The organism is Bacillus thuringiensis (assembly GCF_001182785.1).
GTDB lineage: Bacteria > Bacillota > Bacilli > Bacillales > Bacillaceae_G > Bacillus_A > Bacillus_A thuringiensis_S.
Window position 1 is genome coordinate 152,501 of the sequence record NZ_CP012099.1, and the last position, 57,671, is coordinate 210,171.

Here is a 57,671-nt window from a genome sequence, read left to right on the forward strand (position 1 = left end):
CAGCATGCCGCGGTGAATACGTTCCCGGGCCTTGTACACACCGCCCGTCACACCACGAGAGTTTGTAACACCCGAAGTCGGTGGGGTAACCTTTATGGAGCCAGCCGCCTAAGGTGGGACAGATGATTGGGGTGAAGTCGTAACAAGGTAGCCGTATCGGAAGGTGCGGCTGGATCACCTCCTTTCTATGGAGAATTGATGAACGCTGTTCATCAATATAAGTTTCCGTGTTTCGTTTTGTTCAGTTTTGAGAGAACTATCTCTCATATATAAATGTATGTTCTTTGAAAACTAGATAACAGTGTAGCTCATATTTTTTAATTTTTAGTTTGGTTAAGTTAGAAAGGGCGCACGGTGGATGCCTTGACACTAGGAGTCGATGAAGGACGGGACTAACGCCGATATGCTTCGGGGAGCTGTAAGTAAGCTTTGATCCGAAGATTTCCGAATGGGGAAACCCACTATACGTAATGGTATGGTATCCTTACCTGAATACATAGGGTATGGAAGACAGACCCAGGGAACTGAAACATCTAAGTACCTGGAGGAAGAGAAAGCAAATGCGATTTCCTGAGTAGCGGCGAGCGAAACGGAACATAGCCCAAACCAAGAGGCTTGCCTCTTGGGGTTGTAGGACATTCTATACGGAGTTACAAAGGAACGAGGTAGACGAAGCGACCTGGAAAGGTCCGTCGTAGAGGGTAACAACCCCGTAGTCGAAACTTCGTTCTCTCTTGAATGTATCCTGAGTACGGCGGAACACGTGAAATTCCGTCGGAATCTGGGAGGACCATCTCCCAAGGCTAAATACTCCCTAGTGATCGATAGTGAACCAGTACCGTGAGGGAAAGGTGAAAAGCACCCCGGAAGGGGAGTGAAAGAGATCCTGAAACCGTGTGCCTACAAATAGTCAGAGCCCGTTAATGGGTGATGGCGTGCCTTTTGTAGAATGAACCGGCGAGTTACGATCCCGTGCGAGGTTAAGCTGAAGAGGCGGAGCCGCAGCGAAAGCGAGTCTGAATAGGGCGTTTAGTACGTGGTCGTAGACCCGAAACCAGGTGATCTACCCATGTCCAGGGTGAAGTTCAGGTAACACTGAATGGAGGCCCGAACCCACGCACGTTGAAAAGTGCGGGGATGAGGTGTGGGTAGCGGAGAAATTCCAATCGAACCTGGAGATAGCTGGTTCTCCCCGAAATAGCTTTAGGGCTAGCCTTAAGTGTAAGAGTCTTGGAGGTAGAGCACTGATTGAACTAGGGGTCCTCATCGGATTACCGAATTCAGTCAAACTCCGAATGCCAATGACTTATCCTTAGGAGTCAGACTGCGAGTGATAAGATCCGTAGTCAAGAGGGAAACAGCCCAGATCGCCAGCTAAGGTCCCAAAGTGTGTATTAAGTGGAAAAGGATGTGGAGTTGCTTAGACAACTAGGATGTTGGCTTAGAAGCAGCCACCATTTAAAGAGTGCGTAATAGCTCACTAGTCGAGTGACTCTGCGCCGAAAATGTACCGGGGCTAAATACACCACCGAAGCTGCGAATTGATACCAATGGTATCAGTGGTAGGGGAGCGTTCTAAGTGCAGTGAAGTCAGACCGGAAGGACTGGTGGAGCGCTTAGAAGTGAGAATGCCGGTATGAGTAGCGAAAGACGGGTGAGAATCCCGTCCACCGAATGCCTAAGGTTTCCTGAGGAAGGCTCGTCCGCTCAGGGTTAGTCAGGACCTAAGCCGAGGCCGACAGGCGTAGGCGATGGACAACAGGTTGATATTCCTGTACCACCTCTTTATCGTTTGAGCAATGGAGGGACGCAGAAGGATAGAAGAAGCGTGCGATTGGTTGTGCACGTCCAAGCAGTTAGGCTGATAAGTAGGCAAATCCGCTTATCGTGAAGGCTGAGCTGTGATGGGGAAGCTCCTTATGGAGCGAAGTCTTTGATTCCCCGCTGCCAAGAAAAGCTTCTAGCGAGATAAAAGGTGCCTGTACCGCAAACCGACACAGGTAGGCGAGGAGAGAATCCTAAGGTGTGCGAGAGAACTCTGGTTAAGGAACTCGGCAAAATGACCCCGTAACTTCGGGAGAAGGGGTGCTTTCTTAACGGAAAGCCGCAGTGAATAGGCCCAAGCGACTGTTTAGCAAAAACACAGCTCTCTGCGAAGCCGTAAGGCGAAGTATAGGGGGTGACACCTGCCCGGTGCTGGAAGGTTAAGGAGAGGGGTTAGCGTAAGCGAAGCTCTGAACTGAAGCCCCAGTAAACGGCGGCCGTAACTATAACGGTCCTAAGGTAGCGAAATTCCTTGTCGGGTAAGTTCCGACCCGCACGAAAGGTGTAACGATTTGGGCACTGTCTCAACCAGAGACTCGGTGAAATTATAGTACCTGTGAAGATGCAGGTTACCCGCGACAGGACGGAAAGACCCCGTGGAGCTTTACTGTAGCCTGATATTGAATTTTGGTACAGTTTGTACAGGATAGGCGGGAGCCATTGAAACCGGAGCGCTAGCTTCGGTGGAGGCGCTGGTGGGATACCGCCCTGACTGTATTGAAATTCTAACCTACGGGTCTTATCGACCCGGGAGACAGTGTCAGGTGGGCAGTTTGACTGGGGCGGTCGCCTCCTAAAGTGTAACGGAGGCGCCCAAAGGTTCCCTCAGAATGGTTGGAAATCATTCGTAGAGTGCAAAGGCATAAGGGAGCTTGACTGCGAGACCTACAAGTCGAGCAGGGACGAAAGTCGGGCTTAGTGATCCGGTGGTTCCGCATGGAAGGGCCATCGCTCAACGGATAAAAGCTACCCCGGGGATAACAGGCTTATCTCCCCCAAGAGTCCACATCGACGGGGAGGTTTGGCACCTCGATGTCGGCTCATCGCATCCTGGGGCTGTAGTCGGTCCCAAGGGTTGGGCTGTTCGCCCATTAAAGCGGTACGCGAGCTGGGTTCAGAACGTCGTGAGACAGTTCGGTCCCTATCCGTCGTGGGCGTAGGAAATTTGAGAGGAGCTGTCCTTAGTACGAGAGGACCGGGATGGACGCACCGCTGGTGTACCAGTTGTTCTGCCAAGGGCATAGCTGGGTAGCTATGTGCGGAAGGGATAAGTGCTGAAAGCATCTAAGCATGAAGCCCCCCTCAAGATGAGATTTCCCATAGCGTAAGCTAGTAAGATCCCTGAAAGATGATCAGGTTGATAGGTTCGAGGTGGAAGCATGGTGACATGTGGAGCTGACGAATACTAATAGATCGAGGACTTAACCATATAATATGTAGCAATGTTATCTAGTTTTGAAGGAATATATATTTAAAATTCCTTTTGACATTCTGAAAAGAATGTGTATAATGATAAAAGTCTGGTAATGATGGCAGAGAGGTCACACCCGTTCCCATACCGAACACGGAAGTTAAGCTCTCTAGCGCCGATGGTAGTTGGGACCTTGTCCCTGTGAGAGTAGGACGTTGCCAGGCTTGTATTATTCCGCAGTAGCTCAGCGGTAGAGCTATCGGCTGTTAACCGATCGGTCGTAGGTTCGATTCCTACCTGCGGAGCCATTATGCTTCCATAGCTCAGCTGGTAGAGTACTTCCATGGTAAGGAAGAGGTCACCGGTTCAAGCCCGGTTGGAAGCTTGGAAAAAGTTTTTAAATTTTTGGCCCGTTGGTCAAGTGGTTAAGACACCGCCCTTTCACGGCGGTAACACGGGTTCGAATCCCGTACGGGTCACCACTTTTGGAGGATTAGCTCAGCTGGGAGAGCACCTGCCTTACAAGCAGGGGGTCGGCGGTTCGATCCCGTCATCCTCCACCATATATGTTTAAATGTCGGAGGGGTAGCGAAGTGGCTAAACGCGGCGGACTGTAAATCCGCTCCTTCGGGTTCGGCAGTTCGAATCTGCCCCCCTCCACCATTTTCTTAAAAATAACCTGAAAGGGTTTATTTTTTTGAGAAGATAACCATACTAGTAAATATTAATGGGCTATAGCCAAGCGGTAAGGCAACGGACTTTGACTCCGTCATGCGCTGGTTCGAATCCAGCTAGCCCAGCCATTTACGAGCCATTAGCTCAGTTGGTAGAGCATCTGACTTTTAATCAGAGGGTCGAAGGTTCGAATCCTTCATGGCTCACCATTTTCGCGGAAGTAGTTCAGTGGTAGAATACAACCTTGCCAAGGTTGGGGTCGCGGGTTCGAATCCCGTCTTCCGCTTTATTACTAAGGGGCCTTAGCTCAGCTGGGAGAGCGCCTGCCTTGCACGCAGGAGGTCAGCGGTTCGATCCCGCTAGGCTCCATCTAAATAGAAAAAGCTTACATCATATGATGTAAGCTTTTTTGTGTTTAAAAAGACAACTTTTATATTTATCGTTTAAAATGAAGAAAACGTAAAAATAAGGGATGGGGGATAATTGTGAAAGTTGTTATTGCATCTGATTCATATAAAGAAAGCCTAAAAGCTATAGAAGTATGTGAAGCTATTGAAAGAGGTTTTAGAGCAATTTTTCCTAATGCAAAGTATGTGAAAATACCAATTGGAGATGGAGGAGAAGGGACGGTTGAATCGCTTGTTGATGCTACAGGGGGGAGAATTATATCAATTAGTGTGACAGGACCGCTTAGAGAAAGTGTACAAGCTTTTTATGGCGTGTCTAAAGATAAAAAGACAGCGTTTATTGAAATGGCAGCAGCATCAGGATTACAGCACGTTCCAGTTGAAAAGCGAAACCCACTTATTACAACGACAAAAGGAACAGGAGAACTTATATTACATGCGCTAAATCAAGGGGCGGAGTACATAATTTTAGGACTTGGAGGAAGTGCTACAAACGATGGTGGGGCAGGCATGTTAGCAGCTTTAGGAGTAAGATTTATAAATGACAAGGGTGAAGTAATAGATCCATCTGGAGGTACGTTACATTCGATTGTTGCTATTGATTTTTCACAAATGGACCCACGCTTAAAGGGGGTAAAGATAGAAGCGGCATGTGATGTGGATAATCCATTAGTCGGAATGCAGGGAGCATCTTTCGTATTTGGGAGACAAAAGGGTGCGAATGTAGAGATGATGAAAGAGCTAGATGAGAATTTAAAACATTATGCGAATATCCTTAAAAGATATGTATCTTCTGATGTATCTGAAATACCTGGTGCAGGGGCAGCAGGAGGAATGGGAGCGGCTGTTATTTCAGTGCTAAAGGGAGACTTGCGAAGGGGCATTGAAATTGTATTGGATTATACAAATTTCGATAAACATATAGAAGATGCAGATCTCATTATAACTGGTGAAGGTAGAATAGATGAACAAACTGCATATGGGAAGGCTCCTGTTGGTGTTGCGGGGCGTGCGAAACGTTTTTCTGTGCCTGTAATTGCTATTGGAGGGTCTGTATCATCTGATTATTCAGCCGTGTACGAGAAAGGAATAGATGCGGTATTTAGTATTACAACGAGACCGATGACACTAGAAGAAGCATATAGAGTAGCAGAAGAAAATATTGAAATGACAACGAAGAATATTGCAACAGTATGGAAAATAGCGTCAGAAAAACACTTCTAAATGTAGGGTTGTTTTTTTATTATTATTTAATAATAGTGATTGTGATTGTTTCATTAAGTTAACTTTATACATAGAATAGTCTTGAAATTTGATTTTCAACGTGAATATAAGTGAATAATTTGTATATCCATACAGAAAAATGTCGAGTTGAGTCAGACTATATAAAAGATTTAAAATATTTAGTGAAGGCACAGAAGGGGGATACTATCTATGAAAAAAGAAATCTCAGTTATTGGAGTTCCAATGGATTTAGGGCAGATGCGTCGTGGCGTTGATATGGGACCGAGCGCAATCCGTTATGCAGGGGTAATTGAAAGAATTGAAGAAATTGGATATAACGTTAAAGATATGGGAGATATACGTATAGAGAGAGAAAAAGAGATAGATGAAAATACAAAATTAAGAAACCTTACACAAGTTGCAACTGTATGTAATGAATTAGCAAGTAAGGTGGATCATATTATAGAAGAAGGTCGTTTTCCACTTGTATTAGGTGGTGACCATAGTATTGCTATCGGTACATTAGCTGGTGTAGCAAAACATTATAAAAACTTAGGTGTTATTTGGTATGATGCACACGGTGATTTAAATACAGAGGAAACTTCACCATCTGGAAATATTCACGGTATGTCACTTGCAGCAAGTTTAGGTTATGGACATTCTTCACTTGTAGATTTATATGGAGCATATCCAAAGGTGAAAAAAGAGAATGTCGTAATTATCGGTGCGCGTGCATTGGATGAAGGAGAAAAAGATTTCATTCGCAATGAAGGTATTAAAGTGTTCTCAATGCATGAAATTGATCGTATGGGGATGACGGCTGTTATGGAAGAAACAATCGCATATTTATCTCATACTGATGGTGTACACTTATCATTAGATTTAGATGGTCTTGATCCTCATGATGCACCAGGTGTTGGGACGCCTGTAATTGGTGGTCTATCTTATCGTGAAAGCCACTTGGCGATGGAAATGTTGGCAGAAGCGGATATTATCACATCTGCTGAATTTGTTGAGGTAAATACGATTTTAGATGAGAGAAATAGAACGGCAACAACAGCAGTTGCTTTAATGGGTTCTTTATTCGGTGAAAAACTAAAATAAATGTAAGAAAAGCAACTGAGAAGTTGCTTTTTTTATTTGAAAATAAGCGTATAATAATGATTTATATTATACTGTACAATAAAAATGTTTGACATCTTACCAATTTGAGCTAAAGGGGGTTGTTTGTAATTGTCGTTTGTTTCATGTATGGTATAATTAACTAGTTGTTGGAAATACATACAGATAGAGCATAAAACAATATTTCAATATATGGATAGAATTGCTCGTAAGTAGGAGGAAGGGTTAGCATGCCTTTTGAAGATACGACCATTTTGAAATATCTTAGTACGGTATTAGATATTGCCGTTGTATGGTTTATTATATATAAGCTAATTCTCATAATCCGAGGGACGAAGGCTGTTCAACTTTTAAAAGGGATTACAGTTATTATTGTCGTTCGGATGATCAGTATTTTCCTTGAATTGCATACGCTATATTGGCTAACTGAACAAGTATTAACGTGGGGATTTTTAGCCGTTATTATTATCTTTCAGCCAGAATTACGAAGAGCACTTGAGCAGCTAGGACGCGGGAGTTTATTTTCGCGTGTTGGAACTCATGAGGATGATGAACCTGAGATGGTTGCAACAGCGATAGCAAAAGCAACCGAATATATGGGAAAACGTAGAATTGGTGCATTAATTACTTTGTCAAAAGAGACCGGTATGGGTGATTATGTGGAAACGGGTATTCCGCTGAATGCAAACGTATCATCGGAACTACTTATTAATATTTTTATTCCAAATACACCTCTTCATGACGGAGCAGTAATTATGCAAGGAAGTACAATTAAAGCAGCAGCATGCTATCTTCCATTATCAGAAAGTCCGTTTATTTCTAAAGAATTAGGAACTAGACATCGTGCTGCAATGGGAGTTAGTGAAGTCACTGATAGTATTACAGTAGTTGTGTCGGAAGAAACTGGTCAAATTTCTTTAACGAAAAATGGCAAGTTGCATCGTGACTTGAAGACAGAACAGCTGAAGGATATGTTATTAGCTGAATTTAGTGGAAACGAAAAAACGACTTCTTCGTCTTTATGGAATTGGAGGAGAAAGCGTCATGGATAAGTTAATGGAGAATCATTGGTTTTTAAAAGGGATCTCATTACTATTGGCGTGTATGCTTTTTATGTCAGCGACGTTAACTGAAAAAAATACGACATCAGGTATAGTACCTTTCGCGAATGATGCGAAAGAAACATTAACTAATTATGGTATTAAGGTTAAGTATGATGAAGAGAAATATATTGTAAGTGGTATTCCGTCAGAGGGCGTTAAAGTGAAGTTAGAGGGCCCAAAGGCAGCAGTTGCTACAGCAAAAGCAAAAAAACAATTTGACATAACAATTGATTTGCGAGATAGTGCAAAAGGAACTTATGAAGTTTCTTTAAAAACGAACGGGCTTCCAGATGATGTGAAAGGAACAGTTCAGCCATCAACAATTAAAGTTACTCTTCATGAAAAGGCGAGAAAATATGTTCATGTAGATTTGAAATTATCAAATGAGGATCAGATGCCAGCGGGAGCTACTCTCGAAAAATCAAACCTTAAACCGGATACTGTTGAGGTAGTTGGGACGAAAGAAGAAATTGAAAGTATTTCATCTGCCAAAGCGTATGTTGATTTAAAAGGTGTTAATAAAACTGTTACAAAAACGCCCGAAGTTACATTATACAATAAAGAAGGAAAACGTTTAAATGTAAGAACAAGTCCATCTAAGATTAGTGTAACGTTGAATGTGGCAACGCAAACTACAGCCAATAATACTGAAAAAACTGTTCCTATAACATACACGAAAAAGGGGAGTTTAGCAGAAGGATTGGCAATTACAAATATTAGTGTTGAGCCAAAAGAAGTAACGATAGCAGGTCCAAAAGATATTTTGGATAATATACAATCGATAGAGGGGGTCGAAGTAGATCTTAGTCAATTGACAGAGTCTACAACATTCGATGCCTCTGTTTTATTACCCAAGGGTGTAACAAGCGCAAAACCGAATCAAGTGAAAGTTTCGGTGGGAGTGCAAAAAACAAAACAAACGAAAACAAAAACGATTGATGGTATCCCAATCCAAAAAAATGGACTTTCTAAAGATGTTACTGCTCAGTTACTTTCGCCGCAAGATGGAAAGATAAGTGTTGATATTTCAGGAGAAGCAAGTATAGTAGATAAAATAACAGCTGCTCAAATAACAGCGGTAATTAATTTGCAAAATATATCTCCAGGGACGAAAGATATTTCCATTCAAGTGAGTGGTCCTGGTAATATTTCAATAGAGTCAAAGCAAAAAAATGCTAAAGTTACTATTGTGAAAAAAGAAAAACCAGATAAAGAAGTACAGGGTAACGGTCAAGAACCGGATTCAAACACCAATCAAGAAAATCAAACTGAGAAACCAAAAAATCCTGAACCTAATCCAGAAAAGGAACAGGAAAATAATCAAAACCAAAATCAAGATAAAGATAAAGAAACTAGTCAAGAACCAACAGTAGATAACCATAATCAAAAAGAGCAAGAAAAAGGAGCGAATCATAATGGGTAAATATTTTGGTACAGATGGAGTACGCGGAGTTGCAAATAAGGAGTTAACACCTGAATTAGCTTTCAAAATTGGGCGTTTTGGCGGTTATGTATTAACAAAAGATACAGATCGTCCAAAAGTAATTATCGGTCGTGATACACGTGTATCTGGCCATATGTTAGAAGGAGCTTTAGTAGCAGGTCTATTATCAACTGGAGCAGAAGTAATGCGCCTTGGCGTTATTTCTACACCGGGCGTTGCTTATTTAACAAAAGCACTAGACGCACAAGCGGGTGTTATGATTTCTGCATCTCATAATCCAGTACAAGATAACGGTATTAAATTCTTTGGTTCAGACGGTTTTAAATTAACAGATGAGCAAGAAGCTGAAATTGAAGCTTTATTAGACAAAGAAGTTGATGAACTACCACGTCCAACAGGTACTAATCTTGGACAAGTGAGCGATTACTTTGAAGGTGGACAAAAATATTTACAGTACATTAAACAAACTGTTGAAGAAGATTTCTCTGGTCTACATATCGCTTTAGATTGTGCACATGGTGCAACTTCTTCTCTAGCTCCATACTTATTTGCAGACCTAGAAGCTGACATTTCAACAATGGGAACTTCACCGAACGGTATGAATATTAACGAAGGTGTAGGATCTACACATCCAGAAGTATTAGCTGAATTGGTAAAAGAAAAAGGTGCGGATATCGGACTTGCTTTTGATGGCGATGGCGACCGTTTAATTGCTGTAGACGAAAAAGGAAACATCGTTGACGGTGATCAAATTATGTTTATTTGTGCGAAGTACATGAAAGAAACTGGTCAATTAAAACATAATACAGTTGTTTCAACTGTTATGAGTAACTTAGGTTTCTACAAAGCACTTGAAGCAAACAATATTACAAGTGATAAAACAGCAGTTGGTGACCGCTATGTAATGGAAGAGATGAAACGCGGTGGTTACAACTTAGGTGGAGAACAATCAGGCCATATTATCTTACTTGATTACATTACAACTGGTGACGGAATGTTAAGTGCACTTCAACTTGTAAACATCATGAAAATGACGAAAAAACCATTATCTGAGCTTGCAGGAGAAATGACGAAATTCCCACAATTGCTAGTAAACGTTCGTGTAACAGATAAAAAATTAGCATTAGAAAATGAAAAAATTAAAGAAATTATTCGTGTTGTAGAGGAAGAAATGAACGGTGATGGCCGTATTCTTGTTCGTCCATCTGGAACAGAGCCACTTATTCGTGTAATGGCAGAAGCACCAACACAAGAAGTTTGTGATGCATATGTACATCGCATTGTAGAAGTTGTGAAAGCCGAAGTTGGCGCTGAGTAATTAGCTGAATTTATATGAAAAAGGAGCACAAAAAGTGCTCCTTTTTCATATGTTTTATAGACGATGAAAAAAATTTCATTGACGGTTTATCCATGTTTGTTATAAGATGGTCTTGTTCTTTTTCTCAAAGGAAATATTGTAAATTATAAAAGCGCCAGAACTACAAATAGTGTAGTTGACGAGGTGGGGTTTATCGAGATTTCGGCGGATGACTCCCGGTTGTTCATCACAACCGCAAACTTTTACTTAAATCATTAAGGTGACTTAATGGACAAAGGTGAAAGTGTGATGAGAGAAGAGGAACGGATGAAAACTAGCTGTATAAGTATATACGGACTTAAACCCAATCGAGAGGAAGGTGAAAGCCGTTACAAGCTTACAGGGCTAGCAATATGTAATCCGTTTTTTAGTATAAATAAAAATGGTATCGGACTATGTCGTTACATGTTCGCAGAGCAGTGTAAGCATTTGTAACGGCGACTAAACATGTGTGGAATCGTAGGATTTATTGGAGAGCAAGATGCAAAGGAAATTTTATTAAAAGGTTTAGAAAAGCTAGAATATCGTGGATATGATTCAGCAGGTATTGCAGTACAAGCAGAGAACGGTGTTGTTGTATACAAAGAAAAAGGCCGTATCGCAAAACTTCGTGAAATCGTAGATGAGAACGTAGCAGCAAGCGTAGGTATCGGACACACACGCTGGGCTACACACGGTGTTCCAAGTAAAGTAAACGCGCATCCGCATCAAAGTACATCAAAACGCTTTACACTAGTTCATAACGGTGTAATTGAAAACTATGAATTAGTGAAAAAGGAATATTTACAAGATGTAACGTTCGTAAGTGAAACAGATACAGAGATTATCGTACAGCTTATGGAACAACAAGTGAGCACAGGATTAAGTGTAGAAGAAGCGTTCCGTAATACGCTATCTCTTTTACATGGCTCTTATGCAATCGGATTACTTGATGCTGAAAATCCAAACATGATTTATGTTGCTAAAAACAAAAGCCCGCTATTAGTAGGTGTTGGTGACAACTTTAATGTTGTGGCAAGCGACGCTATGGCGATGTTACAAGTTACAGATCAATTTATTGAGTTAATGGATAAAGAAATCGTAATCGTAACGAAAGAAAGTATTACAATTAAAAACTTACAAGGTGAAACGATTGAACGTGCACCGTTTACAGCGGAATTAGACGCAAGTGATATTGAAAAGGGAACATATCCTCACTTCATGCTTAAAGAAATCGATGAGCAACCACTTGTAATCCGTAATATAATTCAAAAGTATCAAGATGAAAATGGCGAAATTGAATTAAATCAAGACATCCGCAATGCGATTTTAGATAGCGATCGTATTTACATCATTGCATGTGGAACGAGTTATCATGCAGGTCTTGTTGGAAAACAATTTATCGAGAAGTTTGCAAAAATGCCAGTTGAAGTGCATGTAGCAAGTGAATTCTCTTACAACATGCCATTATTAACAGAAAGACCATTCTTCATTTACATTTCACAAAGTGGTGAAACAGCTGATAGCCGTGCAGTACTTGTACAAACAAATGAAATGGGTCATAAAGCATTAACAATTACAAACGTGCCTGGTTCTACGCTTTCTCGTGAAGCGGATTATACACTTCCGTTATACGCTGGACCAGAAATTGCAGTTGCATCAACAAAAGCTTACACAGCACAGCTTGCAGTACTTTCAATTTTAGCAGCTGATATTGCTAAAGCAAAAGGTGAAGTTCTTGATTTCGATTTAACACACGAACTAGGACTTGTAGCAAATGCAATGATAGAACTTTGTGATCAAAAAGAAGAAATGGACGCATTAGCAAAACAATTTTTAGCGACAACGCGTAACTGTTTCTTCATCGGACGTAGCGTAGACTTCTACGTAGGATTAGAAGGTGCGTTAAAACTAAAAGAAATCTCTTACATCCAAGCAGAAGGATTTGCTGGAGGAGAGTTAAAACACGGTACAATCGCTTTAATCGAAAATGGTACACCAGTTATCGCACTTGCTACACAAGAGCACGTAAACCTTGGAATTCGTGGTAACGTGAAAGAAGTAGTAGCACGCGGAGCTAACCCATGTATCATCTCAATGAAAGGCTTAGAAATGGAAGGAGACAGCTTCGTATTACCAGCTGTACACGAAGCACTAGCACCGCTAGTAGCAGTTATTCCATTCCAACTTATCTCATACTACGCAGCACTTCACCGCGAGTGTGATGTTGATAAGCCACGTAACTTAGCTAAGTCTGTTACGGTTGAGTAGGAGATTGGTAGGTTAATAAATATAGTTATAGCTTTAAAATAAATTTACAAATTTGTACCCCTTTAGATATTTTATCTAAAGGGGTATTTTTGTGTCGAAAAAGAACATCTAAAATTGATAAGTGGATAGTGGGAGATGGAAAGAACCCGACTAATGAAAGTCTTATTTTATCTGATTTGGAATAGAACTACTTTTATTTATCTGAATTTTCCGTTATCATTTTAAGTATTCGTGACCGATTTTCTTTATTATGACAAGAAGAGACGATAGATTCATGGACATTACAAGGGGGTATATTGATGAAAGTGAATGAAAAAACATATTTAAGTATAGAAGAGATTATTTCATTATCGGCCTTAACAAGTACAAATATAAGTGATGATGGCAACAACGTAGCGTTTGTTAAGAAGACGACTAACTGGAAAGACAATACATATAGAAACCATGTATGGGTATATGAAAAAGATAAGGGGCAGAGTTATCCATTAACAAATGAGGATATAGATAGTACATGCCCGTCATGGTCTCCAAGTTCTAGGGATATTGCATACCTTAGCCCTGTTGGTAATGGGAAAAATCAAATCTTTATTAAGTCACTAGATGGTTATGGTGGGGTGCAAATTACTGATGAGGAAGAAGGGATCAGTACATTCAAATGGGATCCTACGGGTAAAGGTTTTTATTATGTTGCACAATCAAAAGAATGTGAGGAAATAAAGAAACGTAAGGAACAATATGGAAATTTCCAACATGTAGGCAAGGAACATCAGAATAATTGTTTATATTACATTGAAATAGAAAAAGTGATACAAAATGATAAAGAGGAACAAGGGGTTAGTGGTGTTTATCAATTAACTGATGGTAAGGATTTTTATATCCATGGATTTGATATTTCAGATGATGGGGCAAAGGTTGTATTTATGGCTACACCAAGCCTAAACGATCATATGAATGGTGATCTATACATATTAGATGTTGAAGCTAGGGAACTACAACAGATGAATGTAGATAAGTTGTTGGGCGGGAGCGTTTGTTTTTCTCCAGAGGGCAGCAAAATCTGTTACTCAGCAAGCATAAGAGAGAAGGATTACTATAGAAACCATATACAAGAAAGTATAGTAGAGATATATGATATGAATACTGGAGAGGTAATTCAGCCTCTAACAAATTTTGATAGTACGGTTACGCCATTACAGTGGACAGCTAAAGGCATTTTAATTAGATGGCAGGATAAAACGAATTATCGTATTGGATTACTAGCTGAAGGTGGCACTGTGGAAGCATTAAGCGACAAAGTAGATGGCTTTATAATGGATGCCTCTATAACAAAGGATGGAAATCATATAACCTATAATAAGGCTATAACAAATGAAACCTTTGAAATCTATTTGGATGATAAAAAAATAACGGATGAGAATAGCTTTTTCGAAGGGAAGCTTAAAAGTAAGAGGGAAGTCATCTCATGGAAAAGTAGTGATGGTCTTGAAATAGAGGGTGTTATATCAACCCCCGTAGAGTTTGACACTAATAAAAAATATCCTTTATTAGTAGTAATTCACGGTGGGCCGGCTTGGGCATCCTTTCCGATATTTTCAGACTGTTTCAATGAGAAATATCCGATTGAACAGTTTATCGAAAAAGGCTTTATCGTTTTAGAGCCAAACTACAGAGGAAGTTCTGGTTATGGTAATGAATTCTTAAAAGCAAACTATAGAAAACAGGGAATCGCTGACTACGATGATGTTATATCAGGGGTGGATAAACTAGTTGATCAAGGGATAGTAGATACAGATAGAGTAGGAGTTATGGGATGGAGTAACGGAGGATATATATCAGCTTTCTGTTCTACATTTAGCAGTAGATTTAAAGCTATTTCAGTTGGTGGTGGAATTACTAATTGGCGCACTCATTATGTAAATACAGATATTCCTTACTTTATTAGGATGTATTTAGGGGATAATCCATGGAATGATCCAGAAATATATACGAAAACATCACCAATGACATATATTAAATCGGCCTGTACTCCTACCTTAATCCAACATGGTGAAAAAGATGCAAGAATTCCGACTGCAAATGCATATGAGCTATATCAAGGGTTAAGGGGTATGGAAGTTGATACAGAATTAATTATATTTAAAGGAATGGCATATAGTCCTAATCAGCTGGGAATGAATGTAGCTATTATGCAACAGAATTTGATGTGGTTTTCACACTATATTCTTGGAGAGAGTATGGAGGGTTTTAGGACTTTATAATGGATATTTGTACAGGATATACATAAGGTTGAAACAGTCTTCATATTGAGATGATTTATTATAAAATATATACTTAAACTACTATCAGTACACACATCAGGGAGGACTAATATGACAGGAAATAAAAATGACTTACTAGTAGAAAAACGTGAAGAGTTATTGAAAGTATTGCAAGCTCGTTTTGAGAAAAACATGAACCGCCATGAAGGTCTTGAATGGGCTAAAGTTGAAACGAAGCTGACTACTAATAATGAAAAATTGTGGTCACTTAACGAAATGGAAGTAACTGGCGGTGAGCCGGATGTTGTCGGTTATGATGAAGAAAAGGACAAATATACTTTCTATGATTGTTCAAAGGAGAGTCCTAAAGGCCGCAGAAGTCTTTGTTATGATCTTGAGGCGTTAGAATCAAGAAAAAAACATAAACCAGAAAATAACGTTATTGATGTTGCCAATGCTATGGGCATTGAACTATTAACAGAAGAACAATATCGGGAATTGCAACAACTTGGCGATTTTGACATGAAATCATCAAGTTGGGTACAAACACCTTCAGATATTCGAGAACTCGGTGGTGCTCTATTTTGCGATTATCGCTTCGGTCATGTTTTCGTGTACCACAATGGAGCAGACTCTTACTATGCTGCCAGAGGTTTTCGTGGCTCGTTAAAAGTTTAAATTAGGATAAATAAGAAAAAGAGCCTATAGGCTCTTTTTCTTATTTATATTTTAAAAGTAAACTGTTACTACGCAGTTTTACTTAATTTATATGTTCCGTGGTTGTTTTTACGGAAAAGTTTAGGGAAAACATAGCCATCTAATCCAATACGTCCAGCGTTTTGCCCTGCAACTAAAATGAACATAGTCAAAATAAGTAGGTTTGGGTTTACACTAACAGTTCCGCTTAATAAAAATGAAAGATTCATTATGATTCCGAAAAATGCAGCTGTTTTTGTTAATCCGCCTAAAATTAAACCTAGACCTACTAAAATTTCTCCCCATTGAACTAAAAAGCTAAATAGGTCTGCGTTTGGAAGAACAAAATGTTGAAGAAAATCTGCCCACCAACTTTGTACTGCAGGGTGGTCACCTGATGCTTGAGCAATAGCACCTTTTAGAAAACCACTTGCGTCAAAAGATTGTCCGAAGACTTTGCCTATCCCAGCAGCGAGCCATGTATACCCTATGTAAAGCCGTAATAATAATAATATGAAAGTAGCACGTTTATCAGTTCTTAAAAAATTGATAACCATTGAAATCCCTCCAATATTATATTTACAAGTTTATTATATATCCATTGTGAAAAGATTCACAATGGAGGAAATGTGAACGAATATATGTTGTGAGTAATTGTTTTATTTTTTGTAACATTTCATCTTTTTTGATAGACTAATAATAGAGATATATCAAAAGGAGGCAAAGACTAGATATGTGGATGAACTTGTAATGATTAGAAACTACTAGATAGATAAATTTTGCTCTCATAAGTGAGGGTTTATTTAGCTATTTGTAAATCATGCAAGGACTGCATAGTTGGCTTGTACATCCCTTTTGTAAGGACAGAGGTCTAGGTGGGGAAATTTATATCTCTTATATAAAATATGCGTCCTTTAAACTTGGAGGAGTATATGATGAACCAATTAAAAAATAAAGTAGCAGTTGTTACAGGCGTAAGTCGTCTAGACGGTATAGGCGCAGCAATTTGCAAAGAATTAGCTGAATCAGGATACGATATATTTTTTACGTACTGGACGGATTATGATAAAGAGATGCCATGGGGCGTTGATAAAAATGAACAAATACAATTAGAAGAAGAGCTATTACAAAATGGTGTTAGAGTATCGAGCATGGAGTTAGATTTAACTCGGAATGATGCACCGAAAGAGCTTATAAATAAAGTTACTGAACAATTAGGGTACCCTCATATATTAATTAATAATGCAGCATATTCTACGAATAATGATTTCTCTACGTTGACTGCTGAAGAATTAGATAAGCATTATATGGTGAATATTCGTGCGACTACATTGCTCAGTAGTCAATTTGCCCGAGGATTTGATAAGAAATCTGGTGGTAGAATTGTTAATATTACTTCGGGGCAATTTCAAGGTCCTATGGCAGGAGAACTAGCTTATGCGACAACGAAGGGAGCTATTGATGCTCTTACTAGTACGTTGTCAGCAGAGGTAGCTCATTTAGGAATAACAGTGAATGCAATTAATCCAGGACCAACCGATACAGGATGGATGAATGAAGAGATAAAACAAGGGTTAAAGCCGATGTTTCCTTTTGGCAGAATTGGTGAGCCAAAGGATGCAGCTAGACTCATTAAATTTTTAGTAAGTGAAGAAGCTGAGTGGATTACGGGGCAAGTTATTCATTCAGAAGGTGGATTTAAAAGGTAAAGTGAAACTTTAATCAGTGGGGGGTTCATCCCCCACTGATTATTAGTTGAACCAATCGGGCTTTTACGGGCAGTGATTCCCCCGCCTAACTTTTTTGCTTCCGCTGAATTTTGAGGCGGGATCTTACTGCCCGTTAATGCGGGATAAAAAGAAGGTATCTCCCCCTGGGGAGATACCTTCTTTTTTAATCTTTCTTCAGTCTTCGTGCAACACCATTACCTAAAGACTGTAATCCTTGAACGAGGATAATTAGAATAAAGACGGTTGCATACATTACTTCTGGTTCGTAGCGTAAATGTCCGAAGCGATATGCTAAGTCCCCTAGCCCGCCAGCACCTACAAGACCAGCCATTGCTGTTGCGCCGATTAAGCCAATCGTTGCAATTGTTAATCCAAGTACAAGGGAGGGACGAGCTTCTTTCACCATAACATGCCAAATGATTTTTATAGTAGAAACGCCCATCGCTTGGTAGGCTTCAATGACACCGCGATCTACTTCTAGTAAAGCCGTCTCCATTAAACGTGCGATATAGGGAGCTGTGAAGACGACAAGTGGTACGATCACCCCTTGCACGCCAATGGATGTTCCCATTAGAAACTTTGTAAAAGGTAAGATGAAGAATAATAGAATGATAAATGGAAGAGAGCGAATGATATTAATAACCGTATTAAGAATAGGATAGATGATTTTATTTTCACGCTGCCCACCAGGTCTCGTTAAAACAAGTGTGACGCCAAGTGGTAATGCAATAAGGATAGAGATAAGTAATGAAATAGATGTCATTTGAAAGGTTTGAATTGTGGCTTCCCATATGACTTTACCCCATTCATCCAAAAAGGACTTGTTTCCCATAATCTGTTCTACCTCCTTCTACAATGATTCCTTGCTCTTGTAAAAATGATAAAGCACGGTGGATTTCATTTTGTTCTCCTTGCATATGAACGACTAGTTTCCCATATGCTTCATGTTTTAACTGCGTAATATTACCGGATAAAATATTCGGATACACTTGGAAACGTTTTGTGGCAACAGCTAAGGCAGGTTCACCTGAAGTAGTGCCAATAAATGAAAGTGTTACAATTTCTCCAGTATTCTGTAGTTCTTTCTGTACCTCTTCTGGAATTTTAGCTGCAAAGGCGCTATTTACAAATTTCTTCGTTGTTACATGTTGTGGGTTTGTGAAAATATCTTTCACAGTCCCACTTTCGACTACAGATCCATGTTCCATAACGGCAACGCGGTCGCATATACGTTGGATAACGTTCATTTCGTGTGTAATGAGTAAAATCGTAATTCCAATTTCTTCGTTAATCTTTAATAACAAATCAAGAATAGAATCAGTTGTTTCTGGATCTAAAGCGCTCGTTGCTTCGTCACTTAATAACACTTCAGGCTCATGTGATAGTGCACGTGCAATTGCAACGCGCTGTTTTTGACCGCCAGAAAGTTCACTTGGATAAGCATCTTTTCGATTGAAAAGATCGACAATGCGTAAATATTTTTCTACCCTTTTTTTAATTTCCGCTTTTGGAATGCCAGCAAGGCGTAAAGGTAATGCAATGTTTTCATAGATGGTAACAGTTTTAAGTAAATTGAATCCTTGAAAGATCATTCCGATTTTTTGTCTCGCTTTTGCTAGTTCTTTTGTCGATAACGTTGTTAAGTCTTGTTCGTTTACAATGATATTTCCTGTCGTTGGTTTTTCTAATAAATTTACACATCGAATCAATGTGCTTTTACCAGCGCCGCTATACCCAATGATTCCAAATACCTCGCCTTTTTCTACTTTAAGGGAAGTAGACTTAAGAGCCTCAACAGTCCCTTTTTTTGTTGAAAATACTTTGGATATGTTTTTAAATTCAATCATTATCGTCAGCTCCTACCAAGATGGTAAAACTGAACCATCAAATTTTTTCTCGATAAACTCTTTTACTTCTTTAGATTGATAAGCTTTCTTTAATTTATTTACAACGGCATCATCTTTATTTTCAGTACGAACAACAACCCAGTTCACATATGGTGAATCTTTTCCTTCGCGGAAAATAGAATCTTTCGCTGGACTTAATTTTGCACCTAATGCAAAGTTTGTGTTAATTGCAGCTGCTTTTACTTCACTTAGTTGCGTTGGTAATTGAGATGCCTCTAATTCGACAATCTTTAATTTTTTTGGATTTTCAATTACATCTTTTGCAGTCGCTTTTTCTGTAGCCTTTGGATCAACTTTTAAAACCCCTGCTTTTTCAAATAATTTTAAAGCTCGAAGTTCATTCGTTGGGTCATTTGGTACAGCAATCGCATCGCCGTCTTTTAAGTCTTTTACATCTTTTATATCTTTAGAATATACGCCCATAGGGAATGTTACTGTTGAAAATACTTCAGCTAATTTCATATTGCGTTCAGCTTTAAATACATCTAAATACGATTTCGTTTGGTAGCTATTTACATCAAGGCTTTTTTCATCTAAAGATACGTTTGGCGCTACATAATCATTAAATACTTTTATATCAATTTCCAGACCATCTTTTGCTGCAACTTCTTTTACCTTTTCAAAAATTTGTTCATGTGGTCCACCTGTTACACCGACAGTAATCTTTTTCTCGTCTAATGCTTTTACCTCTTTATCTGAACTCGCACTACATGCGCCTAATAATAATACTGCTCCGCTTACAATGCTTAATAATACCTTTTTCATCTATAAATCCCCCTTCATATACGTTCCAAAATAAAAAGCACCTCCCAAAAATAAGAGAGGTGCCGAATAGACGAAATAGATTCCTCCCTTATCTTCCAAAACGAAAACTCGTTTTGCAGGAATTAGCACCTTAGCTTATACGTCATAAGCTCGGTTGCCGGGCATCATCGGGCCAGTCCCTCCGCCACTCTTGATAAGAGTATGTGTATGTAGTTTTAAATATGGTACTAATAGTAAATCGTACAAAAAGAATTGTCAATAATATTTTCAGAATATATTTTATTTTAAGGTAATCGAAACATTTCCTTTCTTATGGCCCATTTCTACATACGTATGGGCTTCTACAACTTCTTCTAATCGGTAAATTCTATCAATAACAGGTTTTAGCTTTTCTGTTTCAGCTAGTTGTTTTAGTAGGTTCATATCTTCTTTACTGACCTTTGCCATCATTCCGTTCACAGATACATATTTTCCATTAGGCATTAATGCATCTGTACAAAGAGACTTTTTATATTTTCCAACTGCGTCAAATATAATATCGTAGTGATCGCCCCGCTTAGTAAAATCTTCTTTCATATAATCAATTACGTTGTCTGCCCCTAAAGCTGTTACTAAATCGAAATTCGAACTACTACAAATGGCTGTGACAGTCGCCCCGAAGTATTTAGCAAGTTGTACGGCTGCCGTCCCTACTGACCCAGAGGCGCCGTATATAAGTACTTGTTGCCCTTTTTTTATCTGTCCTTTTCTAAGGAAGTGCAATGCTGAAGTTCCGCCAAAAGGAATAACAGCAGCTTCTTCATAGGTCACATTGGTAGGTTTTAATGCTATTAATCCACTTTCATGCACGCATGTGTATTCGGCATAACCACCAAGGTTGAGTTCTGTTAATGCAAAAACTGGATCCCCTTTTTTAAATTGTGTTACATCTGTTCCAATGTCTTCGATTTCACCGGATAACTCTACGCCAAGTATAGGTTTTCTCGGTTTTCTGAAACCTAATATGATCCGCATAGGAATCCAAAATAAGAGGGGGCTATTAAAGCCACGTATTCTACAATCTCCAGTCGATACACTTGTTGCGTGAATTTTAACTAATACTTCATTTTTTTTAGGTTTAGGCTTTTCTACATTTTGAAGCTGGAGAACATTAGGTGGTCCATACTTTGTGCAAATAATCGCTTTCATAATGACCTCCTGAAATGAGTTGTTATTATTTACATCATATTTAAACTTTTTCTCAAACATGTTGTTATATAGGAAATAAATTTAAAGATAAATATTACGAATTATATAGATTTCATAGGAATAGAGATGATATTATTTTTGGGAAGGAGGGGACGTTATGAAAAAACTTATTTTAATTTCAAGTCTAGTACTTGCAGTCGGTCTAGGAGTAGGGTGTAGTAATGAGGAAACAAAAAAGACTGATGAACCGAAAAAAGAAGCTGTGCAGAAAGAAAAGGAATTAACAGCGAAGGATGTTTTCAATAAAGCGAATGAAGCTTTTAAAAACGAAGAAAATGTAACGATGACATATGATGTGGGAATAAAGGCTGAAGGAACAGAGATGAATGTAATGAAGGCCAAAATGCAACTAGAGCCGAAGAAAAAAAACTCTCGTTCTGAAATGAATGTTTCTGGTACAGAGGTTATTGTTTATGATGTAGGTGGCAAAATTGCTGGTCAGGTGAAAAATCCTAATACGGGTGAAGTGATGTCTGTACCAGAGGAACAATTAAATGCTAACGGAATGAACGCGACTCAAGGAATGGTAGATAATTTAGAGATTCCATCGGAAATTTTAAATAAAGTAAAGATGGAGAAAAGTGGAGATAATTATAAACTGAAGTTTGCATTAAAAGGGCAAGAGACAGAGAGTATGCTAGCTAGTATGGATGAAAAGCAGAAACAAATGCTACAAGGCCAAAATGCAAAGATAGAAGAAATAGATGGGGAATATATTATTACAAAAGATTTTAAATATGAATCAGCAAAGATAGATATGGTTATGAGTAGCAATGGTAAGGATAAAGCGCACATTATTACGGATGCAAAGTTTACATCGTATGATAAATTTGATCCAATACAATTGCCAGCAGCAAAGTAATCACTGTCAAGAGAGGTACCTGAAAGAACGGGTATCTCTTTTTGTTGCTAATAAGGAGAGTGTCCTTTGAAAAAAAGAAAGATAGCAGTGGTCATTGTCGCATATACGGTTTTGCTTGCAACGTCTGTACATACGTATAAAAAACAAATTGATCATCCTATTATGAGTGATGTAGGTAAATTGCTTCCGACAAAAATAAAACGTGTTGAAAGTGCTACGGAAGAGCACTCGTTAATAAAATTAGTGCGAGATGCAAAAGTTTCAGGAGAGAAAATTTCCATTGCAGGCATGCAACATAGCCAAGGAGGACAGACATATTATCCGAATGGCACGATGCTCGATATGAAAGGATATAATAAAATATTAGAATTCGATCCAGAGAAGAAGCGGATTACAGTTCAAAGTGGTGTCACGTGGAATGATATTCAGAAGAAAATAAATCCATATGGCCTTGCGGTACAGGTCATGCAGTCTCAAAATATTTTTACTGTTGGTGGTTCATTAAGTGTAAATGTACACGGGCGTGATATTCGTCATGAGGCACTAATTGATACAGTAGAGTCATTCAGATTGTTAATGGCAGATGGCACGGTATGTAATGTAAGTAGAGAAGAAAATGTAGAGTTATTTCCATATGTCATTGGTGGTTACGGTTTATTTGGAGTTATTTTAGATGTGACGCTGAAGTTAACAGATGATGAATTATATGAAATGCACACGAGAATGATAGATTATAAAGAATACGCATCTTATTTCAAAGAGAAAGTGAAAAGAGATGAGAATGTTCGTATGCACTTAGCGCGTATTTCTGTTGCTCCAAATTCATTTTTAAAAGAGATGTATGTGACGGATTATACTTTGGCACAAAATCAAAATATGAGAGAAGAGTACAGTGAATTAAAGGAAGAAAATATTATAGCTGCACCTAAATTTTTACTTGGGTTATCACGTTATAGTGATTGGGGAAAGAATACATTTTGGGATATACAAAGAGGTTATTTTGAACGTACAGATGGAAAGTATGAGACGCGTAATAATGTTATGAGATCAGATAGTGCTTTTATGGAATATGAAAATCCAAATAGGACCGAAGTGTTACAAGAATACTTTGTGCCTATAGATGCTTTCACGGAGTATATAGATGATTTACGTAACGCATTAAATGAAGAAGAGTTTAATTTACTCAACATTACGATTCGTTACGTGGAAAAGAATGAAAATGCAGTTTTGTCCTATGCGAAAGATGATATGTTTGCGCTGGTTCTTTTGATTAACCAGGGACGCTCAGAGAGTGAGATAAAGAAAACAGAGGATGTCATTCGGAAGATGATTGATGTTACTTTAAAGCATAACGGTAGTTACTATTTGCCGTATTATTCTTATCCAACGAAAGAGCAGTTAAAGAGGGCATATCCTCGTATTGAAGAATTTCTCAAGAAAAAGAAGGAAGTAGATTCAGAAGAGAGATTTGTGAATTTATTTTATAGGGAGTATACGAAATGACATATAGAAGATTTGTGGCTTCGCAAAGTATCATCATGATGGCAGGAAGTATGGTATTTCCTTTTTATATATTATTGCTTCGAAACGTTGGAAATAGCTTCTCGCAATTTGGCTGGGCGTATGGCTTATTTGCTTTAACATCAGCACTTGTATATCCACTAGTGGGAAAGATATCTGATCAAGTAGGGGATAAAAAATTATTAATAATATACGCTTGGTCCATGGCAATCTTAATGCTTTGCTTTCCGATTGCCACGGAAGTATGGCATGTGTATATTCTTCAAATTGTAATGGGAGTTTTAGGTGCTGTGCAGCGTAATACTGAGAAGACTTCATTAGCACGAAAGGTTGCGCAGGAAAAGGCTGGTTATGAGATTGGAAAATACCATGTGTGGACATCCATTGGCGGAGCAGTAGCGGTTATTGCCACGGGATATTTAGTAGATTTCTTTACGATTGGTACAATTTTTTATATTGCATCTATTCTATATGTAGTGAGCGGGATTGTATTAAGTAGTAAAAAAATATAACTATTCCTATTTTCACCTTAATACCCTTTATTTGTTATACTAAAAGGGAATACAAAAGAAAAGGGGACAGTGCCTTTGATGAAATTTGTAGTTTTAGCTATTCTTACTTTGTTTTTGATTCCATGGACAAGAAGCAGTAGTAAGCTTCGAGCAGTGGATAAGAAGGGAGATAAGAAGGTTGTAAAGGGTAAGAAATCATCTATTTTAGTTATTCCTGTTTTATTTTGGATAGGTATTGCAATCTATGAATACTTTTGGCTAATTGATGATCGAGTAGATTCGATTCTTACTCATTATTCTGTTGCAGTAGCAATTTTAATTGGGCTTGTTTTATTTTCACAAGATCAAATAGGGAAATTAGAAGGTACGCTAAAAGGACTTCTAATGTTTATTTTACTCGCAAGTTACGGCTACTTTGGTTATTTGCACGATATAGTAATCTCGCAAAAGAAATATGATTCTGTTGTTAAGGTAGAGAAAGATATTTCAGAGCCATTTACTGAAAATGACCAGCCGTTTACAGTGCCGCCAAAGACAGCGGAGAATAAGATGAAAAAAGTATTTGGTGATATTCCGAAAGTAGCTTATTTTGAGCTAGGAGAATTAACGCCACAAATGGTAAACGGCGAAGCTTTATATGTAGCGCCAATTGAAGTTTCAGGATTTTTTAAAGCGCGTAAAGCTGAGACAATTCCAGGGTATGTAACGATGTCAGGTACGAATCCTGATGCGGAAGCGAAACTGCACCTCGGTTATAAAATGAAATATGTGCCAAGCATGTTTTTTGGTAATAAGTTAGAGCGTGTGGTAAGGCAAGCAGAACCAAATTTAATCTTTAAAGGAAAACCTAAATTTGAGGTTGATGATAAAGGAAAACCATATTATACAATGACGTATGGTGAATTTATTTCAGGAAGATCTGGATTTGAGGTAGAAGGTGTTGTCGTAGTAGATGCACAAACAGGTGAAGTGAAAAGATATAATAAAGGAAAGGCACCTAAATTTGTTGATGGTGTATTAAATCATGAGACTGCATCTACGTTAAATACGTACTTTGGTAAATATATTCACGGATTTTGGAATACGAAATTCTCACAAACAGATATGAAAATTCCGACTGAGTGGGGAACGAAAGAAGGCGTGACCCCGATCTTTGGTAAAGATGGAACACTGTATTATTTTACAGACTTTACTTCTCCAAAAGAAGGAGTAGATTCAGCCCTAGGCTATTCATTAGTAGATGCACGCACAGGCAAGCTATATTACTATAATGGAAAAGAAGTAAAGGGGATTATGGATGGTTCAGCAGCTACAGAAGTAGTAGATAATTCCTTTAAGAGAGAGAAATGGCATGGGACAATGCCTGTCATTTATAACGTATACGGAAAACCAGCTTGGATTATTCCGGTTGTTGATGACGGAGGCCTAGTACGTGCACATACAGTTGTATATGCTGCTAATGCAAAAATATTTGCGACAGGTTCTTCGCAGAAAGAAGCGCTTGAGAATTATAAAAACGTAATGAGTGGTAATGGTGATACCTTTAGACCAACCTCAACAGGAAAAGAAGCGCAAAAAGAAGGTATTGTACAACGTGTATATAAAGAGAAATCAGGTGAAAATACAATCGTGTACGTACTTTTAGAGAATGAACAAAAGGTATTTATGATACCGGTGAAGAAATTCCCGTATGCTATGTTTACAGAAGTAGGAGACCCAATTCAAATTACATATTTAGATACAGGAGAGATGATGGCCTCGGTATCTAAATTTACGAATAGCAATGTGAAAAAGTAAAGCGATAGAATTTCTATCGCTTTTTTTTACATTATGAAAGAGGAAAATGCGCTGTACTTGACGTATGTTTATGATGTAACTATAATTGTTACGATTCAGTGTATATAGGAAAGGGTGAATTGAAAAAGTGAATGAAGTTAATCACGAAATATATAAACCTGTAAAGGCAAACAGGTTATGGATGATTCTTGTATTAGGAACACTTACGGCGATTGGGCCATTATCTATTGATATGTATTTGCCTTCATTACCGAAGTTAACGGATGACTTGCAAACAGGTGCATCCCTAGCGCAGCTTACATTAACAGCTTGTTTGCTTGGGTTGTCAGTAGGACAATTATTTGTTGGCTCAATTAGCGATATTTACGGAAGACGCAAACCACTTATTATTGCTCTTATTATTTATATTGCTTCTTCTTTACTTTGTGCTGTTGCGCCATCTATTTGGACATTAGTATTATTGCGCTTCCTACAAGGAGCTTCAGGATCAGCCGGGATTGTTATATCACGTGCAATGGTACGTGATATGTACTCAGGTTCTGAAATGACGAAGTTTTTCTCACTGCTTATGTTAGTAAACGGAGCAGCACCTATTTTGGCACCAATCATTGGAGGGCAATTATTACAGTTTACAACGTGGCGCGGTGTTTTCATCGTTCTTGGAGCAATTAGCGTATTCATGTTAATCTCAGCTACTTTTGTATTGCGTGAAACATTACCTCCTGAAGAAAGAGAAACGGGTGGTTTGTCAGGGACTTTGGCGACGTACGGAAAATTGTTAAAGGACCGTCTGTTTATGGGATATGCATTGTCACAAGGATTAGTAACAGCGGCAATGTTTGCATACATTTCGGGCTCACCATTTGTGTTGCAGAACATATACGGAGCATCGCCACAGCAATTTAGTTTATTCTTTGCGATTAACGGCATCGGTATTATTATTGCTAGTCAGATAACGGGTCGTTTAGCGGGGAAAGTGAATGAGAAGACATTATTTGTTGCTGGTATTATTATCGCAGCTGTTGGTGGCCTATCTTTACTACTGACAATCGTACTAGGAATAGGTTTAATCGGTGTTTTATGTTCGTTATTCCTTGTTGTATCAAGTGTCGGGGTGGTATCAACAACTGGGTTCTCATTAGCGATGAGAAATCAAAAACAAGCTGCAGGAACAGCATCAGCTTTATTAGGCTTATTACAGTTCATTTCAGGAGCGCTTGTTGCACCTCTAGTAGGTATTGGTGGGAGTAATACAGCGTTACCGATGGGTGTTGTTATTGCGCTTTGTGAAGTAGGAGCAGTATTATGTTATCTATTTATGGCCAGAAGAAGTGAGAAGCAGTTTGAACTGCAACAAAGACAAAATTTAGAGGCTTAACAAAAAAGAACTGATTCAAAGGGAATGTTTGAATCAGTTCTTTTTTTCATTTTTTTGAAATACCTCATACATATTATTCATGATCGTATCATATAAAACAGCAAGTTTATCCCACACCCAGCGATTACTATCGACTTCTTTTTCCCCGCAGTCGATAATATCGGTATGGTCCGTAATTTTATACGCTTTTTTAACGATAATAGGAGCAATCTTCGGTATACGTGGGATTTCTTTTAAGATATCTGCGAAGTTTCCAATGTAGACATGACCGATGATTTCGATTGTTAATGATTTATCCGATATATTTAGCACGGTATGAAATTGATTTGTATGTTGTTGTTTTAAATATTGAGCTAACTTAAATGGAGCATGCTTCTTCTTTAATACGCGGCGAAGGCTCTCTGTATTTTCGATATGAAGTGATTTTTCGCGAATAAGGACACGAATATCTTCTCCCATAAAAGGCATTGTGTTGTACATAGATGATTCTCCTTAAAAACTTACATATGTTTGCGTTATGCATATGTAAGTCTAGCATGGTTTGTTCTTTATGTGTGCTTACAGTTTTGTAAGGTGATGTAGTAAAGCATTGCAAAAGTTATTTGTATAAAGTGACGATACTGTGACAAACATGTTGGTATATATATTACGATGTCGTCTTAAGTGTAAAAAGTAGGGCGTTCTCGGTATAATAACAAGTGGAGATAAAAGAAACTATAATGAGTAATAGCTGTAGATAAAAGGAGAAGAAGAGATGAAGAAGGTTTTGGGTATTGCTGTAATGGGAAGTATGCTCCTTCTAGCAGGGTGTAATGGAAATAAAGATACGAAAGAAACGAAAGAAAAGGTAGAGCAATCTGCTGAACAAACAGAAGAGATGAAAGAATACCTTGCAGTACATGAAAAATACGATATAAAAATGAATAAAGAAATTAATAAAGCACTGCAGTTATTTGAAGTGGCAAAAGAAAAGGGCGGTAAGGAAATAACGAATGCTACATATAAAGAAGATGTGCAAAAGGTAACAACGAGCATGTTAGAAGATATTGATCATATACGTAAAGAAATTCGTGTGCCGAAGTCGAAAGAGCAAGAACATGAAGTATATGTTGGTTTCTTGAATGAATCGGAACAAGCGATGAAAAAATTACAGAAGTTAGCTAAAGAAGAAGATTCATCGTTGATTCGTGATATAGAAATTAATTTTGCAACAGCATCGACATACTATAAACGTTTTCAAGCAGAAACGAAAAAATAACCTTGCCTGTGCAAGGTTATTTTTTCTTCTTACCATCTCCGTCTGCATCCTCGGATACTAATATATTCTGTTCTTCGTGAAATTCGGAAATAGTTTGCCCGGTAATATTATCGAAAGGGGTATAAGAAAGAAGTGATACGTTTCTTTTTAATAAAGAGTTTATAGAAGCCGATGATGACAAGTATAACGATAGTTAAGGATAATCCTATAGTAGCAAGAAGTAAGGGATCCATCTTATAACTCCTTTAACATCATTTCTTGTTATGATAAGCCGAAAACTGTAATTTCGATAAAAGAATTAAAAACTGATTTTTCTAAATTTATCCAATTTGATTGACTTTTCAATTTTTCAGAATTATAATTCGAAATATACAATTTGAACCAAATAATAATATAGCAATTTACTTATCCAGAGAGGTAGAGGGACTGGCCCTATGACACCTCAGCAGCGGGTTCTGTAATAGGAACACCGTGCTAATTCCAGCAAGCAAGTCTTGAAAGATAAGTGATGGGCCTTTGTTTGTTAAGCCTTGATCTTATTTTTTAAGATCAAGGCTTTTTGTATTCTAAAAAGAGAAAAGGGAGTAATGGAAAAAGTACATTCATAAAACAAAGTAAATTCATGTGTTTAGGGGGTTATTGAAGTGTATGTAATTAAAAAATTATCGGTTATGGTGTTCACACTATGGGTTATTACGACAGTGACATTTCTAATTATGCATATTATTCCGGGAGATCCATTTTCATCAGATGCAAAAATCTTTCCTGAAGAAGTGATCCAAAACATGAGAGCGAAGTATCACCTTGATGAACCGTTATGGAATCAATATGTTGCTTATTTAGACGGTGTAGTTCATTTTGATTTTGGTGAATCTGTTCAATCAACCGGGCAAGGTGTATCAGAAATTATAACAACTGGCTTTGGTCCATCAGCAATTATTGGTCTACAAGCACTTGTTATTTCATTGTTGGTAGGAATTGCGGCAGGGACATTTGCTGCTCTATATCATGGGAGAGTAATTGACTATAGTGTGAGTTTGCTCGCAATTCTAGGTATTTCTATTCCAAGTTTTATTTTAGCACCACTATTTATACAAGTATTTGCTATCCAATTTGAGTTTTTACCAGTAGCCTCTTGGGGAACATTCGAACATACGGTATTGCCATCCTTTGCATTAGCGTTAGGGCCAATTGCAGTTATTACAAGGTTTGTTCGTTCTAATATGATCGAAGTACTGCAGAGTGATTATATTAAGCTAGCAAGAGCAAAAGGTATACCAATTAAGAAGATTATTATAAGACATGCTCTTCGAAATGCGATTGTTCCAGTACTTACATTTGTGGGACCGTTAATGGCTGGACTTTTAACAGGGACTTTCGTTATTGAAAAAATCTTTTCAATTCCTGGCCTAGGAAAATATTTCGTAGATAGTATTTTTAACCGAGACTATCCGGTGATTATGGGAACAACGATTTTCTATAGTGCATTATTAATTGCTTGTATTTTCATTACAGATATTATTCACCGCATTGTTGATCCGCGTATTCGTTCTATTACATAAGGAGGGGGGATATTTAAATGGGAGCTTATGAAATTAATGAACAGTTATTAACGAAAGAAGAGAAAAAAGAATTAACGATAAATAAAAATCAGCAAACGATTAGCAGAAAGAAAGAAGTGTTTCGTAAGTTTATATCGAATCCAATCGCAGTGTTAGGAACAGTGACGTTATTGCTAATTATTGTTTTCTCGCTTATTGGCGAAAGTTTAACTTCATTTACTGCGAGTGAACAAGTAAAAGAGGCAACAAATTTACCGCCGAGTAGTGAACATTGGTTTGGAACAGATGATCTAGGGAGAGATATTTGGGCACGTACTTGGGCTGGTGGGAAGATTTCACTAACAGTTGGATTAGTAGCAGCTGCCCTCGATATAGGGCTTGGTGTACTGATTGGTGGATTTAGTGGATATGTGAGAGGGCGTAATCGCCTTGGAACGTTAATTGATGAGTGGATTATAAGAGGAATTGAAGTATTATACGGCATCCCATATTTATTAATTGTTATTTTACTATTAATTGTTATGAAACCAGGTCTTTTCACCATTATTATCGCCCTTGCATTAACGGGATGGATTGGAATGGCTCGTCTCATTCGAGCACAAGTATTGTCTTTAAAACAACGAGAGTTTGTTATTGCAGCAGAGCGATTAGGTACATCACATATGAAAATTATATATGGGCATTTAATTCCGAATTTAACAGGGATTATTATCGTAAATTTATCATTTACAATTCCAGCAGCTATTTTTTCAGAATCATTTTTAAGCTTTATAGGACTTGGAGTACAATCACCAGCGGCAAGTTGGGGGACGATGACGAATGATGCACTTGGGACATTATTGAGCGGAGAATGGTGGCAGCTATTTTTCCCGGCAATCATGATTGCACTCATTATGTTCGCATTTAATGCAATTGGTGATGGTTTGCAAGATGCGATTGATCCAAAAATCGTCAAACGGAATCGAAAGGAGAAAAAACATGGCACAAATCTTATCTTTAGAAAACGTAACGTTAGCCGTTGAAAAAGAGAATAGTAAGCAAGCGATTGTGAAACATGTTTCCTTTTCTATTAACGAAGGTGAAATAGTTGCACTTGTAGGAGAAAGTGGTTCAGGAAAAAGTGTCACAGCACAATCCATTATCGGCTTGAATCAAGAATCAATTCATATTGATGATGGAAATATAGCTTTCCAAGCAAAGGAATTAACGAATTTACAAGAGTCAGAATGGAATCAAATTCGCGGAAAAGATATTTCCTTTATATTTCAAGATCCGCTTTCATCTTTAAACCCAACGATGAAGGTAGGCAAACAAATTACAGAAGTAGTTTTGCAACATGAGAAAAAATCGAAAAGAGAAGCAAAGGAAATTGCGATTAACTTGTTAACAGATTTAGGGATACATGAAGCAGAGAAACGCTTTGAACAGTACCCACATCAATTAAGCGGAGGTATGAGGCAGCGTATTTGTTTAGCAATTGCGTTTGCTTGTCATCCAAAGCTTGTAATTGCAGACGAGCCGACAACAGCGTTAGATGTAACGATTCAGAAACAAATTATGGGGCTATTAAAAGAAAGAAAAGAAAAACAAAATACGAGTATTTTATTAATTACACATGATTTGGCACTTGTACGTGAAGTAGCTGATCGAGTAGTTGTTATGTACGGGGGACGTGTCGTTGAAAAAGGAACGATACAGGAGGTAATAGGTTCTCCTAAACATCCATATACGAAAAGTTTATTACAAGCAATTCCGAATATGGATGATTCCGAAAAGGTATTACGTGCTATAGAAGGAACGACACCTTCCATTGAAACATTAAATAGCTTTGGTTGTCCTTTTGTAAATCGTTGTCCAGTAGCGATAAAAGAATGTATTCATCGTTTCCCAGAGAGAACAACATATTCTAAGGAGCATAGTTCACATTGTTGGCAGCATGTTCTAGAGCATAATAAAGCGAAATCAAAAGAGAAGGTGAATGCCTCATGACGACAGATTTAATTACTGTAAAGCAAGTAATGAAAACGTACGGAAGTAAAAGTAAAGAAATCACAGCGTTAAAAGACATATCACTTTCTATCCCGAAAGGAACAACACTTGGCATTATTGGTGAAAGTGGTTCAGGAAAAACAACACTTGGAAAGCTCATAGCAGGGATTGAGAGTCCAACGTCTGGTGAAATTGATTATAACGGTCAAGTCGTTCACAAGCTGAAGTCAGCTCATAAGCGAGAGTTTTTACAGAAAGTACAGTTCATTTTTCAAGATTCTACAGCTGCATTAAATCCGCGCTGGAAAGTACGCGATAGCGTAACGGAAGGTTATATTTCATTCGGTTTAGGTGATAAAGGGTTGAAGGATAAAGTAGCAGGTGATGCGCTAGAGCGTGTTGGATTAGATAGAAGATATATTGATCGATATCCGCATGAATTTAGCGGAGGACAACGTCAACGTATCGCTATTGCAAGAGCGCTATTATGTGAGCCAGAAGTATTAATTCTTGATGAACCAATTTCGGCATTAGACGTTTCATTGCAAATTCAAATTGTACATCTGCTGCAAAAGATTCAAAAGGAGCAAGGCTATACATATTTATTTATCGCGCATGATTTGCCGATGGTTCACTATTTATGTGAAAAAGTGGCTGTCTTATATAAAGGAGAACTTGTTGAATTTGGAAATACGGACGAAGTGTTCCGTAATCCACAACATTCTTATACAAAAACATTATTAGCATCAACACCAAAAATTTCGGGTTAAAGGAGAATGTAGGATGAAGAAGTTTTTACTGTTTGTCATTATGACTGTTTTAGCGATTACTTCGGTCGCTTGCGGTAAGAAAGAGACGCAAAAGGCGAGTGCCGGTAAGGGAGAAGGAGATCGATTAGTAACGAATATTAGTAGTGATCCATATACACTTGATTCTGCTATTGCAACAGATAGCACGTCAGGTTATATAATTGGGCAGTTGTTTTCAAGTTTATATACGCAAGATAGTGATGGGAAATATCAAAATGAATTAGCAGAGAAAGAAGAAGTAAATGCTGATGGAACTGAATATACAATCCATTTGAAGAAAGATATTAAATGGTCAGATGGTTCTCCTATTACGGCAAATGATTTTGAATTTGCATGGAAGCGATTGTTAAATCCGAAAACGGGTTCTATGAATGCGACAGAAATGTATTTCATTAAAGGGGCAGAGGCATATAATACTGGAAAAGGTGAAGAGGGACAAGTTGGTATTCAAGTCGTTGATCCTCAAACATTAAAGGTAACTCTTGAACATCCAGTTGCTTCTATTAAACAAAAATTAGCAAGCTCATTATTTATTCCATTAGCTAAAAAGTCGATTGATGATAATAATAAATTAAAAACAGATCCAAAAGAGTTAATTACGAATGGACCATTCACGTTAAAAGAGTGGAAGCATAACCAGGCTATTACAGTACAAAAAAATAAAGAATACTACGATAAAAAGGTAACTCTAAAAGAAATTGAGTTTCGTATTATTCCAGACTCTAAAACAGCGTATCAATTATTTAAATCAAAAGAATTAGATTTACTAAGTGGTTTACCACAAGAGATGATTGAAAAAGAAAAAGGAAATAAAGAATATAAGCGTGTTGCAGGATTCTCATCTTATATTTATTCGTTTAACGTAGAAAAAGAGCCGTTTACAAATGCGAAGGTACGTAAAGCATTTTCATTAGCGGTTGATCGTAAATTTATCGTTGAAAAATTGTATAAAAATAATGCGCAAGAAGCATATGCATTCGTTCCAGAAGGAGCAAAAACACAAAGTGGTCGTGATTTCCGTAAAGAAAAAGGTGATTATGTTAAATTTGATCCAGCAGAAGCGAAAAAATTACTAGAAGAAGGTATGAAAGAACAAGGGTGGTCTACATTACCTGAAGTAACATTAAAATTCACTACAGATACACAACATAAAAAAGTAGCAGAAGCAATGCAAGAAATGTTTAAGAAAAATCTTGGCGTAGATATTAAATTAGAAAATAAAGAGTGGAAGAGTTACATCGACACATACAAGCAAAGTGATTTCCAATTAGCTTATATGGGATGGGGCGGCTCTTTATTAGATCCAATTACTAAACTAGATTTATATGCAGGTGATGGTCCGAATAACTATGCAAAATGGCATAATAAAGAATTTGACGCTTTAGTAAAAGAAGCAAAAGTTGAACAAAACGAAGATAAGCGTTTTGACTTATTGCATAAAGCGGAAGATATTATGTTTACAGATTCACCATTAATCCCAATTATTTTCCCAAGTGCTTCATATTTACAAAAACCATCAGTATCTGGTGTTCAGTTCATTATCGGTTCTAGTCCAGAACTAAGATACGCAAAAATTAAAAAATAAAGAAGTAGGCAATCGCCTACTTCTTTATTTTATTTCTCTTTTGTATTCTTTTTTCGTTCCATCAGAGAAGACAACTTCTAAATCGAATTTTTGGTAGTCTTTATCAAGTTTGAACACGTTCGCTACTTGATCGATTACTTCTTGGTCAGGAGTATCTTTATCAAATTTTAATTCTTGTAGAAGTGGGCTTAATTTTGTGATAGCCTCATCTCCTGTTAATTTTACATCTGCTTTATGATCTTCAATTTTTGCTTCCATTTTTTTATCAGCTGCTACATTTTTATAGTCTGCTTCGTAGTCTTTCTTAGTATCTTGGTAGTCTGCCTTTAAATCGAATTCATTGAAATTTAGTTTTAAATCAGCAGGGGCTTCATTCTTTGCCTCTTCTGTAGTCTTTTTATTAGAAGTCGTGTCTTCCTTTGCAGGAGCTTTACATCCTGTTAATGCAGGTACTAGCATAAGAGCTAATAAAACTGATAGTAAAATTCTCATTATAAATTCCTCCTTATGTAAATTTGTTCTATACAAGTTTTTCCTAAAATCATGTAATTATGTATGTGTTGAAAATAAAATTTTGACTTGTAGCTTCAAGGATTAATCCGCAATTTAAATCAAAACTGATTTGTATGTATATGGTAAATTGAAGTTGTGAGGGAGGGACTAAAATGCATGAAGAATATAAAGAGATAATAAAAAAATCAATTGAATATATAGAGAATCACTTACATGAGGAGCTTACAACAGAAAGAGTGGCATCTCGCAGTGCGGTATCGATGTACCATTTTCATCGTATTTTTCAAAGGTATATTGGGATGAGTGTAACGGATTATATTCGAAAGAGAAGATTAACTCATGCTGCACAGGCTTTAGTATCGACTGAAAGACCTGTTATTGATATTGCAATGCAATATGGTTTTTCCTCACAAGAGGCCTTTACGAGAGCTTTTAAAAGAATGTTTCAATTGCCACCAAAGAAATATCGAAAGTACTTCCAGTCATTTTATATAGAAAGAGGAGAGGGTGTTTCAATGCAAAAAGGTATACCGAAAGGATGGATCTTAAGTGGAAGTCATCCTGCTGAATATGAGATGGGTTTAGATTATGAAGTTGTCCATCAAGGGAAAGTATCTGCATACATAAAAGCAAAAGAGAATGTTACGCATGGAGGATTTTCAACATTAATGCAAATGTTCCGAGCAGATAAATATGTAGGGAAGAGATTACGTTTTACAGCGTTTGTTAAGAGTGAAAGCGTAAGAGATTGGGCAGGATTGTGGATGCGAGTAGATGGAAAAGATACAGAACCGCTCGCTATGGATAATATGCAAAATCGCCCCATTAAAAATACGAATAACTGGCAATCGTACTCGGTTGTATTAGATATAAAAGAAGGAGCGCTTGGTATTGCATTTGGTGTTTTATTATCAGGAGAAGGTTGTGTGTGGCTAGATAGTATTCGATTTGATGAAGTGGATGGAAAAATTCCTTCAACAGATTTGGCTGAAAACTTTTATGAAACACTCCTAGAAGAGCCGGTAAATCTGCAATTTGAAGAGATAGAAAAGTAAGGAGAAAAGATATGTTCAAATATGTAAAACTCATAAGCATTAGTTTAGTAGTATCTTCTTGTATTATGGGGATTAACTATTTGATTAGCTATCTTTGGTCAGGGCATATACCTTCTTTGACGTGGAGAACATATTTGATGTTTGTGTTTATATTTATGATGCGTTTTGGTTCAATGCAAAAAGAGAGCTATGAAGAGAATTGATAATCTTTTTGTTTGCCTTCTTATTATTGATACGCAAATATTTATCACTAGATTAGGGGGATTTCCCGTAACAGACGGTTATCATACAATAATATTTGGTGAAGTTGATTGGGAGAGAAATATTATTGTATTATTACTTATTGTACTAGTTACAAAATGGGTAGCAGGAATTACCATAGGTATAAAAGGGATGGTAAAGAGAAGTAATTCTATAATTAAAGAAGCATAAAATAAAAAGGTATCCTTCAATTGGATACCTTTTTATTATTACTTATTATTTTGCAACTTCTGTCCACTTGTAGTTAAATTCACCGCCGAAGTCAGTTGTTACAAGTCCTTTAATGAAAGAGCGTTGTAAGTAAGAACGACCTTGTTGGTATAAAGGAGCGACAGCGCCGTCTTGTAATAGAATTTTTTCAGCTTGCTTCATTGCTTCAAAGCGTGCTTTTTCATCGCCAGCTAAATCTGTTTTCACTTTATGAATGAGCTCATCGTACTCTTTGTTAGAGTATTTATCGAAGTTATAAGCACTATCTGTTGTAAATAAATCTAAGAATGTAATTGGATCAGCGAAGTCAGGGCCCCAGCCATCAATACCAATTTCATAGTCACCACTTAACAGTAGTTTTAACTGCTGTTTACGTGGTTGTGGTTTTAAATTCACTGTTAATCCATCTAAGTTCTTTTCTAGTTCACCTTTTAAATATTCACCAGTCTTTTTAGCTAAAGCATTATCACTTGTTAAGAGTTCAATTGTTACTTTGTCAGTACCAAGTTCTTGCTTCGCTTTTTTCCAGTTTTCTTTCGCTGTTTTCACATCATCTTTCACTAGATTTCCATTTTCTTTACGGAAGTCGTTGCCATCAGGACTTTTTGCAAATTTCGCAGGAACCATTCCTTCAGCTGGAACAGCACCGTTATTTAAAATTGTTTCTACGTATGCTTTCTTATTCATTGCTCCGTTAATAGCAAGGCGTGCATGTTGATTTTTTAATGTTTCATTTTTTTGATTTAGTCGTAAAAATTGAATGCCAACTTCAGCGCGTTCTTTGAAGTTTGGATCGCCCTTATATTTATCAACAAACTCCGCAGTTAAAGCAACGCGATCAATTTGTCCTGAATCATATAAGTTAACTTCTGTAGACTTATCTTTAACGACATTGAAGTTGATTTCTTCTAATTTTACAGTTTTAGCATCCCAATAGTTAGGATTCTTCTTCAATTGGAAGCTTTGCTCATGTTTCCAGTTATCTAATGTGAAAGCACCGTTGTAAATTAAATGATTTGTTTCTAAACCGTATTTATTGCCTTGAGACTTTAAGTAATCTTCATTAATTGGTAAGAATGTTGAGAATGTCGTTAAGCTTAAGAAGTAAGGAACAGGACGGTCTAGTTGTACTTCTAAAGTTTTGTCATCAACAGCTTTAATACCTAATTGATCAACCGGTAATTGTTTTTGGTTTATTTGTTTCGCATTCTTTATATCGAAGAATAAGAATGCATATTCAGCTGCTGTATCAGGATTTACGGCACGTTGCCAAGCGAAGACGAAGTCCTTTGCTGTAACAGGAGTACCGTTTGACCATTTTGAATCACGCAGATGGAATGTATATTTTGTTTTATCGGGACTAATGTCGACCGACTCAGCAACACCAGGAATCGGTTTATTATCTTCTCCCATTGCATATAAACCTTCAAAAACATTTCGCATTACATTCATGGATTCCCCATCCGTTGCTTTTGCAACATCCATTGTTGGAATTTCTGAAGCGAATGATAAGTTAATTGCCTGTTTATCAGGTATTTTATCGTTTGCTTTCGCTCCGCTTGCATTATCTTTATTTCCCCCACAAGCAGTTAGTAATAGACTTGCCCCTAAAACAGATGCAACAACAGGTACAACTTTTTTCTTCATTGTTCGTTCCTCCCTAAATGTGTTGTTCGTAACGTCATAATGTCCATGTCTTGAAGTAGAGCTATAGAAGGAGATAAAACCTATTATAAATATTTGTTTATAGGTAATCAGGTGTTCTATATGTATATACATGTTGAGCTATAATCTATCGTTATATGTTTCAACGTAGTAGACATTATATTTTGATGGTGAAATATTTTGTTTCTTTGATTATTTAGAATATTAACACTGGAAAGAACTATATGTCAATAATAAAAATAGAATGTTAATTTCTTGGAATAATATATTAAAAAAGTAGATTCTCTTGTGTGAGAGAACCTACTTTTAATATATTTTGCTAAAAAAACAATTGGTGAGGGCTAATAATAAGTGGGGATGAAGAACCCCCACTTATTACGGTTTTACTTTATTTTTCAATTTTTGCCCACTTGAAGTTTAATTGACCTGCAAAGTCTACTTGTACAATTCCTTTCACATAAGAACGTTCTAAATAAGATTCGCCTTTTTGGTAAAGAGGAGCGATAACAGTGTCTTTAAATAATATTTTCTCGGATTCTAGTAATGCTTCCCAGCGAGCTTTTTCATCACCAGCTAAAGTTGTTTTCACTTTTGCTATTGTTTCATCGAATTCCTTACTAGAGTAATGATCTAAGTTATAAGGGTTATTCGTTGTAAATAGCTCAAGGAATGTAATTGGATCCGCAAAGTCAGGGCTCCAGCCATCAATTCCGATTTCGTAGTCACCTTTTAATAAAAGCGAAACTTGTTGCTTACGCGGTTGCGGTTTTATATTTACTGTTAAGCCATCTAAATTCTTTTCTAGTTGTCCTTTTAAGAATTCACCAGTTTTCTTATCAAGGTCAGCATCACTCGTTAATAATTCTAATGTTATCTTTTCAGAACCAAGCTCTTGTTTAGCTTTTTCCCATAACTTTTGTGCGGATTTTGTATCAACTTTTGTTAAATCGCCGTTTGCAGTACGGAAGTCTTTTCCTTCAGGTCCTTTTGCAAAGTTTTTTGGAACGAGACCAAATGTTGGTGTAGAGCCATCATTTAATAACGTATTTACAAAGGATTTTCTATCAATTGTTTGATCAATTGCTTGGCGTGCAGAAACGTTTTGAAGTACTTTGTTTTGTTGATTCATACGTAAAAATTGTACGCCTACGTTTGGACGTTCTTTAAAGTTGGCATCTTTTTTATATTTATCAACGAAGTCAGATGTTAGTTTTATACGGTCTAATTGTTTTGACTCGAATAAATTTACTTCTGTTGATTTTTCTTTTACGACGTTAAAATTGATTTCTTCTAGTTTGACAGTATCTTTATCCCAATAGGTAGGGTTCTTCTTAAATTTAAAGCTTTGTTCGTGCTTCCAATCGCTTAGTGTAAAAGCTCCATTGTACAAGATTGTATTATCTTCTAAAGCGTACTTATCACCTTGTGCTTTAAAGAATTCCTCGTTAATTGGTAGAAATGTTGGGAACGCTGTTAAGCTAATAAAATACGGAACAGGACGTTCCAATTCTACCTCAAACGTATGGTCATCAACTGCTTTTACACCAAGTTGGTCGGCTGGAAGTTCTTTATTGTTAATTTTTGTTGCATTTTTAATATCAAAGAATAGAAATGCGTATTCAGAGGCTGTTGCTGGATCTACGGCTCTCTGCCAAGCGAACACAAAATCTTTCGCTGTAACAGGAGTGCCGTTTGACCATTTTGAATCTCGCAGGTGGAATGTGTATTTCGTTTTATCGCCACTTACTTCATGAGATTTTGCAACGCCAGGGACAGGTTTGTTACCTTCACCAAGATTATACAAACCTTCAAATACGTTTCTCATTACTTGACCAGAATCAGTATCTGTAGCACGGGCCGTATCCATTGTTCGTATTTCAGTAGGTGAAGATAAATTTAAAACCTGTTTACTAGGTGCCTCGTCTTTTGCATTTGCTCCGCTTGCTTCGTTTTTATAACTACCGCAACCAGTTAATAAAATACTTACTCCTACAACTGATGCAATACCGGGTACAAACTTCTTTTTCATTTGATTTTCCTCCTAAATAATTAAGTTTGGATGATGATGAGGGAAATGAAAAATAAAAAATCCCTCTTTTCATATTGAGAAAGAGGGATTTTTATGTACAAGTTATGCACCCGTATATAAACGAAGTCCCTCATTCTATCTTTCAAGCATAAAGCTTGCAGGAAGTGGCACAGTATTCAAAATGAACCTGCTGCCGAGGTTTCAAAGGGCCAGTCCCTCCACCTCTCTTGATACAATGAGTAAACGAATAAATTTTATTAATTTTTGTGTTTCTTTGATAATTCAAAATCTTACACCTTGAACAATGAAGTGTCAACCAAATGAAATATAGTTTAAATTTTCAGTTTTCTTAAATAAAAAAACCACTGCATATGGCAGTGGTTTTTCGCTTAGAAGTTAAAGTTATCTGGATCTGGACCAACGCGACGATCTTCATTTAAAGCTTGAATTGCTTTCATATCATCAGCACTTAATTCAAAGTCGAAGATGTTTGCATTTTCAATAATGCGATGTTCTTTAATTGATTTAGGGATTGTTACAACTTCGTTTTGTAAATCCCAGCGTAAAATAATTTGCGCAGTTGATTTATTATATTTTGTCGCAATTTCTTGTAACGTTGGATTATCTAGTAGTTGTCCTTGCATTAATGGTGACCAAGCTTCAAGCTGGATGTTATGTTCTTTACAGAATGCATGTAACTCTTCTTGTGCTAAACGTGGGTGGTATTCCACTTGGTTGACCATTGGCTTAATTTCAGCAATTTCAAATACGTCTTGTAAGTGGTGAATGTGGAAATTACTCACACCGATAGCGCGAACACGGCCATCTTTATAAAGTTTTTCTAATGCTTTCCATGATTCGGTATATTTCCCTTTTACAGGCCAATGTACTAAATATAAGTCTAAATATTCTAGACCTAATTTCTCTAATGTAGTTTCAAATGCTTGAAGTGTTGTTTCATATCCTTGATCGCTATTCCATACTTTTGAGGTAATAAATAATTCTTCACGTGAAACACCTGATTCACGAATCGCTTGTCCAACGCCCTCTTCATTTTGATAGATTGCTGCAGTATCGATGCTGCGGTAGCCATTTTTAATTGCTGCTTTTACAGAATCAATTACTTCTGAACCATCTTCTACTTTAAAAACACCTAAACCAAACCAAGGCATTTTTACACCGTTATGTAATGTTGTATAGTCTTTTAAACTTGTTAAAATCATATTATTTCCCCCTAGCTTTTTTGTTTGTTGCTTCTACTGCTTTTTGAATTGCCTCTGAAAAATTATATTCGTATAAAGTTTTGAGACCCTCAGCTGTGGAACCACCTGGCGTTGTTACTTGTTCGCGGAGGTTAGCTGGATCTTGCGTTTGTTCGAGCATAGAAGCAGAGCCAGAAATCATTTGAATGACAAGATGTTTTGCGGTTTCTTCATCGACTCCATAACTTTTTGTTGCTTCAATTAAGCTTTCAGCAAAGTAATAAAGGAAGGCTGGTGCACTTCCAGTAACTGCAGTAAGCTGATGGACTTCTTCCTCAGTACAAAGTTGCGAAGTACCAATACCTCTTAAAAGCAGTTGCAGGGTTTCTTGATGCATCTCGTTTACTGATTGTCCCATTGTATATAAGGAGATAGACTTTCCAATTTCAGCAGCTGTATTAGGCATAATCCAAGCAACAGGCGTGCCTTTTGGGAGTCTAGCTTCTAAATAAGATGGTCCAATGCCAGCTGCTACTGTTACGACAAGTTGATTTGATATTAACGGAGATAGCTCAGCTAATAACTCTTCATGAGCAGAAGGTGGCATTGCTAAAACAACCGTATCGACAGATGTAATATGCTGCTTCCAATCCGTTGTAATAGACACATTATATCGCCTTTGTAATTGTTCTAACTTTTCTACGTTGCTTCGGTTAGAGATGATAATTTCTTCGATGTACTCTTTGCTTGTTTTAAGTAATCCGGAAAATATAGCTTCTGCCATACGACCAGCACCAATAAATAAAATTCGATGTTTGTTAGGCATATCCTTTATTCCTTTCTAGTAGAGATATGTTATAAAAACGATATCATCTTTAAGAGAATTTTGTAAAAAGAAAAGACTTACCGTAGATGGAATGGATAATGAGAAGGCGGAAATTCATGGTAAAGGAAAGGGCTATTCCTTATACTGGTGATAGGGAATTTATTACACATCTGGGGAGAGATAAATATGGTTAGAAGTCCACTTTTTTTACTTGTTTCTAGTATTATTTGTGTATTAGTTGGATTGTATATTCAATCGAGTTATATTGAAATTTTCGCATCAATTATGGGGATCATTAATGTTTGGTTATTAGCGAGAGAAAAAGTATCCAACTTTTTATTTGGCATGATTACTGTTGCGGTATTTCTATACATTTTTATTACACAAGGTTTATATGCAATGGCAGTATTAGCTGCTTTTCAATTTATCTTTAATGTATATGGTTGGTATTATTGGATTGCACGAAGTGGGGAGGGAGAGGTAAAAGCAACAGTTCGTTTAGATTTGAAAGGGTGGACTTTTTATATAAGTTTTATTTTAGTTGCTTGGATTGGTTGGGGTTATTATCAAGTCCGTTATTTAGAGTCAACAAGTCCATATTTAGACGCTTTAAATGCTGTATTGGGACTAGTGGCTCAATTTATGTTAAGTCGAAAAATATTAGAAAACTGGCATTTATGGATTTTATATAATGTAGTTAGCGTTGTAATTTATATTTCTACTGGTTTATACGTCATGCTAATATTAGCTGTTATTAATCTCTTTATATGTGTAGCTGGTTTGCTAGAGTGGAAGAGTAATTATAAGGGGCAAGAACATACAAATAATTATATCTAGAAAATAATTAGAATTAAAAAACCCCCTGAAGCATATATGCTTCAGGGGGTTACTAATAGAATATAAGATTATGCTTTTGTCATACCAAGTAATACAGCGCCGCCGATAATTAAAACACTACCTAGTGCAATAAAGATCAATTGACGTTTTGTTTTCTTTTCACCTAAGAAGACAATTGCGCCGAATGTTGAGATAACGATTCCAGTTTGAGATAATGGGAAGCTTGTTGCTACTCCAACACGTGGTAATGAAAGAAGTAAGAATAAGTTTCCAGTTCCCCATAGTAAACCAGATAAAGCATTACGGATTGCATATTTGTTAAATGGTTTATGTTTAGACGTCAGTACAACCGCACCAACAAACATACCAACTGCTTGTGGTAAAATAGCAGACCAACCGTCGATATTATACCAACGAATAATAATTACATATACAAGATAGCCGAAAGTAGAAACAATTAAAGTAAGAAGACCTTTTTTCAATTGTCCTGGTGGCTGAGCATTTTCTTTATCATCTAATGATGTGAATACAACACCAACTACGATTAATAGGATTGCAATCGTTCCCAGAATGATCGTTGTAGTAGTAGTCCACTCACGGAAAGCGATAACCCCAAAGATAGAAGTTGCAACAAGTTGCATGCCAGTAGAAATCGTTACAGTAGTTGAAACACCTAGTTTTTCAACTGTTTTTAATTGGTTTACTTGTCCTAAAGCCCAGAATAAACCTGAAATAAAACCAACAATTAAGACTGTCATTGTTAAAGCTGGTTGAGTAAATACATACATGATTGTTGCGAAGAATAGAGCACCGATTGTCATACCTACCGTTTGGCTATATGCACCACCGCCCATTTTTACGCTTACTAATAAGATGTTTCCCCATGCAATTGCAGGAAGAAGCGCTAATAAAATGTCCATTACAAGACTCCCTTCGGTTTTCTATACCAATATAATTACATATCGTTCTAACGATCGGTAATGCCCCACTAATAGAGTAGAAGATTACCGATCGCTAAAACAGGATGAAGAACTTACGATATAAATGCGTTTTCATTTCTTCATTTTTTGAAACACCTCCATATAATAACAGGAAATTGCCTATTTTAGAAAGTGAATTCAAATAAAATGTATATTTTAATAAAAGGTAAAATTCAGTTATTTCCCGATGGTATATTTTATTTCCTAAGAAATAAAGAAGCAGCTTCAAAAAAGCTGCTTTAAGAATTACTAATTCTTTTATTAATAAGCTGAATGCATAGGAGAAATGCGAGTGACATACTAATAGTGATAATCACAAGTGTCCAGGCGAGTTGCATATTACTTGCGTCAATGGCCATGTAAATTGCAGTTGGGATTGTCTGTGTTTTACCAGGAATATTCCCGGCAAACATGAGTGTAGCACCAAACTCACCGAGCGCGCGGACAAAGCTCAAAATCATCCCGCTTAGTAAGGCAGGAAATGCGAGCGGAAGTGTAACGTGCAGAAAAACTTGATATTCACTTGCGCCAAGGTCACGAGCACTTTCTTCAATTTGTACATTTGCGATAGAAAATCCCGTTTTTGCTGATTGGTACATAAGCGGAAATGCAACAACTGTAGAAGCGATAATCGCAGCAGTAGATGTGAACATAATAGACTGCTGAAATAATGATTCGATCCACTTTCCGATCGGGCTGTTGTTTCCAAACATGATAATGAGAAAGAAGCCGATAACAGTTGGTGGAAGTACCATTGGTAATAAAAAAATGGTTTCTAATAGTACTTTATATCGCCATGAGGAGCGAGCTAATACTCGCCCGACAATCGTCCCTAAAATTGTAACGAGAATAGTGGCGCAAGCAGCTACTCTTAAAGATAGAAAGACAGGCGATATAATAGCATCAATGCTCATAGTAATTACGACAGGACTGTAAATCCATATTTCTTAAAGATAGATTGTGCATCTTTTGACTGCAAATACTCATAAACTGAAGTCGCCTCTTTCTTATGTTTAGATTCCTTTATAACACCTAAAGGATAGTGGATTGGCTCATGAGAAGTAGCTGCTGCTGTCTCACCAATCTTTACTTTATCTGAAATGAGAGCATCTGTTTTGTATACGATACCAGCATCGACATTCCCTGTTTCTACATATGTTAACACTTGGCGAACATCTTTTGTAAATACGACTTTATTTTGAACATCATTCCAAAGGTTTTCGTGTGTTAGAGAAGCCTTTGCATATTTTCCAGCAGGTACAGATTCAGGTGTACCAAGTGCAATTTTTTTGATTTTCTCATCTTTTAAATCTTGAAATTTTGTAAGAGAGCTATCTTTAGGGATGACTAGAACTAGTTCATTTCCAAGAAGATTTTTCCCCTCTTTTTCATTAATGAATCCTTTTTTTACAAGGGTTTGGAATTTATCTTCTGCTGCAGAGAAGAATAAATCAGCAGGTGCACCTTGTTCAATTTGTTGTTGAAGTGCTCCAGAAGCACCGAAGTTAAAAGAAAGTTTAATATTTGGTTCTTTTTCTTTATATTGTTTTTCAATTTCTTTTAATGCATCTTGTAAGCTTGCAGCAGCTGAGATAGTAAGTTCAACTGTTTTATCCTCTTTAGCAGCTGACTTTGTATTCTTTTCCCCACTTGTACAAGCAGCACTAAATATAAGAAGGAAAGAAAGTATAAGTGCCCCAATAGAACGTAATGTAAATTTATTCATAAAAAAATCCCCTTTCGTTTTGACACATCTAATTATAACTAATTACAACTAAATATAACTAGTTATAATTGAATATAATTTGAACGATGTAGTTGTTTTTTAATATAGGAGAAATATTCTTTTCTTTGTTACAATGAAGGAAGAAAGTGAGGAATCGTCTATGGATCATCATTCCTACACAACGGAAGAAGTAGCGAAGCGATTAAAAGTATCAAAATTAACTGTATACGACTTAATTAAAAAAGGAGAACTGCCTTCTTATAGAGTTGGTAGACAGATGCGCATTGATGCAGCAGATTTAGATCAATATATAAAACAAATGAAAACAGGAAAGGTACAAGTTACTCCTGTAAAAAACGATGGTAGTAGTATCTTGAACACGTGTATTATTAGTGGTCAAGAACTAACGTTAGATATGTTAGCTAAACGTATAGAAAACCGTTTGCCAAGTTCTAATGTTTTAAGGGCGTATCAAGGTAGCTTAACAAGTTTAGTGAAAATGTATCAAGGAGAAGGAAGTATCGTTAGTTTGCATTTGTTTGATGGTGAAACGGGTACATATAATGTTCCTTATGTAAAACGCATTTTAGTAGGACAGCCATGTATTATGATTAATTTATTGTCCAGAAATGTAGGGTTTTATGTCCAAAAAGGAAATCCGAAGAAAATAAAGACATGGGCCGACATATCCGGATCCACTATAAAGTTTGTAAATCGAGAAAAGGGTTCTGGTATTAGAGTGTTAGTGGATGAACAATTACGAATCCAAAAATTAAATAAAGCTGATATTAGTGGATATGAATGGGAAGAATCGAATCATCTGGGTGTTGCCACGCAAGTTGCAAATGGAAAAGCTGATGTAGGAGTAGGTTCAGAAAAGTTTTCGCAAATTGTAAATGTGGACTTTATTCCAATCATGAAAGAACAGTATGATTTAGTAATTTTGAAGAATAAAGAAAATGAAGAGCTGATTGAAGTCATGAAAGACATTCTGCAATCGGAAGAATTTCATAATGAATTAAATGCAATTGGCGGATATGATATTACGAAAACAGGTCAAATTATATATGAAACAAACTAAAAAGCTGCTTGTCTATAAGACGAGCAGCCTTTTCTATATAAAGGGGTTTGGGGAAACAAAGTGTTAAACAAGACCTTGAGCAAGTGTATAAATGAAAGCCGTAAGAAGAGTAGCTCCACTTGCAAGTCCGATAAAGTCTGATTTGTTGAAAGTAATGTTGTTCATTATAATCTCTCCTTATTTGTTTAATGTAGAAGCAACAGCTTTTGCATCGACAAGTGCGGATAGCACCATGCCCATTGTATTTAAAAATTTATTTGATTTCATATTGTTCATCATGCGTATCCGCTCCTTTTCGAATTGTTGTTGCCCTGCTTATGTCTTAATTATAGGAAATATGTCCACTTGCAACTATCGAATTAGCTTACGAAAGACTTACACTTTTGTAAGAAAAAAAGACATTCATGTAAGAATGTCTTTCACAGCATATTGATATGATGATGTTCTTCAATTGTTTTTAAAAAACTACGCATTGAATTCGTCATATAGCTATCTTTACGGCGTATGAAAACCGTTGAAATACTGCCGTATTTTTCAGGGATTGCATGACAATGTACCTTACCTGCTTTAGAAAGATGATGGACAGCAGACTGTGGTACGAGTGTAATTCCGAGGCCGAGTGCAACGCTGTTTAATATTGTCTCTAATATATTGAATTCCATAATTCTTTTTGGTAGCAAACCTTCGTCTTTCAGCCATCGTTCTAGTTTGGAACGGTATCCACATCCTTGGTTAAAAACGAGTAGAGGCGTTGTTGTAAATTCTTCTATATGAAAAGCTTTATTTTGTGTTACAAGCATTAATTTTTCTGTACTAACATCGTATTGTTCGATTAGTGGATGTTTAATAGGACCTGATATAAAGGCACCATCTAATTGATGATCAAGTACTTCTCTAATCAATTCTTCTGTTAGACCCGCTTGTAATGATAAATCGACATTCGGATAGCTTTTATAGTAAGAAGATAAAATGGTAGGTAATGTACTTACTGTTTCTACTGTACCGATTTTTAATATACCGGAGGGTGTTTCACTATCTAAAAATACTTGTTTTAGTTCGTCGACATCTTGCAAAATTTTATTAACATAAACGAGCATTTTTCTTCCTTCAGCTGTTAAAGTCATGCCTCGTTTATGGCGATAAAAGAGTGGGGTTTTTAATTCGTTTTCTAGTTGTTTAATACGTGCAGTTACATTTGATTGTACATAATTTAATTCCTTTGCTGCGTTACTTACACTACCCTGGTCGGCAACGCTTTTAAAGATTTGTAAGTCTCTTAATTCCATTTTGTAATCCCCCTTGATGTTAACTATCATTATAAATGATAGTTAACATCATTTTGAATCATTTTACGTGATATATTTTTTCTTTTACAATTCTCTTTGTGCAAATAGAAAGAAACGGGGGATTGCGGTGAGAAGAGGTCAAATGATAATAGGGGCTTTAGCTTGTTTAATTGCGAGTATGTCATGGGGAGCGATGTTTCCAGTTGCTGATCATGCGCTAGAATACATAGATCCATTTTATTTTTCGCTTATTCGCTATGGAGCGGTGGCGATCGTACTGATTGTATTGTTGTTAATGAAAGAAGGAAAACAGGCATTTCGTTTAGAGGGAAGAGGAAAGTTACTCGTCTTTTTTGGAACGATGGCATTTACAGTATATAATGTCCTCATATTTTTAGGGCAAATGTTAATGGGTAAGTCGGGTGTAATGGTAGCTTCCATTATGGAAGCACTTATGCCGATGATTTCTATTTGTATTTTATGGGGATATAAGCATATAAAACCGAAGAAGTATATGATAACGAGTATGGTTATTGCTTTTGTAGGAGCTGTGTTTGTTATTACAAAAGGTGACATGAGTTTCTTTGTAACATTGAAAGATAATATGTTCTCATTAGCATTTATATTTATTGGTGTTGTAGGCTGGGTTATTTATACGATGGGTGGTCAAACATGTAGTGATTGGTCAACATTACGTTATTCTACGTTGACGTGTGTATTCGGTACGACTGTTACAGGAATTATAACGGTAATTATTACGTCGCTTGGATATATTTCAGTTCCGAGTATGGGAACGATTTCTATTGTAAAATATGATTTGTTATTTATGATGACATTGCCAGGTATTGTAGCGCTACTTGCTTGGAACTACGGTGTGAAAATTTTATCATCCATTAATGGGATTTTATTTATTAATTTTGTACCAATTACGACTTTAGCTATTATGATGATGCAAGGGTATCAAATCACAATGTTTGATATTATAGGGACTGTACTTGTTATTGCAGCGCTTATTCGCAATAACGTTTGTCAGAGAAAAGAAGAAAATATAAATAAGAGAGTTTTACAAGAAGAGCAATTACGTCAAGCTGTTTAATAGGCAAATGGAGGATTTCACATGTTAGAAAGTTTATTGTTTTTCTTCGCCGTCGGAGTTGCCTGTGAGCTTGCAGCAATTAATCGAAATGGTCGTAAAAAGATAAAACAACAAGCTGAGCTGATACAGCTTTTAAAAGAATTGAAAGAAAGAAAAAATTAAAAAGACGACCGGGCATAGACGGTCGTCTTTTTCTATATAAAGGGGAAAGGGGACACAAAGTTATACAAGCGTAGCAGCGTAAATGAAAGCAGTAAGAAGAAGAGAGCCGCTAGCTAATCCTAAAAAATCTAATTTGTTAAAAGCAATGTTATTCATAATACATTCTCCTTACTTGTTTAATGTAGAAGCAACAGCTTTTGCATCGAAAAGAGCTGATAATACCATGCCCATTGTATTTAAGAAATTGTTCGTTTTCATTTTGTTCATCATATTGATCCACTCCTTTTCGAATAATTGTTGCCCTGTTTCTGACTTAATTGTATGAAATATAGTAAGAAGTAACTATCGAATTAGCTTACAAGAAAATTACACTTTTGTAAGAATTGAAATTTAACAATTCATCCTTAATTTTATTACCAACTCCTAAAACTTAGTGTTATAATTATTATAAGAATATGATTATACTTCGGATGTTTAGAAAGGAACGAAACAAATGTATAAACCAATTACATTTTTGTTGAAATATATATTTAAAACAGCTGGGAAAGTAGAAGTACAAGGAAGAGAAAAGCTACCAGAAGGTGGACCGTATGTTGTTGCGTGTACACATACAAGTTTTATGGATGTATTAATGTTAGCTACAGGGATGTATCCAACTCAAATTCATTACATGGCAAAAAAAGAGTTATTTGAAGGTAAATTCAAAAATTGGTTCTTTAAAAATGTAAATGCATTCCCTGTAGATCGTGCGAATCCGGGACCAAGTACACTTAAAATACCATCACGTTTATTAAAAGAAGGAAAGGTAGTAGGAATTTTTCCGAGTGGAACGAGATCAGCGGAAGATGTTTCATTAAAAGCGGGTGCTGTGACAATTGCGATGCGTTCTAATGTTCCGTTAGTACCAGCAGCTTATGTTGGTCCATCAAGTGTAAAAGAATTAATAAAGGGGAAAAAGGCACAATTGATTTTTGGAGATCCAATTCAAATTGAGGCTGGAGAACAAATAGATCGAAAAACCGCTATGAAAATGATGACAGATCAATTAAATGAGAAGTTTGAGGAGTTAAAAGAAGCTTTGCAATCAAATCAAAAATAAGAAAAGACGACCGGGCATAGACGGTCGTCTTTTCTATTACTATTTATAATAAAGGGGAAAGGGGACACGAAGTTATACAAGCGTAGCGGCGTAAATAAAAGCAGTAAGAAGAATCGAGCCGCTAGCTAGTCCTAAAAAATCTAATTTGTTAAAAGTGATGTTATTCATAATATATTCTCCTTACTTGTTTAATGTAGAAGCAACAGCTTTTGCATCAATAAGAGCGGAAAATACCATGCCCATTGTATTTAAGAAATTGTTTGTTTTCATTTTGTTCATCATATTAATCCGCTCCTTTTCGAATAGTTGTTACCCTGTTTCTGACTTAATTGTATGAAATGTTGCGGAAAGTCACTATCGAATTAGCTTACAGAAAAATTACACTTTTGTAAGAGAAACGAATGAAGGTGTAATGATAAGAAGATTTGACATATGTTCCTGAGATTCATTAAGTTAAAGGTAGAGGTGAGTGTATGGCTAATATTAAAGATATTGCAAAGATGGCGGGAGTTTCAGTTACGACTGTTTCGAGAGTGTTGAATGATCACCCATATGTAAGTGAAGAAAAAAGAAAAGCGGTTATAGAGATAGTTGAGAAATTGAATTACTCGCAAAACGCAAATGCTGTTCATTTATCAAAAGGAAAAACGAATATTGTTGGTGTGATTTTACCGTATATTAATCATCCGTGTTTTGATGCGATGGTGAGCGGAATGATGGAGACTGCGTTAGCGCATAATTACAGGGTGCTACTTTGCCAAACGAATTATAATAAAAAAGAAGAAATGAAAAGTTTACATATGTTAAAAACAAAACAATTGGATGGTCTTATTATTTGTTCACGTGCAAATGATTGGGAAACGATAGAACCGTATGCTTCTTGCGGCGCAATAATTGCTTGTGAAGACAATGATATTTCAAACATCTCAAGTGTATATACGAATCATTCAGCGGCCTTTCAATTAGGAATGGATTATTTGATTGAGAAAGGTTATAAAAAAATTGGTTATTGTACGGGAAGAAAATTAGGGCCGAGTAGTCAAAAGCGTTTTGATGTTTATAAACATCAATTGCAATCTATAGACGAAGAGGTTAATGAAGAATGGATTTTTACAGAATGTTTTACACTAGAAGATGGTGTGAAAGTAGCTCATAAGTTAAAAGAGATGCAGGATCTTCCTGAAGCATTAATAGTAGCAGGCGATGAGGTTGCGATTGGGGTTATGACAGAGGTTGAAAAATTAGGCATTCAAGTTCCTGAGGATTTAGCAATTATTGGCTTTGATAATCAACCTATCTCACAAGTGTTACAACTGACAACTATTGATCAAAATTTAAAGGAGATAGGGAAAACTGCTTTTGAAATGTTGCATAGAAAAGTGAATGACGAGAGTTCTGAACAAGAAAAGCTGGAAATTCCATACGAACTTGTGGAACGCTCTACAGTTTAATTTTAATCCGTTATGTGTATAATCGCATAACGGATTATTTTTTTGAAATATCTTTGACAGGAAACGCGTTTCATACTTTATAAAGGAGTTAAACCGGTTTGTAATAATCCATGGATTCTTTTCAAGTGTTAATGCAATGAATAGAATTTGGAGGAATATGCATGAATGAACTTTTATCGAGTATGAAAAAGTATGTAGATGATGATGAAAAGATTCTGGCTTTTGTGGTAGGGATATTTGAGAAGGATAATTTTATATTATCGTATCAACATGGGGTTTTTGTTGCCACTACTAGACGTCTCCTTTTTTACGGGAAATTTCCGTACTATTCTTCAACATTTAAAGAGTATTCATATTTGCATATAGATAGCATAGATTTTCATCCGTATTTTGAATTTACTTGTAATCATGAAACCATTCGCGCTAAGTATATTCAGAAAGGGAATGTGGAGCAATTTGTCCGTGCAGTTAGAGCAAATATGAATAATTAATCACCCCTCTGTTTAAACATAATATTTCAATTTTTAACAGGGAAAATGCGGAATAAAAACCACTTCTAAACCTCTAGGAGATAGTGATACAATGTCAAATGGGGGGAGGGTATGAACTATGGTTAATCAACGTATAAAGGAAATAACACTAATTACAATTGGTTCATTATTATTCGCAATTGGTATTAATTACTTTGCAATTCCAAACCGTTTATCGGAAGGTGGAATTATTGGTTTAACGGTTGTTACGTACTACTTATTTGATTGGTCACCAGGAATTGTGAACTTTGCTATAAATGCAATTTTACTAGCTGTTGGTTATAAATTTTTTGATAAGAAAACAATGATTTATACAATTTTAGGGATTGTAGAAACATCTTTGTTTTTATACGTTACAGAACATATTGAGTATCATGTAAATAGTGATACATTATTAGCAGCTTTATTTGCTGGTTTATTTGTGGGTATTGGATTAGGCTGTATGTTCAAAGCCGGAGGTACATCGGGAGGATCAGCAATCTTAGCTCAGTTAGCAAATCAATATTTAGGTTGGAGCGTAGGTAAAGGCGTACTAATTATTGATATTGTTGTAATTGCTGGTTCTGTATTTATAATAGGGCAAGAAAAGGCAATGTATACACTTGTAGCTGTGTTCATCGGAGCGAAGGTGATTGATTTCATTGTAGAAGGAATGGACACAAAAACGGCTGTTACGATTATTTCGAATCAACCAGACTTAATTCGTGAGGCTATTACGAAAAATATGACACGCGGTGTTACTGTATTAGAAGGGCGCGGCGGATATACTGGTAAAAATAAAGAAGTTTTATATGTTGTTATTAATAAACAAGAGCTTGTTAAGTTAAAACAAGTTATTAGTCGGGTAGATGAAGATGCTTTCGTTGTTATACATGATGTACGTGATGTGCTTGGCGGTGGCTTTAAAGCAAGCTAAAAGGTGAACGAGTAAATTCGTTCACCTTTTTTAATTCTTACAAAAATGTAAGTGTAATGTAATGAGATTCAATAGTAGATTTTATTCCCCCTTTTTAAAATGGATGTATATATATCCTGCAGAGGAGGAATGTTTATTATGAAGAAAAAAATGATCACTACTATAATAGCGATGATAGTGATAGTAGTAATGTTACTGCCTACGAAACTTGGACCGGTTATCGATAAATATAATCCACTGTATAAGACGAAAGAATACTATACGGTTGTGAATACAATTGGTCAGCATATTGGTGATGAGTGGTATGAATATGAATTTATTGCATTCGATGAACGTGGTAGAGAGCAGAAAATAAAGAAAACGGTTAAGCATATGTTAAAGAGAGATGAAGCATTAAAGGTTTTTGCAAAAGGACGTTACGGTGAATCGATTGAAGAAATTGAGGTTGCAAATATTCCTATAAATGCGAAGAGCAAACTTTTAACGATGAGATAGTAAAATATACCCCCAGCTATTTTTTGTCGAAAATAAAAATACTGGGTAAGGGTATTTTTTGAAATTAACAAAAAGCCTTAGTCCATATAGACTAAGGCTTTTTTATTATATAAAGGGGAAGGGGGTACATTGTAGTAGCATAGGTGAAAGGTATAAGAAGAGTAGCTACTAGCAATGTAATTTGGTTATGTGAGTGTTCTTCTTATTTGGCTTACTTTCTAACTTTATTGTACGAAATATAAGTAAGGGAAACTATCGAATTACATTACACATAACTTACAAACATGTAAGCCTTCTGTAATGTAATTCGATAGTCAAAAGATAGTAATTTTCATATAGTGTAACTAGAAAGTCTCAATATATTACTTTCTGTTTGTAATGAAGAATGAAAAACCAACTAATTTTTAATAATCCTCATCTGAATAAAGATGGGGATCTTTTTTAAAACCTTACAACATTGTAAGGTTTACGTAAGTTAATTCGATAGTAAATTTGTCATATTTTTTGCATAATAGATACAGATAGAAAAATAATTAGGGATCTAGTAAGAAGGGAGAAAAATGGGATGCGTAAAGAAGAAGTAGTGAAGTTACCAATTAAAGATTTCTGTAGCTACTTTACTGTTGCCGTAGTGTGTATTGGATTATTTGATATCATAACAAACTTAATTGTTAAATAATATAGATGCTAAAACAAGAAAGGAAGTCCTTTCTTGTTTTTTTTATGGGGGCATAAAGATGAAATGGATTGATAGTCATATACATGTTGATCAATATAAGGATGAAGAGAAGAGCAGATTACTGAAAGAGGTGGAAAATAGTAATGAAATAAAGGGGCTTATTGCGGTATCTATGAATTATCAATCTTGTAAGGAAACGTTATCTTTAGCGAAGAAGTATCCCTTTATATATCCAGTGATAGGGTTTCATCCAGAGCAACAGATTCATAAAGAAGAGTGTGAACAGATTTATCAACTTATTGAACAGAATGCAGAGGAAATTGTTGCGATTGGTGAAGTAGGTTTGCCCTATTATTTGAGAAAAGAAGATGAAAGAATTGCTGTAGATTCATACATAGCTGTATTGAAAAAATTTATAGAACTAGCTAGTAAGTATAATTTGCCGATTATATTACACGCAGTTTATGAAGATGCTGACATTGTATGTGATTTGCTAGAGAAATATAAAGTTTCACGTGCACACTTCCATTGGTTTAAAGGAAGCGATGAAACAATGAAACGGATGATGAGAAATGGTTATTATATTTCGATTACACCGGATGTTTTACATAAGGAGAAGATTAGAAAAATCGTTTCGTATTATCCGCTTGAATATATGATGGTAGAAACAGATGGTCCGTGGGAATTTCAAGAAGATGTTATAACGCACCCAAGAATGATTCGAGAGGTATTAAAGGAAATTAGTTCTATAAAAAACATATCCATTGATAAGGTCGCAGAAACAATATATGAAAATACAAGTCGATTTTATTTGAAAGGATAGGAGAATTATAGTTTTAATCATGTAACGGAAAAAGTAAAAGTTGAATTTATTTAGTAAAATGCCACGGTTTGATATAGGACAAAAAACCACCAAGCGTTCCGCTCGGTGGTTTTGTATTAGGATTCTAATTTTTTCGCACGTTTTAATAATAAAAGAAAGACAATGATAACGAACCCTAGTATAAGGAAGAAGCCATATTGTTTTATATAATCAATTATGTCATTCGCACTGGTTGGTTTTTCAACGTGAATGCCGTCTTTATTCGTCGTAATATGAATATCTTTCATTTTTACTTCATTCTTTTCCTTTTGTAAATCAATCCATTCTATATTTGGAATACTTTCTAGATCCTTTAACACTTCTTTTAATGGTTTCACACCTAAGTAAGGATGATAGAATGCTCCAATAATCCCATCGGATAATTTAGCAACAGATAAAGCATTTGCTTTCATTTTAGCAATAGCTTGTGGCTTATCTTCTTCAATAAAACCGACTGTTTCAGGCATTAATTTCATTCCGTGTAGAAATGATGGTGTACTTCTATATGCTGGAGAGTGCATGGATTTCCAAGTTGTATCACTTAATTGTAGTTGTCCTACATAAGTTGAAAAGTATCTTGATAATATTTCATACCCTTTTTGAGACATTGTGTAATGAGGTGCTTCAAATGCGACAGGATATAGTTTAGCATCTACAAGTTCTTGAATCCCTTTTTCGATATGATCTGTCGTATATTTTTCCTCAAACTCTTCCCCTGTTTTTACATATTGGTTATATGCCTCTATATTTGGAAAGTCATCTTTTGTCTTCGGTTTTTCATGTTTCGGTTGGCGAATTGGTTGATCTGTCTTTACGTCCCAAAATTCAAAACCTTCCCCAGTTTCACTATCATAAAATTGGTGAGTGTAACCATGCATAATAATCGCTGCGCCATCATCTTGCATAGAGCGTAAAAGATCGACTAGTTCGGGTTTATCTTTTAAATGTAGTGTTTTACCTGTATCCGGATCTGTATATACAGGAATAACAGTGATCATGTAAGGAATCTTCTTCTCTTTTAGTAATTCAGCAATTTCTTTCAATTGATTTATATCTGCTGCTGGGTGAACATCCTCAAGACGTAAATAAGCTAATTTTTTATTGGTTTCGGGTTTTTGCTGAAAATAAGAAAATAGGCTTTCGCCAATATAATAAGATATCCAATCAAAGAGGTTAGAAGTTGCTACATAATAAGAATTATTTTGCTGTACAATTAATGGATAAGTATTATTTCCTCTTAAAGCATGTGCGAGAATTGTTCCGTTTGTATCAAGTTGTTTAATTGATCTTTCTTCTTCTAATATATTCTTTAGTTTACGTGTTGGATATTCAATTGTATCAGAGTTTATATCTTCATTTTTAAGTGTGATAAATGAAAAACGAGTAGATAACTGTTCTATATTTTGACCTAAAACTAGTAATGGTCCTGGGAAGCCTTCTAGAAATTCCTTTGCTTCAGTAGAAAGTTCTTCTTGTTTTTCACCCATGTAAATAACATGTGTATACGAAGATTTATCAGTTATTTCAGCTAACTGTTTTATGTTTTTAATTGTTATATTATTAGTGAAATGCCCTACTTGTGTATTAAGTATTTGGATATCGCTTGTAATTTGATCATCGTTTGAACTGTATAAAATAAGGGTTTTTGGTTGTTCAGTTTTTTGTGCGGAAATAGGGACAGGAATTAATAGTAGTAAACTAAATAAGAGTAACAGCCGTTTTTTCATATTATTATTCTCCTAGTTTATATTTAGAATTCAATTTACAATTATATACAATAAATGCGTTATAGTCTATGAAAGTTACATTTTTGCACGTATTTACCAGCTTTTTTTTCACAAAATCGGTCTAAAGCATGATGATAATATGTATAGTTATTTGCTATGATAAAAGAGTAGTAGAATGTAGGTAATTGTAAAGGGAAGGCTGAAAGGGGACAAATTTCAGCGGAGAAAGAGGTAGAGGTAGTGAAGAAATTCTTTGTAGGATTTTTAGTTGTTCTTGGAGTATATTTAT

At 36.4% G+C, this 57,671-nt stretch carries 54 protein-coding genes, 9 tRNA genes, 3 rRNA genes, 1 pseudogene and 3 riboswitches (2 of these 70 running past the window's edge); of the genes and pseudogenes, 47 read left to right on the forward strand and 20 right to left on the reverse strand.

Annotated features, from left to right (window positions below):
- The 21 genes from AC241_RS00880 to AC241_RS00980 form a co-directional block, all read left to right on the forward strand.
- Window positions 1-185, forward strand: a 16S ribosomal RNA gene (locus AC241_RS00880) (it extends 1,367 nt beyond the left edge of the window).
- Between the two features lie 146 nt (window positions 186-331).
- A 23S ribosomal RNA gene (locus AC241_RS00885) occupies window positions 332-3,253 on the forward strand.
- A 90-nt stretch (window positions 3,254-3,343) separates the two neighbouring features.
- Window positions 3,344-3,459: ribosomal RNA gene (rrf, locus tag AC241_RS00890) — 5S ribosomal RNA — on the forward strand.
- Together the 16S, 23S and 5S rRNA genes with 9 tRNA genes alongside form the textbook arrangement of a ribosomal RNA operon.
- Window positions 3,460-3,468: 9 nt before the next feature.
- A tRNA-Asn gene (locus AC241_RS00895) sits at window positions 3,469-3,543 on the forward strand.
- Window positions 3,544-3,547: 4 nt separating this feature from the next.
- Window positions 3,548-3,620, forward strand: a tRNA-Thr gene (locus tag AC241_RS00900).
- 22 nt (window positions 3,621-3,642) lie between these two features.
- A tRNA-Glu gene (locus AC241_RS00905) sits at window positions 3,643-3,717 on the forward strand.
- A gap of 5 nt (window positions 3,718-3,722) precedes the next feature.
- Window positions 3,723-3,798: transfer RNA gene (locus AC241_RS00910), tRNA-Val, on the forward strand.
- Between the two features lie 16 nt (window positions 3,799-3,814).
- Window positions 3,815-3,898: transfer RNA gene (locus AC241_RS00915), tRNA-Tyr, on the forward strand.
- A 65-nt stretch (window positions 3,899-3,963) separates the two neighbouring features.
- A tRNA-Gln gene (locus AC241_RS00920) sits at window positions 3,964-4,038 on the forward strand.
- A 5-nt stretch (window positions 4,039-4,043) separates the two neighbouring features.
- Window positions 4,044-4,119: transfer RNA gene (locus AC241_RS00925), tRNA-Lys, on the forward strand.
- Between the two features lie 5 nt (window positions 4,120-4,124).
- A tRNA-Gly gene (locus AC241_RS00930) sits at window positions 4,125-4,196 on the forward strand.
- A 10-nt stretch (window positions 4,197-4,206) separates the two neighbouring features.
- A tRNA-Ala gene (locus AC241_RS00935) sits at window positions 4,207-4,279 on the forward strand.
- Window positions 4,280-4,395: 116 nt separating this feature from the next.
- A complete protein-coding gene (locus AC241_RS00940) occupies window positions 4,396-5,541 on the forward strand; it encodes a glycerate kinase (protein WP_000869577.1) in 1,146 nt (381 codons plus the stop codon).
- 210 nt (window positions 5,542-5,751) lie between these two features.
- Window positions 5,752-6,645 carry an arginase gene (gene rocF, locus AC241_RS00945; protein WP_000711581.1) on the forward strand — a complete coding sequence of 298 codons (894 nt, stop codon included), beginning with the start codon at window positions 5,752-5,754 and terminating at the stop codon, window positions 6,643-6,645.
- 248 nt (window positions 6,646-6,893) lie between these two features.
- Window positions 6,894-7,715, forward strand: coding sequence for a diadenylate cyclase CdaA (gene cdaA, locus AC241_RS00950; RefSeq protein WP_016084011.1), 822 nt, complete (start codon window positions 6,894-6,896; stop codon window positions 7,713-7,715).
- Entirely contained in the window at window positions 7,708-9,189 is a 1,482-nt protein-coding gene (locus AC241_RS00955) for a CdaR family protein (protein ID WP_029441428.1), read from the forward strand. Before cdaA ends, AC241_RS00955 begins: the two co-directional genes overlap by 8 nt.
- The gene (gene glmM, locus AC241_RS00960; RefSeq protein ID WP_000521479.1) at window positions 9,182-10,528 is read left to right on the forward strand and encodes a phosphoglucosamine mutase; all 1,347 of its coding nucleotides are present in this window, start codon (window positions 9,182-9,184) and stop codon (window positions 10,526-10,528) included. The genes AC241_RS00955 and glmM overlap by 8 nt, the downstream gene beginning before the upstream one ends.
- A 288-nt stretch (window positions 10,529-10,816) precedes the next feature.
- Window positions 10,817-11,002, forward strand: coding sequence for a hypothetical protein (locus tag AC241_RS00965; RefSeq protein ID WP_001206405.1), 186 nt, complete (start codon window positions 10,817-10,819; stop codon window positions 11,000-11,002).
- A gap of 12 nt (window positions 11,003-11,014) precedes the next feature.
- Window positions 11,015-12,817 carry a glutamine--fructose-6-phosphate transaminase (isomerizing) gene (gene glmS / locus AC241_RS00970; RefSeq protein ID WP_016084009.1) on the forward strand — a complete coding sequence of 601 codons (1,803 nt, stop codon included), beginning with the start codon at window positions 11,015-11,017 and terminating at the stop codon, window positions 12,815-12,817.
- Between the two features lie 299 nt (window positions 12,818-13,116).
- Entirely contained in the window at window positions 13,117-15,075 is a 1,959-nt protein-coding gene (locus tag AC241_RS00975; protein ID WP_050842396.1) for a S9 family peptidase, read from the forward strand.
- A 111-nt stretch (window positions 15,076-15,186) separates the two neighbouring features.
- Window positions 15,187-15,753: a DUF4256 domain-containing protein gene (locus tag AC241_RS00980; protein ID WP_050842398.1), complete on the forward strand. Its 567-nt coding sequence runs from the start codon at window positions 15,187-15,189 to the stop codon at window positions 15,751-15,753.
- Between the two features lie 68 nt (window positions 15,754-15,821).
- On the opposite strand, the gene AC241_RS00985 is transcribed toward AC241_RS00980, so the two are convergent.
- Window positions 15,822-16,328: a DoxX family membrane protein gene (locus AC241_RS00985; RefSeq protein ID WP_000236367.1), complete on the reverse strand. Its 507-nt coding sequence runs from the start codon at window positions 16,326-16,328 to the stop codon at window positions 15,822-15,824.
- Between the two features lie 375 nt (window positions 16,329-16,703).
- Between AC241_RS00985 and AC241_RS00990 the strand changes: the two genes are divergently transcribed.
- The gene (locus tag AC241_RS00990) at window positions 16,704-17,480 is read left to right on the forward strand and encodes an SDR family oxidoreductase (RefSeq protein ID WP_016084004.1); all 777 of its coding nucleotides are present in this window, start codon (window positions 16,704-16,706) and stop codon (window positions 17,478-17,480) included.
- A gap of 184 nt (window positions 17,481-17,664) precedes the next feature.
- Here AC241_RS00990 and AC241_RS00995 read toward each other — a convergent pair whose 3' ends face one another.
- The 4 genes from AC241_RS00995 to AC241_RS01010 form a co-directional block, all read right to left on the reverse strand.
- Window positions 17,665-18,333, reverse strand: coding sequence for a methionine ABC transporter permease (locus AC241_RS00995; protein ID WP_000527153.1), 669 nt, complete (start codon window positions 18,331-18,333; stop codon window positions 17,665-17,667).
- Window positions 18,308-19,348, reverse strand: coding sequence for a methionine ABC transporter ATP-binding protein (locus tag AC241_RS01000; protein WP_050842400.1), 1,041 nt, complete (start codon window positions 19,346-19,348; stop codon window positions 18,308-18,310). The genes AC241_RS00995 and AC241_RS01000 overlap by 26 nt, the downstream gene beginning before the upstream one ends.
- A 12-nt stretch (window positions 19,349-19,360) precedes the next feature.
- Window positions 19,361-20,173 carry a MetQ/NlpA family ABC transporter substrate-binding protein gene (locus AC241_RS01005; RefSeq protein WP_000756981.1) on the reverse strand — a complete coding sequence of 271 codons (813 nt, stop codon included), beginning with the start codon at window positions 20,171-20,173 and terminating at the stop codon, window positions 19,361-19,363.
- 85 nt (window positions 20,174-20,258) lie between these two features.
- Window positions 20,259-20,373: riboswitch (SAM riboswitch) on the reverse strand.
- Between the two features lie 79 nt (window positions 20,374-20,452).
- Window positions 20,453-21,361, reverse strand: a complete 909-nt coding sequence (locus AC241_RS01010) for an NAD(P)-dependent alcohol dehydrogenase (protein WP_050842401.1) — start codon at window positions 21,359-21,361, stop codon at window positions 20,453-20,455.
- 157 nt (window positions 21,362-21,518) lie between these two features.
- Between AC241_RS01010 and AC241_RS01015 the strand changes: the two genes are divergently transcribed.
- The 5 genes from AC241_RS01015 (at window position 21,519) to AC241_RS01035 (ending at window position 27,491) form a co-directional block, all read left to right on the forward strand.
- The gene (locus AC241_RS01015) at window positions 21,519-22,283 is read left to right on the forward strand and encodes a DUF6612 family protein (protein ID WP_016083999.1); all 765 of its coding nucleotides are present in this window, start codon (window positions 21,519-21,521) and stop codon (window positions 22,281-22,283) included.
- 66 nt (window positions 22,284-22,349) lie between these two features.
- Window positions 22,350-23,786, forward strand: coding sequence for an FAD-binding oxidoreductase (locus AC241_RS01020; RefSeq protein WP_050842403.1), 1,437 nt, complete (start codon window positions 22,350-22,352; stop codon window positions 23,784-23,786).
- Window positions 23,783-24,316 (forward strand): MFS transporter, encoded by a 534-nt coding sequence (locus tag AC241_RS01025; RefSeq protein ID WP_029441435.1) that lies wholly within the window; start codon window positions 23,783-23,785, stop codon window positions 24,314-24,316. Before AC241_RS01020 ends, AC241_RS01025 begins: the two co-directional genes overlap by 4 nt.
- A 78-nt stretch (window positions 24,317-24,394) precedes the next feature.
- Window positions 24,395-26,113: a DUF3981 domain-containing protein gene (locus tag AC241_RS01030; RefSeq protein ID WP_050842405.1), complete on the forward strand. Its 1,719-nt coding sequence runs from the start codon at window positions 24,395-24,397 to the stop codon at window positions 26,111-26,113.
- Between the two features lie 118 nt (window positions 26,114-26,231).
- On the forward strand, window positions 26,232-27,491 hold the full coding sequence (locus AC241_RS01035; RefSeq protein WP_224414082.1) for a multidrug effflux MFS transporter: 1,260 nt from the start codon (window positions 26,232-26,234) through the stop codon (window positions 27,489-27,491).
- Window positions 27,492-27,524: 33 nt separating this feature from the next.
- Here AC241_RS01035 and AC241_RS01040 read toward each other — a convergent pair whose 3' ends face one another.
- Window positions 27,525-27,971 (reverse strand): hypothetical protein, encoded by a 447-nt coding sequence (locus AC241_RS01040; protein WP_050842407.1) that lies wholly within the window; start codon window positions 27,969-27,971, stop codon window positions 27,525-27,527.
- Between the two features lie 274 nt (window positions 27,972-28,245).
- On the opposite strand from AC241_RS01040, the gene AC241_RS01045 reads away from it, so the two are divergent.
- On the forward strand, window positions 28,246-28,749 hold the full coding sequence (locus tag AC241_RS01045; protein WP_029441438.1) for a hypothetical protein: 504 nt from the start codon (window positions 28,246-28,248) through the stop codon (window positions 28,747-28,749).
- A 16-nt stretch (window positions 28,750-28,765) separates the two neighbouring features.
- On the opposite strand, the pseudogene AC241_RS01050 reads toward AC241_RS01045, so the two are convergent.
- Window positions 28,766-28,982 (reverse strand): annotated as a pseudogene (locus tag AC241_RS01050) (DUF3951 domain-containing protein).
- A gap of 169 nt (window positions 28,983-29,151) precedes the next feature.
- A riboswitch (SAM riboswitch) is annotated at window positions 29,152-29,257 on the forward strand.
- A 136-nt stretch (window positions 29,258-29,393) separates the two neighbouring features.
- On the opposite strand from AC241_RS01050, the gene AC241_RS01055 reads away from it, so the two are divergent.
- From AC241_RS01055 to AC241_RS01075, 5 genes are read left to right on the forward strand one after another with little or no spacing between them, the layout of a single operon-like run.
- Window positions 29,394-30,311: an ABC transporter permease gene (locus tag AC241_RS01055; protein WP_000289326.1), complete on the forward strand. Its 918-nt coding sequence runs from the start codon at window positions 29,394-29,396 to the stop codon at window positions 30,309-30,311.
- Window positions 30,312-30,328: 17 nt separating this feature from the next.
- Window positions 30,329-31,333 carry an ABC transporter permease gene (locus AC241_RS01060; RefSeq protein WP_016083992.1) on the forward strand — a complete coding sequence of 335 codons (1,005 nt, stop codon included), beginning with the start codon at window positions 30,329-30,331 and terminating at the stop codon, window positions 31,331-31,333.
- The gene (locus AC241_RS01065; RefSeq protein ID WP_000057270.1) at window positions 31,290-32,300 is read left to right on the forward strand and encodes an ABC transporter ATP-binding protein; all 1,011 of its coding nucleotides are present in this window, start codon (window positions 31,290-31,292) and stop codon (window positions 32,298-32,300) included. Before AC241_RS01060 ends, AC241_RS01065 begins: the two co-directional genes overlap by 44 nt.
- Window positions 32,297-33,070: an ABC transporter ATP-binding protein gene (locus tag AC241_RS01070; RefSeq protein ID WP_016083990.1), complete on the forward strand. Its 774-nt coding sequence runs from the start codon at window positions 32,297-32,299 to the stop codon at window positions 33,068-33,070. Before AC241_RS01065 ends, AC241_RS01070 begins: the two co-directional genes overlap by 4 nt.
- 13 nt (window positions 33,071-33,083) lie before the next feature.
- Window positions 33,084-34,694 carry a peptide ABC transporter substrate-binding protein gene (locus tag AC241_RS01075; RefSeq protein WP_029441439.1) on the forward strand — a complete coding sequence of 537 codons (1,611 nt, stop codon included), beginning with the start codon at window positions 33,084-33,086 and terminating at the stop codon, window positions 34,692-34,694.
- A gap of 24 nt (window positions 34,695-34,718) precedes the next feature.
- On the opposite strand, the gene AC241_RS01080 is transcribed toward AC241_RS01075, so the two are convergent.
- A complete protein-coding gene (locus AC241_RS01080) occupies window positions 34,719-35,186 on the reverse strand; it encodes a YusW family protein (RefSeq protein WP_016083988.1) in 468 nt (155 codons plus the stop codon).
- 173 nt (window positions 35,187-35,359) lie between these two features.
- Between AC241_RS01080 and AC241_RS01085 the strand changes: the two genes are divergently transcribed.
- The 3 genes from AC241_RS01085 to AC241_RS01095 are packed head-to-tail and all read left to right on the forward strand — an operon-like array spanning window position 35,360 to window position 36,694.
- Complete coding sequence (locus tag AC241_RS01085; RefSeq protein WP_029441440.1) at window positions 35,360-36,262, forward strand: helix-turn-helix transcriptional regulator; 903 nt, start codon at window positions 35,360-35,362, stop codon at window positions 36,260-36,262.
- A gap of 11 nt (window positions 36,263-36,273) precedes the next feature.
- Window positions 36,274-36,465 carry a hypothetical protein gene (locus tag AC241_RS01090; RefSeq protein WP_050842409.1) on the forward strand — a complete coding sequence of 64 codons (192 nt, stop codon included), beginning with the start codon at window positions 36,274-36,276 and terminating at the stop codon, window positions 36,463-36,465.
- Window positions 36,452-36,694 (forward strand): hypothetical protein, encoded by a 243-nt coding sequence (locus AC241_RS01095; protein ID WP_043937310.1) that lies wholly within the window; start codon window positions 36,452-36,454, stop codon window positions 36,692-36,694. Before AC241_RS01090 ends, AC241_RS01095 begins: the two co-directional genes overlap by 14 nt.
- Before the next feature lie 45 nt (window positions 36,695-36,739).
- On the opposite strand, the gene AC241_RS01100 is transcribed toward AC241_RS01095, so the two are convergent.
- The 4 genes from AC241_RS01100 to proC form a co-directional block, all read right to left on the reverse strand.
- Complete coding sequence (locus AC241_RS01100; protein WP_050842411.1) at window positions 36,740-38,380, reverse strand: peptide ABC transporter substrate-binding protein; 1,641 nt, start codon at window positions 38,378-38,380, stop codon at window positions 36,740-36,742.
- Between the two features lie 406 nt (window positions 38,381-38,786).
- Complete coding sequence (locus tag AC241_RS01105) at window positions 38,787-40,427, reverse strand: peptide ABC transporter substrate-binding protein (protein ID WP_050842413.1); 1,641 nt, start codon at window positions 40,425-40,427, stop codon at window positions 38,787-38,789.
- Window positions 40,428-40,559: 132 nt separating this feature from the next.
- A riboswitch (SAM riboswitch) is annotated at window positions 40,560-40,664 on the reverse strand.
- Between the two features lie 152 nt (window positions 40,665-40,816).
- Window positions 40,817-41,650, reverse strand: coding sequence for an aldo/keto reductase (locus AC241_RS01110; protein ID WP_000604196.1), 834 nt, complete (start codon window positions 41,648-41,650; stop codon window positions 40,817-40,819).
- A 1-nt stretch (window position 41,651) separates the two neighbouring features.
- Window positions 41,652-42,455: a pyrroline-5-carboxylate reductase gene (gene proC / locus AC241_RS01115; protein ID WP_029441444.1), complete on the reverse strand. Its 804-nt coding sequence runs from the start codon at window positions 42,453-42,455 to the stop codon at window positions 41,652-41,654.
- Window positions 42,456-42,641: 186 nt separating this feature from the next.
- Between proC and pnuC the strand changes: the two genes are divergently transcribed.
- Window positions 42,642-43,292, forward strand: a complete 651-nt coding sequence (gene pnuC, locus AC241_RS01125; RefSeq protein ID WP_016083980.1) for a nicotinamide riboside transporter PnuC — start codon at window positions 42,642-42,644, stop codon at window positions 43,290-43,292.
- 68 nt (window positions 43,293-43,360) lie between these two features.
- Here pnuC and AC241_RS01130 read toward each other — a convergent pair whose 3' ends face one another.
- The 3 genes from AC241_RS01130 to modA form a co-directional block, all read right to left on the reverse strand.
- Entirely contained in the window at window positions 43,361-44,212 is an 852-nt protein-coding gene (locus AC241_RS01130; protein WP_000353546.1) for a GRP family sugar transporter, read from the reverse strand.
- Between the two features lie 299 nt (window positions 44,213-44,511).
- Window positions 44,512-45,186 (reverse strand): molybdate ABC transporter permease subunit, encoded by a 675-nt coding sequence (modB, locus tag AC241_RS01135; RefSeq protein ID WP_029441445.1) that lies wholly within the window; start codon window positions 45,184-45,186, stop codon window positions 44,512-44,514.
- Between the two features lie 5 nt (window positions 45,187-45,191).
- Window positions 45,192-45,998, reverse strand: coding sequence for a molybdate ABC transporter substrate-binding protein (gene modA, locus AC241_RS01140; protein WP_029441446.1), 807 nt, complete (start codon window positions 45,996-45,998; stop codon window positions 45,192-45,194).
- 160 nt (window positions 45,999-46,158) lie between these two features.
- Between modA and AC241_RS01145 the strand changes: the two genes are divergently transcribed.
- Window positions 46,159-47,079, forward strand: a complete 921-nt coding sequence (locus tag AC241_RS01145) for a substrate-binding domain-containing protein (RefSeq protein WP_016083977.1) — start codon at window positions 46,159-46,161, stop codon at window positions 47,077-47,079.
- 63 nt (window positions 47,080-47,142) lie between these two features.
- Here the strand turns inward: AC241_RS01145 and AC241_RS01150 are convergent, their stop codons facing one another.
- Together AC241_RS01150 and AC241_RS01160 are read right to left on the reverse strand one after the other, a co-directional pair.
- Entirely contained in the window at window positions 47,143-47,244 is a 102-nt protein-coding gene (locus AC241_RS01150; protein ID WP_001060018.1) for a DUF3948 family protein, read from the reverse strand.
- Between the two features lie 254 nt (window positions 47,245-47,498).
- Window positions 47,499-48,365: a LysR family transcriptional regulator gene (locus AC241_RS01160; protein ID WP_000423024.1), complete on the reverse strand. Its 867-nt coding sequence runs from the start codon at window positions 48,363-48,365 to the stop codon at window positions 47,499-47,501.
- A 127-nt stretch (window positions 48,366-48,492) separates the two neighbouring features.
- Here AC241_RS01160 and AC241_RS01165 point away from each other — a divergent pair, with 127 nt between their 5' ends.
- Window positions 48,493-49,461, forward strand: a complete 969-nt coding sequence (locus tag AC241_RS01165; RefSeq protein WP_016083974.1) for a DMT family transporter — start codon at window positions 48,493-48,495, stop codon at window positions 49,459-49,461.
- A gap of 21 nt (window positions 49,462-49,482) precedes the next feature.
- Complete coding sequence (locus tag AC241_RS01170; protein WP_000894065.1) at window positions 49,483-49,623, forward strand: YrzO family protein; 141 nt, start codon at window positions 49,483-49,485, stop codon at window positions 49,621-49,623.
- Between the two features lie 60 nt (window positions 49,624-49,683).
- Here the strand turns inward: AC241_RS01170 and AC241_RS34230 are convergent, their stop codons facing one another.
- Window positions 49,684-49,779: a DUF3948 family protein gene (locus tag AC241_RS34230; protein WP_001059387.1), complete on the reverse strand. Its 96-nt coding sequence runs from the start codon at window positions 49,777-49,779 to the stop codon at window positions 49,684-49,686.
- Between the two features lie 337 nt (window positions 49,780-50,116).
- On the opposite strand from AC241_RS34230, the gene AC241_RS01180 reads away from it, so the two are divergent.
- Window positions 50,117-50,722 carry a lysophospholipid acyltransferase family protein gene (locus AC241_RS01180; protein WP_000277778.1) on the forward strand — a complete coding sequence of 202 codons (606 nt, stop codon included), beginning with the start codon at window positions 50,117-50,119 and terminating at the stop codon, window positions 50,720-50,722.
- Between the two features lie 72 nt (window positions 50,723-50,794).
- Here the strand turns inward: AC241_RS01180 and AC241_RS32440 are convergent, their stop codons facing one another.
- Window positions 50,795-50,890 (reverse strand): DUF3948 family protein, encoded by a 96-nt coding sequence (locus AC241_RS32440; RefSeq protein ID WP_001059999.1) that lies wholly within the window; start codon window positions 50,888-50,890, stop codon window positions 50,795-50,797.
- 305 nt (window positions 50,891-51,195) lie between these two features.
- On the opposite strand from AC241_RS32440, the gene AC241_RS01190 reads away from it, so the two are divergent.
- From AC241_RS01190 to AC241_RS01215, 5 genes are all read left to right on the forward strand, one after another.
- Window positions 51,196-52,173, forward strand: a complete 978-nt coding sequence (locus tag AC241_RS01190) for a LacI family DNA-binding transcriptional regulator (RefSeq protein ID WP_029441447.1) — start codon at window positions 51,196-51,198, stop codon at window positions 52,171-52,173.
- Window positions 52,174-52,334: 161 nt separating this feature from the next.
- Complete coding sequence (locus tag AC241_RS01195) at window positions 52,335-52,664, forward strand: PH domain-containing protein (protein WP_029441448.1); 330 nt, start codon at window positions 52,335-52,337, stop codon at window positions 52,662-52,664.
- A 118-nt stretch (window positions 52,665-52,782) separates the two neighbouring features.
- The gene (locus AC241_RS01200; RefSeq protein WP_000248045.1) at window positions 52,783-53,619 is read left to right on the forward strand and encodes a YitT family protein; all 837 of its coding nucleotides are present in this window, start codon (window positions 52,783-52,785) and stop codon (window positions 53,617-53,619) included.
- A 138-nt stretch (window positions 53,620-53,757) separates the two neighbouring features.
- Entirely contained in the window at window positions 53,758-54,114 is a 357-nt protein-coding gene (locus tag AC241_RS01205) for a YxeA family protein (RefSeq protein ID WP_016083971.1), read from the forward strand.
- 737 nt (window positions 54,115-54,851) lie between these two features.
- Window positions 54,852-55,616, forward strand: coding sequence for a TatD family hydrolase (locus tag AC241_RS01215; RefSeq protein WP_029441449.1), 765 nt, complete (start codon window positions 54,852-54,854; stop codon window positions 55,614-55,616).
- A gap of 116 nt (window positions 55,617-55,732) precedes the next feature.
- Here the strand turns inward: AC241_RS01215 and AC241_RS01220 are convergent, their stop codons facing one another.
- Window positions 55,733-57,382 (reverse strand): DUF2334 domain-containing protein, encoded by a 1,650-nt coding sequence (locus AC241_RS01220; RefSeq protein ID WP_029441450.1) that lies wholly within the window; start codon window positions 57,380-57,382, stop codon window positions 55,733-55,735.
- A gap of 240 nt (window positions 57,383-57,622) precedes the next feature.
- Here AC241_RS01220 and AC241_RS01225 point away from each other — a divergent pair, with 240 nt between their 5' ends.
- A protein-coding gene (locus AC241_RS01225; protein ID WP_000713249.1) for a transglycosylase SLT domain-containing protein crosses the window boundary here: on the forward strand, window positions 57,623-57,671 show its start. The gene runs 485 nt beyond the window's last position; the window shows 49 of its 534 coding nt (coding positions 1-49); its start codon is at window positions 57,623-57,625; the stop codon falls past the right edge of the window.

What these genes read in the sequence shown, in the direction of transcription:
- AC241_RS01150 (WP_001060018.1), bottom strand. Translation starts at nt 47,244, where the DNA reads ATGAACAACATTACTTTCAACAAATCAGACTTTATCGGACTTGCAAGT.
- AC241_RS01060 (WP_016083992.1), top strand. Translation starts at nt 30,329, where the DNA reads ATGGGAGCTTATGAAATTAATGAACAGTTATTAACGAAAGAAGAGAAA.
- AC241_RS01130 (WP_000353546.1), bottom strand. Translation starts at nt 44,212, where the DNA reads ATGGACATTTTATTAGCGCTTCTTCCTGCAATTGCATGGGGAAACATC.
- AC241_RS01000 (WP_050842400.1), bottom strand. Translation starts at nt 19,348, where the DNA reads ATGATTGAATTTAAAAACATATCCAAAGTATTTTCAACAAAAAAAGGG.
- AC241_RS00955 (WP_029441428.1), top strand. Translation starts at nt 7,708, where the DNA reads ATGGATAAGTTAATGGAGAATCATTGGTTTTTAAAAGGGATCTCATTA.
- AC241_RS01030 (WP_050842405.1), top strand. Translation starts at nt 24,395, where the DNA reads ATGAAATTTGTAGTTTTAGCTATTCTTACTTTGTTTTTGATTCCATGG.
- AC241_RS34230 (WP_001059387.1), bottom strand. Translation starts at nt 49,779, where the DNA reads ATGAATAACATTGCTTTTAACAAATTAGATTTTTTAGGATTAGCTAGC.
- AC241_RS01105 (WP_050842413.1), bottom strand. Translation starts at nt 40,427, where the DNA reads ATGAAAAAGAAGTTTGTACCCGGTATTGCATCAGTTGTAGGAGTAAGT.
- AC241_RS01170 (WP_000894065.1), top strand. Translation starts at nt 49,483, where the DNA reads ATGTTAGAAAGTTTATTGTTTTTCTTCGCCGTCGGAGTTGCCTGTGAG.
- glmS (WP_016084009.1), top strand. Translation starts at nt 11,015, where the DNA reads ATGTGTGGAATCGTAGGATTTATTGGAGAGCAAGATGCAAAGGAAATT.
- AC241_RS01075 (WP_029441439.1), top strand. Translation starts at nt 33,084, where the DNA reads ATGAAGAAGTTTTTACTGTTTGTCATTATGACTGTTTTAGCGATTACT.
- AC241_RS00975 (WP_050842396.1), top strand. Translation starts at nt 13,117, where the DNA reads ATGAAAGTGAATGAAAAAACATATTTAAGTATAGAAGAGATTATTTCA.
- glmM (WP_000521479.1), top strand. Translation starts at nt 9,182, where the DNA reads ATGGGTAAATATTTTGGTACAGATGGAGTACGCGGAGTTGCAAATAAG.
- AC241_RS01195 (WP_029441448.1), top strand. Translation starts at nt 52,335, where the DNA reads ATGAATGAACTTTTATCGAGTATGAAAAAGTATGTAGATGATGATGAA.
- AC241_RS00980 (WP_050842398.1), top strand. Translation starts at nt 15,187, where the DNA reads ATGACAGGAAATAAAAATGACTTACTAGTAGAAAAACGTGAAGAGTTA.
- AC241_RS01190 (WP_029441447.1), top strand. Translation starts at nt 51,196, where the DNA reads ATGGCTAATATTAAAGATATTGCAAAGATGGCGGGAGTTTCAGTTACG.
- pnuC (WP_016083980.1), top strand. Translation starts at nt 42,642, where the DNA reads ATGGTTAGAAGTCCACTTTTTTTACTTGTTTCTAGTATTATTTGTGTA.
- AC241_RS00995 (WP_000527153.1), bottom strand. Translation starts at nt 18,333, where the DNA reads ATGGGAAACAAGTCCTTTTTGGATGAATGGGGTAAAGTCATATGGGAA.
- AC241_RS01095 (WP_043937310.1), top strand. Translation starts at nt 36,452, where the DNA reads ATGAAGAGAATTGATAATCTTTTTGTTTGCCTTCTTATTATTGATACG.
- AC241_RS00990 (WP_016084004.1), top strand. Translation starts at nt 16,704, where the DNA reads ATGATGAACCAATTAAAAAATAAAGTAGCAGTTGTTACAGGCGTAAGT.
- cdaA (WP_016084011.1), top strand. Translation starts at nt 6,894, where the DNA reads ATGCCTTTTGAAGATACGACCATTTTGAAATATCTTAGTACGGTATTA.
- AC241_RS01070 (WP_016083990.1), top strand. Translation starts at nt 32,297, where the DNA reads ATGACGACAGATTTAATTACTGTAAAGCAAGTAATGAAAACGTACGGA.
- AC241_RS01065 (WP_000057270.1), top strand. Translation starts at nt 31,290, where the DNA reads ATGGCACAAATCTTATCTTTAGAAAACGTAACGTTAGCCGTTGAAAAA.
- AC241_RS01200 (WP_000248045.1), top strand. Translation starts at nt 52,783, where the DNA reads ATGGTTAATCAACGTATAAAGGAAATAACACTAATTACAATTGGTTCA.
- AC241_RS01045 (WP_029441438.1), top strand. Translation starts at nt 28,246, where the DNA reads ATGAAGAAGGTTTTGGGTATTGCTGTAATGGGAAGTATGCTCCTTCTA.
- rocF (WP_000711581.1), top strand. Translation starts at nt 5,752, where the DNA reads ATGAAAAAAGAAATCTCAGTTATTGGAGTTCCAATGGATTTAGGGCAG.
- AC241_RS01215 (WP_029441449.1), top strand. Translation starts at nt 54,852, where the DNA reads ATGAAATGGATTGATAGTCATATACATGTTGATCAATATAAGGATGAA.
- AC241_RS01010 (WP_050842401.1), bottom strand. Translation starts at nt 21,361, where the DNA reads ATGAAAGCGATTATTTGCACAAAGTATGGACCACCTAATGTTCTCCAG.
- AC241_RS01005 (WP_000756981.1), bottom strand. Translation starts at nt 20,173, where the DNA reads ATGAAAAAGGTATTATTAAGCATTGTAAGCGGAGCAGTATTATTATTA.
- modA (WP_029441446.1), bottom strand. Translation starts at nt 45,998, where the DNA reads ATGAATAAATTTACATTACGTTCTATTGGGGCACTTATACTTTCTTTC.
- AC241_RS01205 (WP_016083971.1), top strand. Translation starts at nt 53,758, where the DNA reads ATGAAGAAAAAAATGATCACTACTATAATAGCGATGATAGTGATAGTA.
- AC241_RS00965 (WP_001206405.1), top strand. Translation starts at nt 10,817, where the DNA reads ATGAGAGAAGAGGAACGGATGAAAACTAGCTGTATAAGTATATACGGA.
- proC (WP_029441444.1), bottom strand. Translation starts at nt 42,455, where the DNA reads ATGCCTAACAAACATCGAATTTTATTTATTGGTGCTGGTCGTATGGCA.
- AC241_RS01080 (WP_016083988.1), bottom strand. Translation starts at nt 35,186, where the DNA reads ATGAGAATTTTACTATCAGTTTTATTAGCTCTTATGCTAGTACCTGCA.
- AC241_RS32440 (WP_001059999.1), bottom strand. Translation starts at nt 50,890, where the DNA reads ATGAATAACATCACTTTTAACAAATTAGATTTTTTAGGACTAGCTAGC.
- AC241_RS01145 (WP_016083977.1), top strand. Translation starts at nt 46,159, where the DNA reads ATGGATCATCATTCCTACACAACGGAAGAAGTAGCGAAGCGATTAAAA.
- AC241_RS01085 (WP_029441440.1), top strand. Translation starts at nt 35,360, where the DNA reads ATGCATGAAGAATATAAAGAGATAATAAAAAAATCAATTGAATATATA.
- AC241_RS01100 (WP_050842411.1), bottom strand. Translation starts at nt 38,380, where the DNA reads ATGAAGAAAAAAGTTGTACCTGTTGTTGCATCTGTTTTAGGGGCAAGT.
- AC241_RS01110 (WP_000604196.1), bottom strand. Translation starts at nt 41,650, where the DNA reads ATGATTTTAACAAGTTTAAAAGACTATACAACATTACATAACGGTGTA.
- AC241_RS01180 (WP_000277778.1), top strand. Translation starts at nt 50,117, where the DNA reads ATGTATAAACCAATTACATTTTTGTTGAAATATATATTTAAAACAGCT.
- modB (WP_029441445.1), bottom strand. Translation starts at nt 45,186, where the DNA reads ATGAGCATTGATGCTATTATATCGCCTGTCTTTCTATCTTTAAGAGTA.
- AC241_RS01015 (WP_016083999.1), top strand. Translation starts at nt 21,519, where the DNA reads ATGAAAAAACTTATTTTAATTTCAAGTCTAGTACTTGCAGTCGGTCTA.
- AC241_RS01090 (WP_050842409.1), top strand. Translation starts at nt 36,274, where the DNA reads ATGTTCAAATATGTAAAACTCATAAGCATTAGTTTAGTAGTATCTTCT.
- AC241_RS01025 (WP_029441435.1), top strand. Translation starts at nt 23,783, where the DNA reads ATGACATATAGAAGATTTGTGGCTTCGCAAAGTATCATCATGATGGCA.
- AC241_RS01220 (WP_029441450.1), bottom strand. Translation starts at nt 57,382, where the DNA reads ATGAAAAAACGGCTGTTACTCTTATTTAGTTTACTACTATTAATTCCT.
- AC241_RS01040 (WP_050842407.1), bottom strand. Translation starts at nt 27,971, where the DNA reads ATGTACAACACAATGCCTTTTATGGGAGAAGATATTCGTGTCCTTATT.
- AC241_RS01160 (WP_000423024.1), bottom strand. Translation starts at nt 48,365, where the DNA reads ATGGAATTAAGAGACTTACAAATCTTTAAAAGCGTTGCCGACCAGGGT.
- AC241_RS00985 (WP_000236367.1), bottom strand. Translation starts at nt 16,328, where the DNA reads ATGGTTATCAATTTTTTAAGAACTGATAAACGTGCTACTTTCATATTA.